At 70.8% G+C, this 42,457-nt stretch carries 40 protein-coding genes and 1 pseudogene; 23 read left to right on the top strand and 18 right to left on the bottom strand.

Going from position 1 to position 42,457, the window contains the following annotated elements; all coding sequences use genetic code 11:
* On the bottom strand, nucleotides 1-241 hold a 241-nt coding region (locus ACWCPM_RS31215), incomplete at its 3' end, for a hypothetical protein (RefSeq protein WP_450979618.1).
* 231 nt (nucleotides 242-472) lie between these two features.
* Here ACWCPM_RS31215 and ACWCPM_RS31210 point away from each other — a divergent pair.
* The 3 genes from ACWCPM_RS31210 to ACWCPM_RS31200 all read left to right on the top strand — a co-directional run bounded on the left by ACWCPM_RS31210 (nucleotide 473) and on the right by ACWCPM_RS31200 (nucleotide 2,940).
* Nucleotides 473-1,078, top strand: a complete 606-nt coding sequence (locus ACWCPM_RS31210; protein ID WP_450979617.1) for a hypothetical protein — start codon at nucleotides 473-475, stop codon at nucleotides 1,076-1,078.
* A 10-nt stretch (nucleotides 1,079-1,088) separates the two neighbouring features.
* Entirely contained in the window at nucleotides 1,089-1,730 is a 642-nt protein-coding gene (locus tag ACWCPM_RS31205) for a hypothetical protein (protein ID WP_450979616.1), read from the top strand.
* 385 nt (nucleotides 1,731-2,115) lie between these two features.
* Nucleotides 2,116-2,940 carry an immunity 49 family protein gene (locus ACWCPM_RS31200; protein WP_450979615.1) on the top strand — a complete coding sequence of 275 codons (825 nt, stop codon included), beginning with the start codon at nucleotides 2,116-2,118 and terminating at the stop codon, nucleotides 2,938-2,940.
* A gap of 49 nt (nucleotides 2,941-2,989) precedes the next feature.
* Here the strand turns inward: ACWCPM_RS31200 and ACWCPM_RS31195 are convergent, their stop codons facing one another.
* The 6 genes from ACWCPM_RS31195 to ACWCPM_RS31170 form a co-directional block, all read right to left on the bottom strand.
* Nucleotides 2,990-5,596: a SpoIIE family protein phosphatase gene (locus ACWCPM_RS31195; RefSeq protein ID WP_450979614.1), complete on the bottom strand. Its 2,607-nt coding sequence runs from the start codon at nucleotides 5,594-5,596 to the stop codon at nucleotides 2,990-2,992.
* A 261-nt stretch (nucleotides 5,597-5,857) separates the two neighbouring features.
* Nucleotides 5,858-6,265, bottom strand: coding sequence for an ATP-binding protein (locus tag ACWCPM_RS31190; protein ID WP_450979613.1), 408 nt, complete (start codon nucleotides 6,263-6,265; stop codon nucleotides 5,858-5,860).
* Nucleotides 6,266-6,606: 341 nt separating this feature from the next.
* Complete coding sequence (locus ACWCPM_RS31185) at nucleotides 6,607-7,023, bottom strand: (deoxy)nucleoside triphosphate pyrophosphohydrolase (RefSeq protein ID WP_450979612.1); 417 nt, start codon at nucleotides 7,021-7,023, stop codon at nucleotides 6,607-6,609.
* Nucleotides 7,024-7,056: 33 nt separating this feature from the next.
* Nucleotides 7,057-7,245, bottom strand: coding sequence for an SPOR domain-containing protein (locus tag ACWCPM_RS31180; protein WP_450979611.1), 189 nt, complete (start codon nucleotides 7,243-7,245; stop codon nucleotides 7,057-7,059).
* Between the two features lie 304 nt (nucleotides 7,246-7,549).
* Nucleotides 7,550-8,302 (bottom strand): GntR family transcriptional regulator, encoded by a 753-nt coding sequence (locus tag ACWCPM_RS31175; protein WP_450979610.1) that lies wholly within the window; start codon nucleotides 8,300-8,302, stop codon nucleotides 7,550-7,552.
* A 190-nt stretch (nucleotides 8,303-8,492) separates the two neighbouring features.
* On the bottom strand, nucleotides 8,493-9,749 hold the full coding sequence (locus tag ACWCPM_RS31170; protein ID WP_450979609.1) for a DUF4190 domain-containing protein: 1,257 nt from the start codon (nucleotides 9,747-9,749) through the stop codon (nucleotides 8,493-8,495).
* A gap of 99 nt (nucleotides 9,750-9,848) precedes the next feature.
* Here ACWCPM_RS31170 and ACWCPM_RS31165 point away from each other — a divergent pair, with 99 nt between their 5' ends.
* Nucleotides 9,849-11,048, top strand: a complete 1,200-nt coding sequence (locus ACWCPM_RS31165) for a serpin family protein (RefSeq protein ID WP_450979608.1) — start codon at nucleotides 9,849-9,851, stop codon at nucleotides 11,046-11,048.
* Nucleotides 11,049-11,169: 121 nt separating this feature from the next.
* Here ACWCPM_RS31165 and ACWCPM_RS31160 read toward each other — a convergent pair whose 3' ends face one another.
* Nucleotides 11,170-12,744 (bottom strand): S8 family peptidase, encoded by a 1,575-nt coding sequence (locus ACWCPM_RS31160; protein ID WP_450979607.1) that lies wholly within the window; start codon nucleotides 12,742-12,744, stop codon nucleotides 11,170-11,172.
* Nucleotides 12,745-13,120: 376 nt separating this feature from the next.
* Between ACWCPM_RS31160 and ACWCPM_RS31155 the strand changes: the two genes are divergently transcribed.
* Nucleotides 13,121-13,462: a MazG-like family protein gene (locus ACWCPM_RS31155; RefSeq protein WP_450979606.1), complete on the top strand. Its 342-nt coding sequence runs from the start codon at nucleotides 13,121-13,123 to the stop codon at nucleotides 13,460-13,462.
* Nucleotides 13,463-13,556: 94 nt separating this feature from the next.
* Here ACWCPM_RS31155 and ACWCPM_RS31150 read toward each other — a convergent pair whose 3' ends face one another.
* The gene (locus ACWCPM_RS31150) at nucleotides 13,557-14,276 is read right to left on the bottom strand and encodes a hypothetical protein (protein WP_450979605.1); all 720 of its coding nucleotides are present in this window, start codon (nucleotides 14,274-14,276) and stop codon (nucleotides 13,557-13,559) included.
* Nucleotides 14,277-15,012: 736 nt separating this feature from the next.
* On the opposite strand from ACWCPM_RS31150, the gene ACWCPM_RS31145 reads away from it, so the two are divergent.
* Both ACWCPM_RS31145 and ACWCPM_RS31140 read left to right on the top strand, forming a co-directional pair.
* The gene (locus ACWCPM_RS31145; protein ID WP_450979604.1) at nucleotides 15,013-15,279 is read left to right on the top strand and encodes a hypothetical protein; all 267 of its coding nucleotides are present in this window, start codon (nucleotides 15,013-15,015) and stop codon (nucleotides 15,277-15,279) included.
* Nucleotides 15,276-15,668, top strand: a complete 393-nt coding sequence (locus ACWCPM_RS31140; protein ID WP_450979603.1) for a twitching motility protein PilT — start codon at nucleotides 15,276-15,278, stop codon at nucleotides 15,666-15,668. Before ACWCPM_RS31145 ends, ACWCPM_RS31140 begins: the two co-directional genes overlap by 4 nt.
* A gap of 103 nt (nucleotides 15,669-15,771) precedes the next feature.
* On the opposite strand, the pseudogene ACWCPM_RS31135 reads toward ACWCPM_RS31140, so the two are convergent.
* A pseudogene (locus ACWCPM_RS31135) lies at nucleotides 15,772-15,963 on the bottom strand (hypothetical protein); the annotation flags it as partial.
* Between the two features lie 244 nt (nucleotides 15,964-16,207).
* Nucleotides 16,208-17,296 (bottom strand): redox-regulated ATPase YchF, encoded by a 1,089-nt coding sequence (gene ychF, locus ACWCPM_RS31130; protein WP_450979602.1) that lies wholly within the window; start codon nucleotides 17,294-17,296, stop codon nucleotides 16,208-16,210.
* A 498-nt stretch (nucleotides 17,297-17,794) separates the two neighbouring features.
* Between ychF and ACWCPM_RS31125 the strand changes: the two genes are divergently transcribed.
* Complete coding sequence (locus tag ACWCPM_RS31125; RefSeq protein WP_450979601.1) at nucleotides 17,795-18,130, top strand: DUF6542 domain-containing protein; 336 nt, start codon at nucleotides 17,795-17,797, stop codon at nucleotides 18,128-18,130.
* Between the two features lie 255 nt (nucleotides 18,131-18,385).
* On the opposite strand, the gene ppgK is transcribed toward ACWCPM_RS31125, so the two are convergent.
* Nucleotides 18,386-19,132: a polyphosphate--glucose phosphotransferase gene (gene ppgK / locus ACWCPM_RS31120; protein ID WP_450979600.1), complete on the bottom strand. Its 747-nt coding sequence runs from the start codon at nucleotides 19,130-19,132 to the stop codon at nucleotides 18,386-18,388.
* 80 nt (nucleotides 19,133-19,212) lie between these two features.
* Nucleotides 19,213-20,235, bottom strand: coding sequence for a 4-hydroxy-3-methylbut-2-enyl diphosphate reductase (locus ACWCPM_RS31115; RefSeq protein WP_450979599.1), 1,023 nt, complete (start codon nucleotides 20,233-20,235; stop codon nucleotides 19,213-19,215).
* 202 nt (nucleotides 20,236-20,437) lie between these two features.
* Between ACWCPM_RS31115 and xseA the strand changes: the two genes are divergently transcribed.
* The 3 genes from xseA (at nucleotide 20,438) to ACWCPM_RS31100 (ending at nucleotide 22,681) form a co-directional block, all read left to right on the top strand.
* Entirely contained in the window at nucleotides 20,438-21,646 is a 1,209-nt protein-coding gene (xseA, locus tag ACWCPM_RS31110; RefSeq protein WP_450979598.1) for an exodeoxyribonuclease VII large subunit, read from the top strand.
* Between the two features lie 9 nt (nucleotides 21,647-21,655).
* Nucleotides 21,656-21,895, top strand: coding sequence for an exodeoxyribonuclease VII small subunit (locus ACWCPM_RS31105; protein ID WP_450979597.1), 240 nt, complete (start codon nucleotides 21,656-21,658; stop codon nucleotides 21,893-21,895).
* Between the two features lie 195 nt (nucleotides 21,896-22,090).
* Nucleotides 22,091-22,681: a malonic semialdehyde reductase gene (locus tag ACWCPM_RS31100; protein WP_450979596.1), complete on the top strand. Its 591-nt coding sequence runs from the start codon at nucleotides 22,091-22,093 to the stop codon at nucleotides 22,679-22,681.
* Nucleotides 22,682-22,772: 91 nt separating this feature from the next.
* Here ACWCPM_RS31100 and ACWCPM_RS31095 read toward each other — a convergent pair whose 3' ends face one another.
* Entirely contained in the window at nucleotides 22,773-23,309 is a 537-nt protein-coding gene (locus ACWCPM_RS31095; RefSeq protein ID WP_450979595.1) for a DUF4245 domain-containing protein, read from the bottom strand.
* Between the two features lie 126 nt (nucleotides 23,310-23,435).
* On the opposite strand from ACWCPM_RS31095, the gene glpX reads away from it, so the two are divergent.
* The gene (glpX, locus tag ACWCPM_RS31090; protein ID WP_450979594.1) at nucleotides 23,436-24,467 is read left to right on the top strand and encodes a class II fructose-bisphosphatase; all 1,032 of its coding nucleotides are present in this window, start codon (nucleotides 23,436-23,438) and stop codon (nucleotides 24,465-24,467) included.
* Between the two features lie 190 nt (nucleotides 24,468-24,657).
* On the opposite strand, the gene ACWCPM_RS31085 is transcribed toward glpX, so the two are convergent.
* Complete coding sequence (locus tag ACWCPM_RS31085) at nucleotides 24,658-25,035, bottom strand: WhiB family transcriptional regulator (protein WP_450979593.1); 378 nt, start codon at nucleotides 25,033-25,035, stop codon at nucleotides 24,658-24,660.
* Between the two features lie 450 nt (nucleotides 25,036-25,485).
* Nucleotides 25,486-26,169 carry a DUF1707 SHOCT-like domain-containing protein gene (locus ACWCPM_RS31080; protein ID WP_450979592.1) on the bottom strand — a complete coding sequence of 228 codons (684 nt, stop codon included), beginning with the start codon at nucleotides 26,167-26,169 and terminating at the stop codon, nucleotides 25,486-25,488.
* A gap of 170 nt (nucleotides 26,170-26,339) precedes the next feature.
* Here ACWCPM_RS31080 and ACWCPM_RS31075 point away from each other — a divergent pair, with 170 nt between their 5' ends.
* The 4 genes from ACWCPM_RS31075 (at nucleotide 26,340) to ACWCPM_RS31060 (ending at nucleotide 32,600) form a co-directional block, all read left to right on the top strand.
* Entirely contained in the window at nucleotides 26,340-28,007 is a 1,668-nt protein-coding gene (locus ACWCPM_RS31075; protein ID WP_450979591.1) for a fumarate hydratase, read from the top strand.
* A 71-nt stretch (nucleotides 28,008-28,078) separates the two neighbouring features.
* Nucleotides 28,079-29,464, top strand: coding sequence for a class II fumarate hydratase (locus ACWCPM_RS31070; RefSeq protein ID WP_450979590.1), 1,386 nt, complete (start codon nucleotides 28,079-28,081; stop codon nucleotides 29,462-29,464).
* Between the two features lie 83 nt (nucleotides 29,465-29,547).
* Nucleotides 29,548-30,240 (top strand): cytidylyl-2-hydroxypropylphosphonate hydrolase, encoded by a 693-nt coding sequence (gene fomD, locus ACWCPM_RS31065; RefSeq protein ID WP_450979589.1) that lies wholly within the window; start codon nucleotides 29,548-29,550, stop codon nucleotides 30,238-30,240.
* 305 nt (nucleotides 30,241-30,545) lie between these two features.
* A complete protein-coding gene (locus ACWCPM_RS31060; protein ID WP_450979588.1) occupies nucleotides 30,546-32,600 on the top strand; it encodes a SpoIIE family protein phosphatase in 2,055 nt (684 codons plus the stop codon).
* A gap of 134 nt (nucleotides 32,601-32,734) precedes the next feature.
* Here the strand turns inward: ACWCPM_RS31060 and ACWCPM_RS31055 are convergent, their stop codons facing one another.
* Nucleotides 32,735-35,098, bottom strand: a complete 2,364-nt coding sequence (locus ACWCPM_RS31055; RefSeq protein WP_450979587.1) for a transglycosylase domain-containing protein — start codon at nucleotides 35,096-35,098, stop codon at nucleotides 32,735-32,737.
* A 264-nt stretch (nucleotides 35,099-35,362) separates the two neighbouring features.
* On the opposite strand from ACWCPM_RS31055, the gene ACWCPM_RS31050 reads away from it, so the two are divergent.
* From ACWCPM_RS31050 to ACWCPM_RS31030, 5 genes are all read left to right on the top strand, one after another.
* Complete coding sequence (locus ACWCPM_RS31050) at nucleotides 35,363-36,298, top strand: SPFH domain-containing protein (RefSeq protein WP_450979586.1); 936 nt, start codon at nucleotides 35,363-35,365, stop codon at nucleotides 36,296-36,298.
* Nucleotides 36,295-36,540 (top strand): hypothetical protein, encoded by a 246-nt coding sequence (locus tag ACWCPM_RS31045; protein WP_450979585.1) that lies wholly within the window; start codon nucleotides 36,295-36,297, stop codon nucleotides 36,538-36,540. Before ACWCPM_RS31050 ends, ACWCPM_RS31045 begins: the two co-directional genes overlap by 4 nt.
* Before the next feature lie 105 nt (nucleotides 36,541-36,645).
* Nucleotides 36,646-37,170 carry a PadR family transcriptional regulator gene (locus ACWCPM_RS31040; RefSeq protein ID WP_450979584.1) on the top strand — a complete coding sequence of 175 codons (525 nt, stop codon included), beginning with the start codon at nucleotides 36,646-36,648 and terminating at the stop codon, nucleotides 37,168-37,170.
* Complete coding sequence (locus ACWCPM_RS31035) at nucleotides 37,167-37,853, top strand: ABC transporter ATP-binding protein (RefSeq protein WP_450979583.1); 687 nt, start codon at nucleotides 37,167-37,169, stop codon at nucleotides 37,851-37,853. Before ACWCPM_RS31040 ends, ACWCPM_RS31035 begins: the two co-directional genes overlap by 4 nt.
* Complete coding sequence (locus ACWCPM_RS31030; RefSeq protein WP_450979582.1) at nucleotides 37,850-40,183, top strand: ABC transporter permease; 2,334 nt, start codon at nucleotides 37,850-37,852, stop codon at nucleotides 40,181-40,183. Before ACWCPM_RS31035 ends, ACWCPM_RS31030 begins: the two co-directional genes overlap by 4 nt.
* Here the strand turns inward: ACWCPM_RS31030 and ACWCPM_RS31025 are convergent.
* The gene (locus ACWCPM_RS31025; RefSeq protein WP_450979581.1) at nucleotides 40,128-41,141 is read right to left on the bottom strand and encodes a LysR substrate-binding domain-containing protein; all 1,014 of its coding nucleotides are present in this window, start codon (nucleotides 41,139-41,141) and stop codon (nucleotides 40,128-40,130) included. The genes ACWCPM_RS31030 and ACWCPM_RS31025 overlap by 56 nt on opposite strands.
* A gap of 140 nt (nucleotides 41,142-41,281) precedes the next feature.
* Here ACWCPM_RS31025 and ACWCPM_RS31020 point away from each other — a divergent pair, with 140 nt between their 5' ends.
* Nucleotides 41,282-41,836, top strand: a complete 555-nt coding sequence (locus tag ACWCPM_RS31020) for a peroxiredoxin (protein ID WP_450979580.1) — start codon at nucleotides 41,282-41,284, stop codon at nucleotides 41,834-41,836.
* Between the two features lie 7 nt (nucleotides 41,837-41,843).
* Nucleotides 41,844-42,377 carry an alkyl hydroperoxide reductase gene (locus tag ACWCPM_RS31015; RefSeq protein WP_450979579.1) on the top strand — a complete coding sequence of 178 codons (534 nt, stop codon included), beginning with the start codon at nucleotides 41,844-41,846 and terminating at the stop codon, nucleotides 42,375-42,377.
* The last annotated feature ends 80 nt before the right edge of the window (nucleotides 42,378-42,457 follow it).

Below are 42,457 nucleotides of genomic sequence, written 5' to 3'. Positions count from 1 at the left end.
CGCCGGCGACAACACACCCCAGCACCTCCACCTCGGCAGCGACCCCACCGACCTCGGCGACCTCACCCGCCCCGGAGACAACGCCACCCCGAACACCCGCCCCGCCGACAACCTCCCCGGAGGCCACGCCGACAACCTCCCGACCAACAGCGTCGACAACGCACCCGGAGGAAGGCCTGACGAACGCGCACATGTGCCGACCGCCGGCCGGCAGCCGCCTCACACCATCGACGGTGGTCACCGCGACGTTCCATCCAGCGGCGGGCATGGAGGCACTCCTCATGGAACACCTCATGACGGTTCTTCTCCCCTGCCGCACGAGACTCCGCCGGGAAACCCCACCGATGGGCTGCCCTCCGGTCCAGGCCATGGAGCCGCAGGCGAGGGCCACGGTGGGTCAGGACACGGCCACGAACCTCAGCGGGTCGACTTCAGCGAGGGAGACGCGCGGCCGTCCGCGGCGCCTGGACGTATGGAACCGGGCCAAGAGGCCGCGGTTGCGGAGCAACTGGCACGCTTGAAGATGGCCCCCCATGACATCGAGAAGGCTCTCGCCGGACTTCGCAAGAGCCAGTACGGCGCCGGAATCGCCAAATACATCGGCGAGGGAAATCTGGCCGATCTACCCGGTTATGACGACCTTCTTTCCCAGTGCAAGCAGGCCAGCAAGAACAACGACATGACTCCAGCGGTCTTTATGGCGATGGAGCACGCGACAGATCTGCAGCGGCGTGGCGTCGAAGGCCTGGCCTTCGAATGGAAGGTGCCGGCTGACGGTTTGGACCTGGATGTACTGGTCAGGTCGGGTGACCGAATCGAGTACGGCGCCCAGCTCAAGGACGTGGCCAGCGCCTCGGGGCTCAACAGCGCGACAAGAGGTATCGCAGAGAAGCAGTTGCTGGGAGAGATCGACGGCCAGAAGGTAGCCATCTTGGATGTGCATGACACCAAGTCGGCCCTCACTGACAAGGATTTGGGGCGTATTGCCCATCGCGCTAGGGTTACGAACGCCACCTTCGTGCTGCGATTCAATGACGGCTCCATCACCGTCCCGGCCAACGGCCCCACTTATCCATAAGGAACAGCTCATGCCCATGCTCATGCGAGCGCCGCGCGAATGCGCGTCATGGTTCTGGGACTTGGAAGACTACGCGCCGCCAGGGTTGTCATCGGCGTTGCTCGCGGCTTCTCGGATGTCCGCGGTTCTCCGGGAACACGAGCTTCTTCAGCCGAGCGCTTTGGAATGGTACTGGGTGGTGCCCGAGATGGGCGGCGCCGTGGCGAAGACGCGCCTGCAGCTCACGAGGCCGATCGATGACGAGCAGGTGGCCGAACGCGTGCAGATGCTGCGCCCTGTTGGATTTCCGGGTGCCGAATTGAGTGGCCTGCACGTCACTGGCGCCGGCGTGTGGATCGACGAAAAGGGGGTACGGCATGCCGAGGACGGACTGGTGGAACTCACCGTCTCCTCGGAACCTCTTGGCCTGTCTGCCGACGTTTCGGTCTTCCACGACATCTGGGGGCCGTTCGACTTCCGTGGCATGCCGCATCCGGAGGTCCGTCGCCAGAACGCGCCGCGCCTTGCCGCCGCGCTCCAGGAGCTGGAGGTGCTCCTGGGAGTCGCCGCGGAGCCTGGTGAGCCGACGAACTTCGGAAGGGCCGTCGGCCACGGGGTCGACGAGCCAGTGGTCGAGGACGGGCGGGGGCCGGACCTCACCGGTCAGCTGTAGCCGCTGCCGCAAGGCGCTCGTCGCGTACAGCTGGGTCGGTGAGGTCCAGTACCGAGCAGTGGGGGTCGACCTCACGGACTGCCGACAGGACTTGAGGTTCGCGGCTCCCGCTTCGCAGGAAGCTGTGGCGGGGCTGACCGAGCTGTGTCCGGAGCGACGGGCCGACCGGGGCCGAAGACCCGGATGAGCGGAAGGGGCGGTCGGATCCGTGTCCGGGACGCCGAGGCTCTCGCAGCGCTCGCCGTCATCTGGCGTGGCCTACGATGCCGCCATGCCCACCGAGGTCCGGATTCAAGCCGATACCACCAGCGCCACCGAGCCTTCAGGGGCAGGCGCCTGACAGTCCGGAAGGGCATCAGTGGTAGTACAGATCCCCCGCCCTCCCTTGCCCACGGAGAACGCGGAAGACGGCCTCGCCGTGCTCCAGGAGAACACCCAGGGTCTGATCGACGGTTTGGAGGAACTCTCGACCAGGTTGGGCGATGCCCAGGGTGTCTCGCTCACCCTGGCCCAGTCACGCTGCCTGGTCGACCCTCGGGCATCGATCTTCCCCACCTGGGATGCCTGGGTCAACGCCATGCAGCTCGGTTCCGCCGTGTTCGCCGCCGCGACCACTGACGAGGACCACGTCCAGTGCCGTATCGCCCACAAGGACCGCACGCTCCAGGCCACCGGCCCTCAGTGGTATGTGAACCCGGGCAGCTGGATCAGCGCCTTCTACCTCGCCGTCGTGTGCCGGGAACGGGACCGGATCACCGCCCTGAGCCAAGTGCCCCTGTCTCTGCTCCGCGAGAACGGCCCGCAGTTCGACGCGTACCACTACGCCTGGATCGACACGCTCCAGACCTACTGGCGGGGCGGTCCCGACCTCGGCTCGAAGCTCGTGGCCGCGATCGACGGCACCGACCCGGAAGTCGCCAGCGACCCGGAGACGGCCGGCAGGCTGCTCTACCCGCCGATGGAGATGTTCCACCGCTTCCTGCGCAAGGACCACACCGCCTTCAACACGGCCCTCGCCAACGCCGTTGAGTGGCACAAGGAGTACTGGACCGAGGAGAGCCGGACCTTCCAGGCCCCCGGTCTCGTCGCTCTCGGCCCCCTCGCCATCGCCTGCTTCGCCCACGACGCGGGCTTTCCCATCGAGGTCGAGTCCGAATACCTCCCCGCGACACTCCTCGGGCGCAACTGGCTCGGCGAATTCCCGACCTGATGTGCGGGGTGTCGCGCCCGTCGATCGGGCGCGACCGCCGCGCCGGCCCCTAGAACAGGCTCAGCAGCGCCTCCGCCGGGTCCGGCACGCCGTTCTCGCCGTCCGGCAGCGGCAGTTCGAACCAGACCGTCTTGCCGCGGTGGGTCCGGCGCGAGCCCCAAGCCGCCGACAGGAGACCGACGAGTTGCAGGCCCCGGCCGCCCTCGTCGGTGTCGCGGGCGCGGCGACGGCGGGGCTGGACCAGGCCCGAGTCCCAGACCTCGCACACCAGCGTGCGGTCCAGCAGCAGACGCAGTCTGATCTCCCCCTCGCCGTAGCGCAGCGCGTTCGTCACCAGCTCGCTGACCAGCAGCTCCGCCGTGTCGACCAGCGCCCCCATGTCCCAGCTCTGGAGCTGGGCGCGCGCGTACTCGCGGGCCCGGCCCACGCTGCGCGGCTCACGCGGCAGCGTCCAGTCGCCGACCGACTCGGCGGGCAGGCCCTGGACGCGGGCCATGAGCAGGGCCAGATCGTCCTCGCCGTGGTGGGTGTCGAGCGTGTTGAGAACCTGGTCGCAGACGTCCTCCAAGGGCCGGGTGGGGTCGGTGAGCGCCCCGACGAACGCCTGGAGGCCCTCGTCCAGCGGATGGTCCCGGGACTCGACCAGTCCATCCGTGTAGAGCGCGAGCAGCGCACCCTCGGGGAGTTCGACCTCGACCTCCTCGAAGGGTTCCCCGCCGACGCCCAGCGGCAGACCCGGCGGCACGTCGAGCATCAGCGCCGGCTCGCCGGGTTCGACCAGGACCGGCGGCAGATGGCCGGCGTTGGCGAAGGTGCACCGGCGGGTGACGGAGTCGTAGACGGCGTACACGCAGGTCGCCAGGTACACCTCCGAGAGGTCCGCCTCGCGGGGGCGCCGGGCGGCCCGGGTGGCCTGCTGGATGCCGCCGGGGGTGCCGAGGCCGCGGGCGATCTCGTCCAACTGGGACAGCACCTCGGCCGGTTCGAGGTCGAGCTGGGCCAGGGTGCGCACGGCGGTGCGGAGTTCGCCCATGGCGACGGCCGCGCGCAGGCCGCGCCCCATCACGTCGCCCACCACCAGCGCCGTACGGTGCCCGGGCAGCTCGATGACGTCGAACCAGTCGCCGCCGACCTCGCTGGGGCGGCCGGTGGAGGCGTTGCCCGGCAGGTAGCGGCAGGCGATGTCGAGGCCGGAGGCGACCGGGTCGCCGGGCGGGAGCAGGGACCGTTGCAGTATCAACGCGCGTTCGTGCTCGCGACGGTAGAGCCGGGCGTTGTCGATGCAGACGGCGGCCCGTGCCGCCAGCTCCACCGCGAGGTCGCGGTCCCGTTCCCCGAACGGCTCGCTGCCCTTCGCGCGCGAGAACTGGGCGAGGCCGACGACGGTGTCGTGGGCGACCATCGGCACGGCCAGCGCGGACTGGACGAGGCCGCCCTCCTCGGCGGGGACGGTCTGCGGGCGGGCCGTGCGCAGGGCGTCGGCGCAGGGCGAGTTGAACGGGTAATGGTGGACGGCGCCGACCGTGACCGGTTCGCCCGTACCGGCGAACGGCGCGTCGGAGACCGCGCTGGCGAAGGCGACGCGGCGCAGTTCGGCGCTGCCGTCCGCGAGGCTCTGCGGAGTCTGGTCGCCGACCAGGAGGCCCTGGTAGAGGTCGACGGTGGCCAGGTCGCAGAAGCCGGGGACGACGACGTCGAGGAGTTCCCGTGCGGTGGTCTCCAGGTCGAGCGAGTTGCCGATGCGCGCGCCGGCCTCGTTGAGCAGGGCGAGATTGCGCCTGGCGGCGGCGGCCTCGCGGGCGGCGGCGCGGCGGGCGGTGATGTCGGTGCCCAGCCAGGCGATGCCGATGGGGCTGCCCGTTCCGCTGTGCACCCGGTAGAGGTTGACCGACCAGTGGCGGCGCTCGTCGGAACCGGGCCGGAAGCCCGTGACGTTCATGTCCGTGATGCTCTCGCCGGTTTCCAGCACCCGCCGCAGGGTGGCGGCGACGCGCTCGGCCTCGCCGCGCGGCAGGTAGTCGTGGACGCCGAGGCCGCGGTGGTCGTCGGGCGTGCCGCCGAAGACGGAGGCGAAGCGCTGGTTGGCGCGCCGCACCTTCAGATCGGCGTCGATCAGCAGGAAGCCGAAGGGGGATTGACCGAAAATGGCCTGCGAGGCCGCGAGATCGGTCTCGATGCGGCGTAGTACGCGGACGTCGACGACGATGCAGACGGCCGCCTTCTCGCCGCCCTCCGTGCGGGTCGGCATCACGTAGACCTCGGCGAGGCCCGTGCCGCCGCGCCCGCCGTCGACCGTGTCCGGCAACCGGAAGGGGACGACGCCGGTCCACTCGCGCCCGTCGAGGATCTCGGCCATCTTCCGCTGTCCGCGGTCGCGCAGATCGGGGTCGATGAACGCCGCGATGGGGTCCATGCCGACGGCCCGCGCGGCCGGGATGCCGAGGAGCTGCTCGGCGCGCAGGCTCCACTGGTCGACCAGTCCGTCGGCGCCGATGGAGAAGGACGCGACCTTGATGTAGTCGTAGATCGAGCCGGGCGGACTGCTCTGCCACAGGGCGTCCGGCAGCGGCATCTCGCCGGAGGCACCCACGGCCTCCGTCCTCGCGCCGTCCGACGGGTCCTCGGACTCCGTGGCCTTCGCTGGTATCTCGCTCACGCGAACCGTCCCCTCCAGCTCACCGCGTCCGGTACCGGTCACCAAAGGCGGCTGCCCGCAGTATCCAGCACTACGGCGCCGCATAACACGGTGTTCACGATCACAGCACGGTCCAGGCGTTTTTCGGACCGTACCGCGACAACACTCCCAGTCTTCTAACCAGGGGATCCACCCTCGAATCACACCTGGGGGCAACGGCTTCCGGCCGGATCCCGATCGTGGACAGGAGTACGACCGCTGCATGCGCTCCGGGGTCGCCCCTCAGCCCGGGACGGCGAGCTCGAACCACACCGTTTTGCCTGCGTCCCCAGGCCTGGTTCCCCAGCGGCGTGAGGACGACGCCACCAGTTGCAGCCCGCGCCCGCTCTCGTCCTCGGGGCGGGGAACGCGTTCGCGCGGCGGCTCGGGGAGCGGGTCGGAGACCTCCACGAGCAGGACGTCGGACAGGTGCGCGGGGCGCACCAGCCGGACGCCGATCGGACCGGTGGCGTGACGTAGCGCGTTCGTCACCAGCTCGCTGACCAGCAGTGCTGTGATGTCACTCACACTGTCGAGCGCCCAGCCGTGCAGCTGGTGGCGGACGACCGAACGCGCGGTGCGCGCGGTGGTGGGGTCGGCGGGGAAGGTCCACTCGGCGCATTCGCCATCCGTGTCGATCACGCCGATCACTTCCCAGGACAGTGAGGCCGCCCATGTCCGGTTTCATGGGGTTAATGGGCACATACCCGATATCCCCGGGGCATTACCCACAGGAACGGCGCACAGTCGCACCGACGGCGCACGGGACAGAGACGCGCGCCAACACCCGGACCACAGCGCCGAATCACACCGCTCGCGCTTCCAGCCGCCGCTCGCGCCTCCAGTCGCCGGTCGCCGGTCGCCGGTCGCGCATGCTTCCACGCGCCAGCCGCTCACACACCCACTCACCGGCCGCTGGTCGATGGTCGCCGGCTGCTCGAGCTTCCCCACACCGGCCGATCAGGATTCCGCCCGTCTGCCGATCACGCCTCTCACACCCCGGCGACTCCGGCGTCCAGCTCGCCGGCCACCTCGCGGACCGCCGCCACGTCCTGCGCGAGCCACTCCACGCTCCACAGCGTCGCGGCGGTGAGCCACCGCAGTTCGTCGTGGTCCTGGAGGGCCTTCGGCTCGGGCGAGTCGGCACTCAGCCGTGCGGTCCACACCTGGAGGACGTACGGATCTCTCAGCGGCCACTGCCCCGGCACACGCCGCACGGGCTCCGCCTCGACGCCGAGTTCCTCCCACAACTCCCGCACCAACGCGGCTTCCGGCGTCTCGCCGGGTTCGACCTTGCCACCGGGCAGCTCCCAGCGGCCGGCCAGCTCGGGGGGCGCACTGCGGCGCGCGGCGAGCAGCCTGCCGCCGTCGAGAAGGGCGGCGCCCACCACCACGATCCGTTCCGTCATGCGCCGGAGCCTACGGGAGCGCCCCGGCGGCCCTCACAGCTCCGGGACCCCGTCCTGCCCGATGCGCTCGACCCAATAGAGCTGCTTGTGCCCCCGGCTGTCGAGGCTGTCGGCGATCTTCTCGGCCTCGGACCGCGTCGCGTACCTGCCCACGCGGTAGCGATTGCCGTTGTCGTCCTGCCGTATGACCAGCCACGGGAGAGTCACCGTGCTGTCGTTCATCGCGCCCCTCCGCTTCCCGCCCTCGGCCCGCGCGCCCCGCCCGCTGAGGAAACCGCAATCCGCATATGCCCGAGCCTACGCCTAACCTTTACGCAGCGAATACGGCTTTTCACAAAGAGGTACGCAACAAGCCAGCACCAAGGGGGCGCGCGAGGCCGAACGCGCCGTCCCCACACCTCCGCGCATCCGGTCAGCGGCATATCGGGCACGCCGTGGGTCACCTGCGAGAACGTCCGGATTCCACCGGCACGCGAAAAGGCTCCCGGCACGCCCGCGCCGGGAGCAACTGCCGCACGGTTGTGCGCTACTTCACCGGAAGGTGGTAGGCGACCCGGTAGCGGTCGGCCGGGATCACGACGTCCGACGTCTCGACCGGCCGCCCCGAGGCGTAGAAGGTGCGCTGCACGACGAGAACCACGTGTCCCGGGACGCCACCCAGCGTGAGCAGCTCCTCGGCCAGTCCGGGTCGGGCGCCGACCTCTTCGGTGACGTTGTCCACGACCACGTCGATGGCGGCCATCCGCTCGACGACGCCCATGCCGCCGAGGGGACCCTCCTCGGGCAGCATCACCGGCGTACGCCCCGTCACGGCCAGCGGCTCCCAGGAAGTGGACAGCATCATCGGCTCGCCGCTGTCCCGGAACAGGTACTTGGTGCACATCACCCGATCGCCGGGCCGGATGCGGAGCCGCTCGGCGATGGCGACGCTCGCCTCCGTCTGCGCGCTGCCGGACTCCCACGTCCCCCGCACGGCGGCATCGGCCTGCTCCTGCCTGAAGGGCGTGGCGCCACCCGCCGGGCGGTACCCGGACCGGGCGATGCTGCGGGGTACGGGCCGCTCCCTCACATAGGTCCCGGAGCCGGAGCGGCCCTCCACCAGGCCCTCCGCCATCAGCACCTTGCGGGCCTCCAGCGCGACGGTGTCCGAGACCCCGTACTCCTCGCGGATTCTCGCCTGCGAGGGCAGACGTGTGTGCGGTGGCAGCTGACCGTCGACGATCTTCTGGCGGAGATCACCCGCGACGCGCAGGTACGCCGGCTGCTCACCGAATGTCACTGGCCGCTCCCATCAGGTTGTACAGACAGCAACAGCCTGGCAACCGTGGGTTGTGCCAGGCAAGCGATGGCCAGAGAATCACTCGATGTGATGACTTCTGGCCCCGGGAGGCTTCACGCAGGCAGTTTCTCCCCGCTGCGGAGCCGATCACTCCCCCGACGACAGGAGTGATCGTGGAACCCCGGCGCGCTCACACCTCCTCGTCCTCGGCCGCCTCCTCGTAGGCCTCCCGGGGCGGACTGGTGTCCAGCCCCAGAGCCTCGCGCGCGGTGACGGTGGCCTCGCCGTCGTAGAACCCGTACGCCTCGTCGTAGTGCGCGTAGAAGGTGTCCGCGTCCCCTGCGTCCGCGGCCTTCGCCCACTTCTCCTGGGCCGACGCCAGTTCCTTCACCAGGGCTGCCATGGGCCGCTCGACGTCCGCGGGCCAACCGTGCGCCTCCAGTGCCGCGCCCTGCTCGGCGAGCGCGTCCCGCATCTCCCGCGCCCAGGCCCGGTTCACCGGCAGGTCCTCCTCGGGGAACGCCTCGGGCTCCTCGCCCGCGACGGCCTCGACCGCGACCACCGTCTCCAGATACGCGAGCTGGTCCGCGTCGAGGGTGGTCTCGTCGGTGCGCAGGGAGCCGCCCTTCAGGCTGCCGTCCTCGTCGGTGCTGCCGTAGAGGCAGGTGATCTCGTGGTCGCCGAACGCCCAGCTCTCCCGGCTCGGCGTCAGGTGGTAGACGTCGACGTCGTCGGGCACCGCCCAGCTGTCCATGGCGTACTCGGGCTGCAGCACGTAGCACTTGTCGTCGGCGACCTTCGTGACGTGGTCGTCGCCGGGGAAGGTGCCGCCGGGCAGGGTGACGGTGGCGAACACCTCGCCGTCGTGCCTGCCGGAGCAGGGCACCACCTGGATGTCGTACGTCGCCCCCTCCAGCGAACCGGTGGGCGCGTCGAAGCACTCGCCCTTGTCCGGCGAGACGACCGCGCCCTCCCGCACACCCTCCTTGAAGCCCTGCCAGACCTCGGACGCGGCGCCCGTGGAGAACGTCAGTGTCAGCAGGACCAATCCGACGGTCGACAGCGCGGCCCCGGCGATCGCCATTCCCTTGCCGCGCTCGCCCCTTCGCCTGATCTGGCGCAGCGCGACCAGACCGAGCACCAGCCCGACGGCCGGCAGGAAACAGAGCAGGCCGAGCACGAGAGCGGCGATCGCGGCTCCGTTGACCGGCGTCAGCGGAAGCGGCGGGTACGGGCCCCACGCCCCGTACGACGGCTGCTGACCGTACGGCCCCGGACCGCCGTACGGCCCTGGGCTCCCGTACGGCCCCTGCGCGCCGTACAACCCCTGCGCGCCGTAGGGTCCCTGGGCGCCGTAGGGTCCCTGGGCCCGCGGGGCAGGGTGCGGGCCGTCGGGGCCCTGAGGGTCCTGCGGCTGCGGGGGTCCAGGGAGCGGGGGTATGGACACAGGTACGGTGCTCCTGGTTCGGGCTGCGGGGAGGGTTCGGATCGCGGGTCGCGACAGCTGCGACTGGCGCATGGTATGCGGGTGGGGACTGGGGGCGGAATGCGGATCACGCGTGCCACGGCACTGGCGGTGAACCGGCTGACGGAACGGTGGGCCGGACACGTCACGGACGGTACGGCCTTCTCGGCGGCCGGGGTGTGGCCCCTGATCGCCCTGCTCGCGGACGGGGCCGGTGGCGCGGCGCGGGCGGAACTGGCGGACGCGGTGGGCATGCCCGCGGACCAGGCCGCCGGCGTCGCACGCGAGTTGCTCGCCGCCCTGGCCTCGACACGCGGCGTGGACACGGCCCTGGGGCTGTGGACGAGACGCACGCTGGAGCTGAAGGAGTCCTGGGAGTCCGGGCTGCCCGCCGCGGCGCACGGGGTGCTCACCGGGGACATGGCCGCCGACCGCGCGGCGCTGGACGCCTGGGCGGCGAAGCGCACGGGCGGGCTCGTCGACCGTATGCCGGTGGCACTCACGGACGAGACAGAACTGGTGCTGGCGAGCGCGCTGGGCCTGCGGGCGGACTGGCTGCGCCGCTTCCGGGACCGGCCGACGCTGCCCGAGACAGGGCCGTGGCGGGACCGCCTGCTGCTGGGCCTGCACCGCGAGAGCGTGCTGCTGGACCGGGTCGGCGTGGCGGACACACCGCACGGCCGGGTCACCGAACTGAAGGTGCTGGGCGACACCGGCATCGACGTCCATCTGCTGCTCGGCGAGGAGCGGATGACACCGGGCCAGGTGCTGGGAGCCGGGGTCGGCATCCTCGCCCGCCGGCACCCGGTCGTGCCGGGATCGCTGCTGCCGTACGGCGACGTGGGGCCCGGACTGCGCGTCGAGAAGGAGCGGCGTGCCCGGCCCGAGCCGCCGACGCTCCGCCAGGAGACGGTGGCGTTCCGGACGGTGGCGCGGCACGATCTGCTCGGCCTGCATGAGGTGTTCGGGCTGACCACGGCGCGGGACACGCGGCAGGGCCACTTCCCCGGCGTCAGCGACTTCCCGCTGGCCGTCGGGTCGGCCGAGCAGGCCGTGGTGGCGAGGTTCGGGGCGCTGGGGTTCCGGGCGGCCGCGGTGTCGGCGCTCAGCTGGGTGGCAGGGGGCGGTGTCCCCCGGCTCCGATACGTCACCACCACCGTCAAGGCCCGCTTCGACCGCCCCTTCGGCTTCCTCGCCCTGCACCGGCACTCACGGCTGGTCCTGACGGCGGGATGGGTGACCGATCCGGAGCCGCACCCGGGGGAGACGGAGGAGGGGTAGCCGAGGTCGTCGTCCGGGGACTTCCGACGGACGTGCCTCGTCCTCGCGGCGGGCGGGAGCACCGCCCGGAACCGCGAGGACGAGACCGATCAGAAGCCGTCGGCCCTGGGGCCGGGGAGCGTCAGAACTGCAGCGCCCAGGCGTCGATCCGCCCGGTGTCGAGCCGCGCGTTGTCGCTGACCCTCAGCTTCCACGAGCCGTTGGCGACCTCGGACGACGCGTTGACGGAGTACGTCGCGTCGATGTTGTCCGCGCTGCCACCGGTGCCGTAGCCCTTGAGCGTGTACGCCGTGCCGTCGGGGGCGACCAGCTGCACCTGGAGGTCACCGATGTAGGTGTGGACGATGTGGACCTCGACGGAGAGCGCGGCGGGGGCGTTGCCGGAGACGCCGGTGACCGTCACCGGGGACTCGACCGTCGCGTTGTCGGCGATGGCGTAGTCGCCGGTGTTCTCGAAGCGCGGGCCGGGCGGCGTCGGGTTGCCGGCGCCCACGTAGAGCAGGCGGTTGGGCGAGCCGGTGCCGGGGCTGGTGACGACGTTGGGCGTGGCCGCCGCCGTCAGCGCGCCGGCGACCTGGGCGGGCGTGGCCGAGGGGTTGTCGGCCAGGTAGAGCGCGACCGCTCCGGCGACGTGCGGACTCGCCATCGACGTACCGGAGATGGTGTTGGTGGCCGAGTCGCTGGTGTTCCAGGCGGACGTGATGGACGAGCCCGGCGCGAACAGGTCGAGGACCGTGCCGAAGTTGGAGTAGCTCGCCTTGGCGTCGGTGTTGGTGGTGGCACCGACGGTGATCGCCTCGGTCACGCGCGCGGGTGACCTGGTCGAGGCGTTGGTGGTCTCGTTGCCGGCCGCGACGGCGAAGGTGATGCCGGAGGCTATGGCGTTGCGTACGGCGGTGTCGATGGCGGTGTCGGCGCCGCCGCCGAGGGACATGTTGGCGACGGCCGGCTTGACCGCGTTCTGGGCGACCCAGTCGATGCCGGCGACGACCTGGGCGGTCGTACCGGAGCCGGAGTTGTTCAGCACGCGGACGCCGACGACCTTCGCCTTCTTGGCGACACCGTAGGCGTTGCCGGCGACCGTGCCCGCGACGTGGGTGCCGTGGCCGTGGCCGTCCTGGGCGGTGTTGTCGTTGTCGACGGCGTCGTAGCCGTAGGAGGCGCGGCCGCCGAAGTCGCCGTGCGTGATACGGACGCCGGTGTCGATGACGTAGGCCGTGACGCCCTGCCCGGCCGAGTCCGGGTAGGTGTACGAGTTGTTCAGCGGGAGGTTGCGCTGATCGATGCGGTCCAGACCCCAGGAGGGCGGGTTGGGCTGGGTGGCGTCGATCGTGTAAGTGCGGTTCTGGACGACCGAGGCGACGGCCGGGTCGGCGGCGAGACGTTTCGCCTCGGTCTCGGACGCCTCGATCGCGTAGCCGTTGAGGGCCTTCTTGTACGTGCGCTCGATGGTGGCGCCGTACTTCGCGGCCAGCGCGCGGCCTTCGGCGGAGCCCGAGCGGGCCCGGTCCGCCTTGAGGGTCACGATGTAGCTGTCGGCTATCGCGTTCGCGGCGCCCTCGTACTGGATGTGGCCTTCGGCCGCACCGGCGGGCAGCGCGGAGACGAGACCCGCGGTGAGTACGGCGCTGGTCAGCGCGCCGATCGCGGCCAGTCTTCGCCGGGGGGTGCTGTGGGGAGTACGCATCCCTGCCATCTGAGGGGTCCTCCTCAATCGGTGGTGCGTCAGTGTGGGGGCGACGCCCGGATGAGCAGGGGCATGACAATCGGCTGTGGCGCTCACCTGTGCGTCAGCCGAAAGATTGGGGCTTCCAGAGGAGTTGCACAAGGGCTGTGCAGGAATGTAACTCGCCTGCCATAAAGCTGACATGACTGATCGTCAAGTCTATGCGGAAGCCGAATCCCGTCGAAGACCGGCGGATTCCCGGCGGATTCCCGACCAGTCGCCCGACAGGTTCGCGACCGTGAGTCGGCTGCTCGTCGGCTGAGAGAACGCCGGGAGACCGCCGGGAGAGCGGCCGGAAGACCGGCCGGTGCGACAGCGAGGGCCGACGGCCTGGCAGGCTGCGCGTATGGCTGATCGAGACGCTGAGTCGCCCGAGTTGTGGACCACCGTGGACGCGTTGTGGAGCTGGCTGGAATCGGATCAGCCGGTCACCGGCCGCGAAGGCCTGTTGCTGCGCATGCTCAAGCTCCAGGAGGAGGTCGGCGAGACCGCCCAGGCGGTGATCGGCGCGACCGGCCAGAACCCCCGCAAGGGCCTGAGCCACACCTGGGAGGACGTCCAGTCCGAGCTGTGCGACGTGGTGATCACGGCACTGGTCGCACTGCGCTCCCTGACACCGGAGGCGGGGCAGGTGTTCACACGGCATCTGGAGCGGGTGGCGGAGAGGTCACTGGACAGGGAAGGGTAGGCGCCGTCGGCTGCCCCCGGACCTACGGCACCACCCTGCCGGTCATGCGCTCCCCGGCCGCACCGGATCCTCAAGACCCTCAAGCTCCCTGCGCTCACATGACGGGGCGATGGGAAGACGCGTACTCATCCGCGATGTTGAAGACGCAGGCACAACAAGGGCATTCCGCATGGCCGAAGAGATGGGCGATACCGTCGGCGAGCACGGCTTCGCCATCGCGGACGGCAGTCTCATGCATCCATCGACCGATACCGGAGAGGCCCTCGGGGGACGCCGGCCGCAGTCCCCGTCGGTCCACGTCGCCCAGGTGCCAGTCCCGGATCGCCGAGTAGCGCCCGTAGCCGCCGATGGCGATCGTCACCTCCGCAGCGCAGTGAGGGCAGGTCACCTGGTAGAAGTCATCCGAGAAGTCCCCCAGGACCGCACTCCAGTGGTACTGCTCTTCCGCCGCGAGCAAGTAGAGGAAAGTCGCGAAGTAGTCGTCTGGCCGCGACCGCAGGTGCTGATCCAGCAGCTCACGGAACGCCGCGATCGCGTCGGCGCAGCCCGCCAGCAGATCGTCGCACCCGTGGCCCCCTGCCGCGCACCGCACGATGGTCCCGGCCAGCCCGCGCGCCCGCGCGCTCCGCGACGCGAGACGCACCAGACGCGGCAGTGCGGCGAAACTGGCGGGGAACACCAGGTCGTGCTCGAGGACCAGCCGGTAACCCAGCTCGTCCCATGCTTCTGCGTCGTCCTCGCGCTCGACGCGCGCCAGGAGCTCGGGGACGCGATCGACGTCCCCGTGGCAGTCGTACATCTGCGCCCAGTTCACCACCTGAGCATTCAACCGCCCCCGAGGCCGCCGGGAGTGACTCCGCAGCCCTGGATCCTCCCGCACGACTCATCGGAGCCGGCGTCGCGGGGAGGGCGGACTCTCCCATTCCCATGCACTCAGGGCACCGACAGATACGGCCCCGACACTCTTCTGGTCTGTGGAACGCCCGCCGGCACGTCACCGGTTGAAGGTCGGAGCGGGTCCGGAACCGTGGCGGAATCCGCACTGCCGAGGCGAGGCGGTCATGACGCCGGGCCCAAGGTGTCGTACCCCACCCCCTACAACCTCTCCCCGCTCGCCGCCACCGCCTCTACGATCCGGCGCATGATCAAGCTGACCTGGGCCCTGGTGGCCGACCGCATGGACGAGTGGACGGGTGAAGACCTCGCAGAGGGCGTTGCCGTGCTCGAGGCGAAGGTGGGTGCAGTCGTCGACGCGAGCGGGATGCAGGAGCGAGCCGTACGACACTGGCGTATGGACTTTCTCTCGCCCGTCGTCGAGTCGCTGCGCACGGAGGGAGCAGCCGCACTCGCTCGGGGCGAGTCCTGGAGCAAGGCGGCAGGGCCGTTCTGGCGTGCGCCTCGCCAGTCACCTGACCTGACACGGACAGGTATGAGAACACGGCCCAGTGTGCAGACGCCGCTCTTCGCCAGGTTCCCCAGCCGCAGGCGTCCTTCGGTGGCCCCAGCGCCGAAACCCACCCGCTTCCGCCATACCGCGCTATGGTGCTGGTATGGCTACCAAGAAGGTGACGATCACTCTCGATGAATCCCTGGTCGAGGCCCTGGCCAGTGCTGCTGAGGAGGAAGGCATCCCACTCTCCCGGCTCGTCGCCGGAGCAGCTGAACGAGAACTGCGGCTGCGGGCCGGGCGGGCCGTGATCCAGCAGTGGCAGGCGGAGCACGGCGCCTTCACGCCACAAGAGGTCGCGGCTGCCCGCGCCGACATGGCCGACGCCGATGCCGAGTACCTCAGCGGCACGGGAGCATCGGCCGCGTGAACATCCCTTACCTGTACGACGCCGGTGCGCTGATCGCCATCGACAACGACGACCGGCGCATGTGGGTCCGGCACAGCCTGGCTCTCGAAGACGGCAGGGACATCCACGTGCCCTCCGTGGTTGTCAGCCAGGCATGGCGGGACTCCCGCCGCCAGGTCAGGCTCGGCAAGTTCCTCGCCGGGTGCCATGTCGTACCCGTGGGCCTCGAAACCGCCAAGGCCGCAGGCATTCTCTGCGGCAAGGCCGGCACCGCAGACATCGTCGACGCCACCGTCGTTGTCATGGCTGCCAGTCTCGGGGCGATCATCTGGACCTCCGACCCGGACGACATCCGCGCCCTCATCGACGCCCAGGACGTCAAGCCCGCTCCCGTCATCCGCGCCGTCTGACCTCCGAAGGTCTGCGGACTCCTACGCACAGCGAGACGGCCTGACCAACGTCCTCGCAGACCTGCCCCGTCTGCTTCTGGGAGGACGACGGGGTCCAGTTCCGCCGGCCCTCAGTGACCCGCTGGAGCCGGGCAACGGGGATGGCATCGAGCTCCCGCGCCACCGCCTCATCCTGGAGCCGCTTCAGTGCCTCCTGCACCGCCTCGACGGCCCTGCCGTGATCACCGCACACCACCAGAGCCGCCGCGTACAGTCGCCCGCCTTCGCCCACCGCCTCCCGCGCATCCCGCCCCACACGCCCCGCCCCTCTTTCCCGTGCCCAGCTCAAGCACCTGTGGCCCGACTCCGAGGAGCGGACCCGGGCCGCCGTCGACAAGGCGTACGCGGACCAGTCCGCCGACGCCCGGCCGCAGGTCGACGAAGCGGCGTAGCCGCTCCCCCGCGCGCTGACCGAAGTCAGCACGCTGCGGACTCCGTGCGGACCACAAAGGCCGCCCAACCCGCTCCGCAGCAGGTCAGACGGCCTTTCGTCGAACGTATTAGACGTTGAAGCGGAACTCCACCACGTCGCCGTCCTGCATCACGTAGTCCTTGCCCTCCATGCGGGCCTTGCCCTTCGCGCGGGCCTCGGCGACCGAGCCGGTCTCCACGAGGTCGCCGAAGGAGATCACCTCCGCCTTGATGAAGCCCTTCTGGAAGTCGGTGTGGATGACTCCGGCGGCCTCGGGGGCGGTGGCGCCCTTCTTGATGGTCCAGGCGCGGGATTCCTTGGGGCCGGCCGTGAGGTAGGTCTGCAGGCCGAGGGTGTTGAAGCCGACGTGGGCGAGGGTCGCGAGGCCCGGCTCCTCCTGGCCGACGGACTGGAGGAGCTCGAGGGCCTCGTCCTCCTCCAGCTCGGCGAGGTCGGCCTCCAGCTTGGCGTTGAGGAAGATCGCCTCGGCGGGGGCGACCAGGGCGCGCTGCTCGCCCTTGAAGTCGTCGTCCGTCAGCTCGTCCTCGTCGACGTTGAAGACGTAGAGGAAGGGCTTGGTGGTGAGCAGGTGCAGGTCGTGGAGGAGCTCGGCGCGCTCGCTGCCCTGGACGATGCCGTGCGCGAAGAGGGTGTCGCCCTTCTCGAGGATCTCCTTCGCCTCCTCGACCGCCTTGACCTTGGGCGCCACGTCCTTCTTGATGCGGGACTCCTTCTGGAGGCGCGGAAGGACCTTCTCGATCGTCTGGAGGTCGGCCAGGATCAGCTCGGTGTTGATCGTCTCGATGTCGTCCTTGGGCGAGACCTTGCCGTCGACGTGGACGACGTTCTCGTCCTTGAAGGCGCGGATGACCTGGCAGATCGCGTCGGACTCGCGGATGTTCGCCAGGAACTTGTTGCCCAGGCCCTCACCCTCGGAAGCGCCCCGCACGATGCCCGCGATGTCGACGAAGTCGACCGTGGCCGGCAGCACCCGCTCCGAGGAGAAGATCTCGGCGAGCTTCGTCAGGCGCGGGTCGGGGACACCGACCACGCCGACATTGGGCTCGATCGTGGCGAACGGGTAGTTGGCCGCCAGCACGTCGTTCTTGGTCAGGGCGTTGAACAGGGTCGACTTGCCGACATTCGGCAGACCGACGATTCCGATCGTGAGCGACACGTTGCGACTTCCCGTACGTGAGAGGGGCATGGGGCCGGTGGGCCGGGGCAGGGCCAGGGGACTGGCCGGCCGATCCACCAGTTTACGGGGTGTCCGAGTCCGGCCGGGCGCCCTGTCGAACGCTTGACCAAGCTCTGCCCGACGGCGTGTCGGACGGCCTATTTGACACATTAATCGACCTAAGTTGGCCTAGTGGAGCAACACAGGGCGCGTTCTTCCCAGCACGGACCGCGACGCGGCGCGGCGCCGCCGACGCCCCTGCCCTCGCAGGCTCGGCGCGACGGTGGCGGTGGAGGCGGTCGCGGAGGCCGGAGCGGCGGTGGTTCCCCGGCTCGGCCCGCCAAGTCCGCCGCGGCACGGTCCCAGGGCCGTCCCGGAGGTACGGCGCGGCCCCCTGCGGCGTTACGACGTCCCGCCCCGCCGGTAGTCCAGGCGGTTCGGCGGATTCCCAACCCCCGGTTCACGGGACTCGGCTGCGGGCTGTTCTGCGGGGCGGTGATGCTGGGGCTCGGCGCGCTCGACGCGCTGCTGCTGGACTCGCTCGTCGTCTACGGCGTGCTGTTCCTGCCGGTGTGCGTACTGGCGGCGGTATGGGTGCGCGGAGTGGACCTGGTGACCGTGCCCATCGTGGTGCCGATCGCCTTCGCACTGGGCCTGGTACCGATCGCCGACAGCGGGGAGGGGCTGAGCGGCCGCGTCGTGGCCCTGTTCACGGCGCTGGCGACACAGGCGGGGTGGTTGTACGGGGGGACGCTGGTGGCGGGGGTGATCGTCAGCGCTCGGAAGCTCCGTCGGCTGCGCCGACGCGCGGCACGCAGACGCCCCCACGCGTGAACCGGGCCGCGGTGCGAGCGGTTCACCGTTCGTGCCGCCCGACTCGTATCGCCCGTCCGGGTGACCCGCGTCCCTGTCATGCGAGCCCGCGCCCGGCGACGGCCGCCGTCCCGCGGCGCAGGCAGCCCCCGCCTGCCGGCGGCCGCTCCGGGACATCCCCGGAACCCGCACCCGCCCGGCAGGAGCCCGGGTCCGCGCCACGCGTCGGCACGCGGGACCCGCGCCGTGCCGCCGAGGACCAACGGCCGCCGAGGTTTACCCCGCGTCCGCCGCCCGCATCGCCGCCCCCACGATCCCGGCGTTGTTCTGCAGTTGTGCGGGGACGATCTCCGCCTTGATGCCCTCGATGCAGGGCAGGAACTTGTGCGCCTTGCGGCTCACGCCGCCGCCGATGACGAAGAGGTCGGGTGAGAAGAGCATCTCGACGTGCTCGAGGTACTGCTGCACCCGGTGCGCCCAGTGCTCCCACGACATCTCGTTGTCCTCCTTGGCCTTGCTGGAGGCACGCTTCTCGGCGTCGTGCCCGTGCAGTTCCAGATGGCCCAGCTCGGAGTTGGGAACGAGGACGCCTTCGGAGAACAGGGCGCTGCCGATGCCCGTGCCGAAGGTCAGCAGGATGACGGTGCCCTTGCGGTCGCGGCCCGCGCCGAAGGCCATCTCGGCGACGCCCGCCGCGTCCGCGTCGTTCACCACGGTGACCGGGACGCCGCCGAGGCGGTCGCTCAGCAGGGCGCGCGCGTCCGTGTCGATCCAGCCCTTGTCGACGTTCGCCGCCGTACGGATCGTGGCGCCGCCCGTGACGACGCCGGGGAACGTCGCGCCGATCGGGCCGGTCCAGCCGAAGTGGTCGACGACCTCCTTGACGCCCTCGACCACCGCGTCCGGGGTGGCCGGGTGGGGGGTCAGCACCTTGAAGCGCTCGTCCGTGAGGTCGCCCCTGTCGAGATCCACTGGGGCGCCCTTGATACCGGATCCGCCGATGTCCACACCGAAGATCTGCATATCACCACGTTACGACGGATCACCGACCGTCACTACGCCACGGCCGGTGAGGCGACGCCCGCTCCCGGTTTCCGACCGGCTCACCGCCCGCCGGCGACGTCCCCCGCGTCCGTGCGCCGCGCGATCAGCTGAGCCGCCTCCTCGCGGAGGTCGCGGCGAAGCTCCTTGGGCAGCGAGAAGACAATGGACTCCTCCGCCGCCTTGACGATCTCGACGTCCTCGAAGCCCCGCCCGGAGAGCCACTCCAGCACCTGCTCGACGAGCACCTCGGGGACGGAGGCACCGGAGGTGACGCCGACGGTCGTGACGCCGTCCAGCCATGCCTCGTCGATCTCGTCGGCGAAGTCGACGAGGTAGGCCTCGCGCGAGCCGGCGAGCTTGGCGACCTCGACGAGCCGCTTGGAGTTGGAGGAGTTGCGCGATCCGACGACGATGACGAGCTCGGCCTCGGCGCCCATCTGCTTGACCGCGAGCTGGCGGTTCTGGGTGGCGTAGCAGATGTCGTCGCTGGGCGGCGAGATCAGCTGCGGGAACTTGCCCTTCAGGGCGTCGACGGTCTCCATCGTCTCGTCGACGGAGAGCGTGGTCTGGGACAGCCAGACCACCTTGGAGGGGTCACGGACCTCGACCTTCGCCACGTCGGCGGGACCGTCGACGAGCTGGATGTGGTCGGGGGCCTCACCGGAGGTGCCGATGACCTCCTCGTGGCCCTCGTGACCGATCAGGAGGATGTCGTAGTCCTCGTTCGCGAAACGGACCGCTTCCTTGTGGACCTTGGTCACCAGCGGGCAGGTCGCGTCGATGGTGGCCAGTCCGCCGCGCTCGGCCTCCTGGTGGACGACCGGGGCGACGCCGTGCGCCGAGAACATCACGATGTTCCCCGCGGGGACCTCCTCCGTCTGCTCGACGAAGATGGCGCCCTTCTTCTCCAGGGTCTGGACGACGTACTTGTTGTGGACGATCTCGTGCCGGACGTAGATCGGAGCGCCGTACTGCTCCAGGGCTTTCTCGACGGCGATCACGGCGCGGTCCACACCCGCGCAGTAGCCACGGGGGGCGGCGAGCAGGACACGGCGGCCAGACGAAGCAGTCATGGCACCCATCGTAAGGCCGCGTCCGGGGGGTCTGAGATCGCCCCTTGTGACGTTCCCGAGGAGACGGGCCTCGGACCGTGAGGCGTGGGATGGAGCGCCACGCACGTGCCGGCCGGGGGCCGCTGATGCGGGGCGGCACGGTGATGCGGGGCGGCACGGGGGAGGCCGTCCGGTGGCCGGGTCTGTCGGTGGTGCCCACTACGCTCGCGGCATGGCAGTCAACACGTCCCCGGAAACCCCTCTGCCCGTCGGTGAGGTGTCGCGGCTCATCGGGAGCTGGATCGACCGGCTCGGGGCGGTGTGGGTCGAGGGGCAGATCACGCAGTTGTCCCGGCGGCCCGGCGCGGGCGTGGTCTTCCTGACGCTGCGGGACCCGTCGCACGACATCTCGGTGAGCGTGACCTGCTACCGGCAGGTGTTCGACGCCGTCGCGGACGTGGTGAGCGAGGGTGCCCGGGTGGTCGTCCTGGCGAAGCCGGAGTGGTACGCGCCGCGGGGGCAGCTGTCGTTGCGGGCCACCGAGATGAAGCCCGTGGGGGTCGGCGAGCTGCTGGCGCGTCTCGAGCAGCTGAAGAAGAAGCTCGCGGGCGAGGGGTTGTTCGCGCCGGAGCGCAAGCGGCCGCTGCCGTTCCTGCCGCAGCTGGTCGGGCTGGTCTGCGGGCGGGCCTCGGCCGCGGAGCGGGACGTGCTGGAGAACGCCCGGCACCGCTGGCCGGCCGTGCGCTTCGAGGTGCGCAACGTCGCCGTGCAGGGCGTGCACGCGGTGCCGCAGGTGGTGCAGGCGGTGCAGGAGCTCGACGCGATGGACGACGTCGACGTGATCGTCGTGGCGCGGGGCGGCGGCAGCGTGGAGGATCTGCTGCCGTTCTCCGACGAGCAGTTGGTGCGGGCGGTGGCGGCCTGCCGTACGCCCGTGGTGTCGGCCATCGGTCACGAGCCCGACAACCCGCTCCTGGACCACGTCGCCGACCTGCGGGCCTCCACGCCCACCGACGCCGCGAAGAAGGTGGTACCGGACGTGGGCGAGGAGTTCGAGCGGGTGCGGCAGTTGCGGGACCGCGCGCGGCGCTGCGTGGCGGCGTTCGTGGAGCGGGAGGAGCGCGGGCTGGCGCACGCGCTGGCGCGGCCGTCGATGGAGGACCCGCACCGGATGATCGACGAGCGTGCCGATCAGGTGGCGGCACTGGTCGAGCGTGGGCGGCGGTGCCTGGGGCACCACCTGGCCCGGGCCGAGTCGGAGCTGTCGCACACGCACGCGCGCGTGGTGGCCCTGTCGCCGGCGGCGACCCTGCGGCGGGGGTACGCCGTGCTCCAGAAGGCCGACGGGCACGTGGTCCGGGCACCGGACGAGGTGACGGCCGGCGAGCCCCTGCGGGCGCGGGTGGCCGAGGGCGAGTTCTCCGTACGTGTCGATGCTTAGGGTGGACGGATGAGCAAGGTGGACGAGGCGCTGGGCTACGAGCAGGCGCGCGACGAGCTGATCGAGGTCGTACGCAGGCTGGAGGCGGGCGGCACGACGCTGGAGGAGTCCCTGGCGCTGTGGGAGCGCGGCGAGGAGCTGGCCAAGGTGTGCCGGCGGTGGCTGGAGGGCGCGCGGGCCCGGCTGGACGCGGCGCTGGCCGAGGAGGCGCCGGAGACCGGCACCGAGGCGGGCACCGACCAGGAGTGACAGGCGCCGGCCTGGAGTGAGAGGCGCCGGCCTGGAGTGACGGGCGCGGCGCGGGTCCGGCCCGCGGTGCGGCGTGATGCCGATCACCACACCCCCCGTTTTGTTGAAACTTGAACTTCTTCTGTCGTACGGTCTGTTTCGCCAGCGGGTTCATGCCTCTGCATGAACCCGAAGCAGCACCAAGAAAGATCACGCATGTCTCTCGTTCTTGACCCCGCCGCCCAGGATCTGCTCTTCCGCGAGGCCCGCACCGCGAACTCCTTCACCGACGAGCCGGTGACCGACGAGCAGGTGCAGGTCATCTACGACCTGGTCAAGTACGGCCCCACCGCCTTCAACCAGTCGCCGCTGCGCGTCACGCTGGTCCGCTCCCCCGAGGCACGTGAGCGCCTGGTCCAGCACCTCTCCGAGGGCAACCGGGCCAAGACGGCCGCCGCGCCGCTGACCGCGATCCTCTCCGCGGACAACGAGTTCCACGAGGAACTGCCGCACCTCTTCCCGCACGCCCCGCAGATCAAGGACGTGTTCTTCACCGAGCGCCCGGCCCGCGAGACCGCGGCCGGTCTCAACGCCGCCCTCCAGGCCGCCTACTTCATCATCGGCGTGCGCGCCGCCGGGCTCGCCGCCGGCCCGATGACCGGCATGGACCTCGAGGGCGTGCGCAAGGAGTTCCTGGACGACGACCACACCCCGCTGATGGTCGTCAACATCGGCCGCCCGGGCCCGGAAGCGTGGTACGCGCGCTCGCCGCGCCTGGCGTACGAGGACGTCGTCACCACCGTCTGACCCGCCCCCGGCAGACGAGAGGCCCCCGGCAGTCGCCGGGGGCCTCTCGGTTGTCGTCGCGTTCCGTGGATCAGGACGTCCGTCCCGTGGATCAGGACGTCCTCAGCGCCTTCGCCATCGTTGCCAGCTGCTCGAACGAGCCCGTGCCGGCCACCACCGTCGTCGCGCCCTTGGCGTCGTCGTCCTCCGCCAGGACCAGTGCGTCGTAGCGGCCGCCGGTGTAGCGGATCCACGTACGGCCGCCGATCTCCTCGGCGACCTCCGTCTCCTCCGCGCCCTGGGTGGCGTCCTCGATGAAGGGCACCCGCTTGTCCATCGACTGCTTCACCGTGACGTACTCCCCGCCGGGGGCGTGGAAGCCGAGGTGCCAGGCGTCCTGCTTCTGGCCGTCGAAGCGGACCGACGTCGGCTTCCAGGTCTGCGGGAGACCCTGCGGCGCGGCCACCGGATAGGCGGCGGCGCGGCGGGCCGTGATCAGCTCGACCCGGTAGTCGACCCGCCTGACGTCGGGTTCCTGGTCGTCGTCGTGCGGGACGAAGAGGTACATGACCATTCCCACCAGCACGATCAGGCCCAGGGAGAGAGCCATGTCCCGGACCGTCTTCTGCTTGCCGTTCGCACCTGCCACGCGCCCTATCGTCGCAGGTGCCCAGCCCGCTCATCCGTGGGGGGCCCTGCTCATTCTGTCGCTCGGGCGATAGAGTCGTCGCCGAACCCTCATCCGGCCGTCGTCGTATCAGAAAGGTGCGTTCCGATGACCGAGCATCACTTGCCGTCCGAACTCGATGTGCCCTCGGAGGCTCCCGACCGCAACCTCGCCCTGGAACTGGTCCGGGTGACCGAAGCCGCGGCGATGGCCGCGGGCCGCTGGGTGGGCCGCGGGGACAAGAACGGCGCCGACGGTGCCGCGGTGCGCGCCATGCGCTCCCTGGTCTCCACCGTCTCCATGAACGGCGTGGTCGTCATCGGGGAGGGCGAGAAGGACGAGGCCCCGATGCTCTACAACGGGGAGCGGGTCGGCGACGGAACCGGACCGGAGTGCGACATCGCCGTCGATCCGATCGACGGCACGACCCTGACCGCGAAGGGCATGACGAACGCCATCGCGGTGCTCGCCGCGGCGGAGCGGGGGTCGATGTTCGACCCGTCGGCCGTCTTCTACATGGACAAGCTGGTCACCGGGCCCGAGGCGGCGGACTTCGTCGACATCGACGCCCCGGTGTCGGTGAACATCCGCCGGGTCGCCAAGGCCAAGCGCTCCGCGCCGGAGGACGTGACCGTCGTCATCCTCGACCGGCCGCGGCACGAGCGGCTCATCGAGGAGGTCCGCCAGACCGGTGCGCGCATCAAGCTGATCTCCGACGGCGACGTGGCCGGGTCGATCCTGGCGCTGCGCGAGGGCACGGGCGTGGACCTGCTGCTGGGCGTCGGCGGGACGCCGGAGGGGATCATCTCGGCCTGTGCCGTGAAGTGCCTCGGCGGAACGATCCAGGGCAAGCTGTGGCCCAAGGACGAGCAGGAACGGCAGCGGGCGCTCGACGCCGGGCACGACCTGGACCGGGTGCTGACGACCGAGGACCTGGTGACCGGGGAGAACGTGTTCTTCGTGGCGACCGGGATCACCGACGGGGAACTGCTGCGGGGGGTTCGCTACCGGTCGGAGATCGCCACGACGGACTCGATCGTGATGCGGTCCAAGTCGGGGACGGTGCGCCGGATCGACTCCGAGCACCGGCTGAGCAAGCTGCGGGCCTACAGCGCGATCGACTTCGAGCGGGCGAAGTAGGCGAGGCGGGCGACGTAGGCGAGGCGGGCGACGTAGACGCCTGATCAACGGGGTCGGGCCGGTGCGTCGGCGGGTGCGGGACCGTCGTGGCTCGCCACGCGGTGCCTCGCGCCCCTGAGGCTCCACGGCCGACCGGCGACACGAAGGCGCCCTCTGTGCGGAGGGGGCGCCTTCGTCGTGTCCGGCGGGGTCAGCCGGCCGCCGCTATGCGGTCGTCGGCGCGGGCCGCCTTCTTCAGTTCCAGTTCGCGGCGGCGGCGCCGGGCCAGGACCACCCGGCGTTCGGCGGCGGTGAGACCGCCCCAGACGCCGTAGGGCTCGGGCTGGAGGAGGGCGTGTTCACGGCACTCGACCATGACGGGGCAGCGGGCACAGACACGCTTGGCCGCCTCCTCGCGGGAGAGCCGGGCGGCGGTGGGCTCCTTGGAGGGCGCGAAGAACAGGCCGGCCTCGTCGCGCCGGCACACGGCCTCCGTGGGCCATGGGGCGTCTTGGTCTCTGTCTCGCGCTGGCGCCCGCTGCGCCGGAACGGCAGCTACCTGCACGGACGAATGCGGCGGTTGCAGCACGGTCTACTCCTGACGACGGCTTCGCGAGCGAGAGACGATGCAGCAAGGTCTACCCGCTGTACGCGCGCCTATGCAGGGAGTCCCCGACGACCGGAACCAGGGGATACGGATGCGCCGCACCGAGTCGCCGGAAAAGACCAGATCCCGCCGGATCCGACCGACTTCCCGGACGCCGGGCCGACCGCACGGACGCCGGACCGACTCACGGACGCCGGGCGGACCGAACGGACGTCGGACCGACCTCAGGGACTCCTGACGACCGAACGGACGCCGGGCCGACTCACGGACGCCGGGCGGACCGAAGGGACGTCGGACCGGCCTCAGAGACTCCTGACGACCGAACGGACAGCGGGCCGACCTCAGGGACTTCGGAAAACCGAACGAACATCGGCCGACCTCCACGGACAGCCGGCCGGCCGGGCTCACGGACGTCGCGTCCGCCTCACGGCCTCAGTGCTCCAGATGCCCGCGCAGACGCTTGTCGACCTTGCGCTGCACCCGGTCCAGGATGTCCGCCACCAGCTTCCCGCGCTTGGGCCGCGCCTCGATGTTGCCGAGCACGGCCCAGCCCTCCACGAAGACAACAGGGGCGTCGGCGTCCGCGGCGTCCTGGTTGTCGACCTCGAAGTTGCCGAGGACGCCACCGCCCGAGCCACGCAGCGAGACGTTCTCCGGCACACGGACCTCGACGTTGCCGAAGACGGACCACGCCTTGATCACGACCTGCTGGTACTCGAAGACCGCCTCGCTGAGGTCGATCTCGACACTGCCGAAGACCGAGTACGCGTGGATACGGCGGCCCGCCCTCCAGCGCCCCTTGCGCACCGCGGCGCTGAACACCGCGACCACGTTCTCGTCCGGCTCCGCCGGTATCGCGCCGTCCGAGGGACGCCGGGGCGCGAGCGCGAACGCGGGGGTCGCGCGGGCCTGGTGCGTTCCGGGCAGGTCGCGCACCCACGGCTCCAGTTCACCGACCGTCTTGGCGGTGTAGACGCCCTCCACCCGCTCGGCGTGCTCCTCCGCGGTGAGGCGGCCCTCGGCCAGGGCCTCGCGCAGGATGTCCGCGAAACGGTCGCGGTCGGCGTCGGAGGCGCGGAGTTCGGAGCCGGGCGCGGTGTGCTTCTCAAGGTCCACGGCAGCAGCGTACCCAAACACGATAGATCGCGACACCCCACGGGTCGCGCAGGGCGCGACGGCCGAACTGAGCCTTACCTCACAGACTCGCCGCGCGGACCACGTCCTACGCTGGTGGACGCTGCCAATGGATGCCAGCCGCTGTCTGTCGTGAGTGAGGAATGGCCGCGATGCCTGAATTCGAGTACACCGATCTGCTCCCCATGGGAGAGGACACCACCCCGTACCGGCTGGTGACCTCCGAGGGTGTCTCCACGTTCGAGGCCGACGGGCGGACGTTCCTCAAGGTCGAGCCGGAGGCGCTGCGCAGGCTCGCCGAGGAGGCCATCCACGACATCCAGCACTACCTGCGCCCGGCGCACCTGGCGCAGCTGCGCCGGATCATCGACGACCCGGAGGCGTCCGGCAACGACAAGTTCGTCGCCCTGGACCTGCTGAAGAACGCCAACATCGCCGCCGCGGGCGTGCTGCCCATGTGCCAGGACACCGGCACGGCGATCGTCATGGGCAAGCGCGGTCAGAACGTGCTGACCGACGGCGGCGACGAGGCAGCCCTGTCCCGGGGCGTCTACGACGCCTACCAGAACCTCAACCTCCGCTACTCCCAGATGGCCCCGCTGACCATGTGGGAGGAGAAGAACACCGGCTCCAACCTCCCCGCGCAGATCGAGCTGTACGCCACCGACGGGGGCGCCTACAAGTTCCTCGTCATGGCCAAAGGCGGCGGCAGCGCCAACAAGTCGTTCCTCTACCAGGAGACGAAGGCCGTCCTGAACGAGTCCTCCATGATGAAGTTCCTGGAGGAGAAGATCCGTTCGCTGGGCACGGCCGCCTGCCCGCCGTACCACCTGGCCATCGTGGTCGGCGGTACGAGCGCCGAGTACGCGCTGAAGACCGCGAAGTACGCCTCCGCGCACTACCTGGACGAGATCCCCGCCGAGGGCTCGCCGCTCGGGCACGGGTTCCGGGACAAGGAGCTGGAGGAGAAGGTCTTCGAGCTGACCCAGAAGATCGGCATCGGCGCGCAGTTCGGCGGCAAGTACTTCTGCCACGACGTCCGGGTCGTCCGCCTCCCCCGGCACGGGGCGTCCTGCCCGGTCGCGATCGCCGTCTCCTGCTCGGCCGACCGGCAGGCGGTCGCGAAGATCACCGCCGAGGGCGTCTTCCTGGAGCAGCTGGAGACCGACCCGGCGCGCTTCCTGCCCGACACCACGGACGAGCACCTCGACGAGGCCGGCGACGTGGTGAGGATCGACCTCAACCAGCCGATGGACGACATCCTCGCCGAGCTGACCAAGTACCCGGTCAAGACCCGCCTCTCCCTCAGCGGCCCCCTGGTCGTGGCCCGCGACATCGCGCACGCCAAGATCAAGGAGCGGCTGGACGCGGGCGAGGAGATGCCGCAGTACCTCAAGGACCACCCGGTGTACTACGCCGGGCCCGCGAAGACCCCCGAGGGCTACGCGTCCGGCTCCTTCGGCCCGACGACGGCCGGCCGTATGGACTCCTACGTGGAGCAGTTCCAGGCGGCGGGCGGCTCCAAGGTGATGCTGGCGAAGGGCAACCGCAGCAAGCAGGTCACCGACGCCTGCCACACCCATGGCGGCTTCTACCTCGGCTCCATCGGCGGCCCCGCCGCCCGCCTCGCCCAGGACTGCATCAAGAAGGTCGAGGTCGTCGAGTACGAGGAGCTCGGCATGGAGGCCGTCTGGAAGATCGAGGTCGAGGACTTCCCCGCGTTCGTCGTGGTCGACGACAAGGGCAACGACTTCTTCCAGGACCCGGCCCCCGCGCCGACGTTCACCACGATCCCGGTACGGGGTCCGGGCCTGGCCTGACGCCGATGGGGTCCGGGGAAATTCACCCCGGACCCCGGAACATCGGGGACGTCCGGATCGCTGTATGCGGTATGAGCGAATACCGCATCGAACACGACTCCATGGGCGAGGTACGGGTCCCGGCCGACGCCAAGTGGCGGGCCCAGACCCAGCGGGCCGTGGAGAACTTCCCGATCTCCGGGCAGCGGCTGGAGCGCGCGCACATCGAGGCGCTCGCGCACATCAAGGCCGCGGCCGCCGTCGTCAACGCCGAGCTCGGCGTTCTCGACAAGGAGGTCGCCGAGGCCGTCCAGGAGGCCGCGCGGGAGGTGGCGGAGGGGCGCTGGGACGAGCACTTCCCCGTCGACGTGTTCCAGACGGGTTCCGGCACGTCGTCGAACATGAACACCAACGAGGTCATCGCGACCCTCGCGAGCGAGCGCCTCGGCCGGGACGTCCACCCCAACGACCACGTCAACGCGTCCCAGTCGTCCAACGACGTCTTCCCCTCCTCCGTGCACATCGCCGCGACCGCCGCCGTGCTGCGGGACCTGATGCCGGCGCTGGCGCACCTCGCCGAGGCCCTGGAGCGCAAGGCGGAGGAGTTCGCCGACGTGGTGAAGTCGGGGCGGACCCACCTGATGGACGCCACTCCCGTGACGCTGGGCCAGGAGTTCGGGGGGTACGCCGCCCAGGTGCGGTACGGCATCGAGCGGCTGGAGGCCTCGCTCCCCCGGCTCGCCGAACTGCCGCTCGGCGGCACGGCGGTCGGTACCGGCATCAACACCCCGCCCGGTTTCCCGGCGGCCGTGATCGCGGAGGTGGCCCGCACGACCGGCCTGCCGCTGACCGAGGCCCGCAACCACTTCGAGGCGCAGGGCGCCCGGGACGGGATCGTCGAGACCAGCGGGCAGCTGCGCACCATCGCCGTCGGGCTGACAAAGATCGCCAACGACCTTCGCTGGATGGCGTCGGGGCCGCGCACCGGGCTCGCCGAGATCAACCTGCCCGACCTCCAGCCGGGTTCGTCGATCATGCCGGGCAAGGTCAACCCGGTGGTCCCGGAGGCCGTGCTCATGGTCTCCGCGCAGGTCATCGGTAACGACGCCACGGTCGCCACGGCCGGCGCGTCCGGCAACTTCGAGTTGAACGTGATGCTCCCGGTCATCGCGAGGAACGTGCTGGAGTCCGTCCGACTGCTGGCCAACGTCTCCCGGCTGCTGGCCGACCGGACCGTCGACGGGATCACCGCCAACCGGGAGCGCGCCCGCGAGTACGCCGAGTCGTCCCCGTCCGTGGTGACGCCGCTGAACAAGTACATCGGGTACGAGGAGGCCGCGAAGGTCGCCAAGAAGTCGCTGGCCGAGCGCAAGACCATCCGCGAGGTCGTGCTGGAGGGCGGCTACGTCGAGCGCGGCGACCTCACGGTGCGGCAGCTCGACGAGGCGCTGGACGTCCTGCGCATGACGCATCCGTGACCGGCCCGGCGGGCGGGGTGGGCGGCGCCTGAACCGCGGCGGGCGCCGCAGCGTCGTATGCCGGTGACACCTAGTATCTGTGCATGACGGACGACGGAGCGGTGAGACGCGTGGAAGCGGGCGGAGCTACGGCCCTGTGGGAACCGGGCAGTCACATCCTGTGGCGCTACCGGGAGAACGCGGGCGACCGCTTCCACATCGCGCGCCCCGTCACCGTCGTGCGCGACGACGCCGATCTCCTCGCCGTGTGGATGGCGCCGGGCACCGAGTGCGTCAAGCCGGTGCTCGCGGACGGGACGCCGGTGCACGGGGAGCCCCTGGAGACGCGGTACACCAAGCCGCGGACCGTGCAGCGCGACCGCTGGTTCGGCACCGGCGTGCTGAAGCTGGCCCGGCGCCGCGAACCCTGGTCGGTATGGCTCTTCTGGGAGCCGGGCTGGCAGTTCAAGAACTGGTACGTCAACCTGGAGGAGCCGCTGGCGCGTTGGAGCGGCGGCGTGGACTCCGAGGACCACTTCCTCGACATCTCCGTAAACCCGGACCGCAGTTGGCACTGGCGGGACGAGGACGAGTTCGCTCAGGCCCAGCGGGACGGCCTGATGGACACGGCGCAGGCCGATCGGGTCCGGGACGCGGGCAGGGCCGCGGTGGAGGTGATCCGCGCCTGGGGGCCGCCGTTCGCCGACGGCTGGCAGCACTGGCGCCCGGATCCGGCCTGGGCCGTACCCTCACTTCCGGAGGACTGGGATCGTATGCCTGCGCGTGTGTCCTCATGAGACCCTTGCCGCGCCCCCGGGAAGGAAACGTAGGATCGTCCTCCGCAAGGGGCGCGCGGCGGTAACTCGCGGGACGCGCAGCAAGCTTGACAGGATGTCACCGAGGGGCGGCAGGACGTGAGCGAGGGACACGAGGGCAACACCCGTGCGGGCGGCGGCCGGTCCGCCGGTGGCAGGGGAACTGCTCCTGACCACGCGGGAATTCCGTTCCCGGGGCACACAATCCGGGTATCGGGACTTCTGCGGGACGAACTGCACGCGCGATGCAAGGCGCGCACGGCCCCGGACGGACGGACTCGACACGCGTGACGGAGCAGCCGACCTCTTTCGAGCGCCCCCAGGCGGGCGTCGACCCCGCGGATCCTCGCGGGGCGCTCCTGCGTACCCCGGCGCCCCCGCTGACGCCCGGTGCCGCCGCTTTACCCGCACAGGCCCGCGGCGCCGGTGAGACGCCCCCGGGCACGTCCGTGACGCCCGGCGGCGCCGCCGGTCCGGAGCATTCCCAGCCGGCCGCGGCCGAGCCCGGCAACCACCGCCCGCGCCCGGTGCAGGAGGCCATCCCGGCGCAGCCCGGCACCGTGCCGGAGCGTTCGGGCCCCGGCGGCCAGGAGCGCCGTTCCGGCCAGTCGGCCCCGCTCGGCCGGCCCACGCCGATGCGGCGCGACGGCGACCGGCTGCGCTTCGTGGGCGCCGCCACCCGGCGGATCGCCCGCGGCCTCGACCTCGACGAGATCGTCATGGGGCTGTGCCGGGCCACCGTGCCGACGTTCTCCGACGCGATCCTCGTCTATCTGCGCGACCCGCTGCCGGTCGGCGACGAGCGGCCCACGGGCCCCGTCGTGCTGCGGCTGCGGCGCACCGACCGGATCCCGGAGGAGCGGGACACCGAGGGCGGTTTCCTGCCGGCGCTCCAGCCGGAGCCGTCGGAACTGTCGACGCTGACCGCCGAACTGTGCGAGGTCCGGCCCGGCGGCGCGCTCGCCGAGGTGCTGCGCGGGGTGCGTCCGGTGTTCGCCGACGCGCCCGCCGCCCGCGCCGCGCTGCCCGAACTGCTGGGCGAGCACGGCGAGGCGGTGGTCCCCGCCGGTCAGCGGGCGATCCTCGCGCCGCTGCGCGGCCGTCGCCGCGTGATCGGCGCCGCGGTCTTCCTGCGGCGCCCGGAGCGGTCGGCGTTCGAGGCGGACGACCTGCTCATCGCGGCCCAGCTCGCCACGCACAGCGCGCTCGGCATCGACAAGGCGGTGCTGTACGGCCGTGAGGCGTACATCGCCGACGAGTTGCAGCGCACCATGCTGCCCGAGACCCTGCCGCAGCCGACGGGTGTCCGGCTGGCCTCGCGGTATCTGCCGGCCGCGGAGACCGCGCGGGTCGGCGGCGACTGGTACGACGCCATCCCGCTGCCGGGCAGCCGGGTCGCGCTCGTCGTCGGTGATGTGATGGGGCATTCCATGACGTCCGCCGCGATCATGGGCCAGCTGCGCACGACGGCCCAGACGCTCGCGGGACTGGACCTGCCGCCGCAGGAGGTGCTGCACCACCTCGACGAGCAGGCCCAGCGGCTCGGCACCGACCGTATGGCGACATGCCTGTACGCGGTCTACGACCCGGTGTCGCACCGGATCACCATCGCCAACGCCGGTCACCCGCCGCCGGTGCTGCTGCACCTGGGCGGCCGGGCCGAGGTGCTGCGCGTCCCGGCGGGCGCGCCGATCGGCGTCGGCGGCGTCGACTTCGAGGCCGTGGAGCTGGACGCGCCGGCCGGGGCGACGCTGCTGCTGTACACGGACGGGCTGGTCGAGTCCCGGCTGCGGGACGTGTGGACCGGCATAGAGCAGTTGCGGGAGAAACTCGCCGCGACGGCGCAGCTCACGGGGCCGGACCATCCGCCGCCGCTGGAAGCGCTGTGCGACGAGGTGCTGGACATGCTCGGACCGGGCGACCGGGACGACGACATCGCGCTGCTCGCGGCCCGCTTCGACGGGATCGCGCCGAGCGACGTGGCGTACTGGTACCTGGACCCGGAGGAGACGGCGCCGGGCAAGGCCAGGCGGCTGGCCCGCAGCGCGCTGTCCCGGTGGGGCATGGAGGAGCTGACGGACTCCGTCGAGCTGCTCATCAGCGAGGTCGTGACGAACGCCGTGCGGTACGCGTCGCGGCCGGTGACGTTGCGGTTGCTGCGGACGGACGTGCTGCGCTGCGAGGTGGGCGACGACGTGCCGCAGCTGCCGCGGCTGCGGCAGGCGCGCGCGACGGACGAGGGCGGGCGCGGGCTGTATCTGGTGAACCGGCTGGCACGGCGGTGGGGGGCGACCCGGCTCAGCACCGGGAAGGTCGTCTGGTTCGAGCTCAACCGCGGGTGAGGCGCGCGTGTTCGCCGTGCGGGTGTCTGTCGTGCGGCGGCTGCGGGTCGTGTGTGGCTTGTCGCGCAGTTCCCCGCGCCCCTGAGGGCGTCGTGGGCGCCCGGCGGTTTTCGCCGGGCGCCCTCTTGTCTCCGTTATCGCTCGTCGCCCGGGAGGGCCGGGTTCTCCGGGGCCGTGGGTTCCGTCGGTACGGACGGCGGGGGTTCCGTCGTGGGCGTCTGCGACGGCGGCGACTGACTGGGGGTCTGGCTCGGCGTCTGGCTCGGCGTCAGGGTCGGGGCCTCGGACGTCGGGGGTGCCGAGGTGGGCGGCGCGGACGTGGGCGCCTCGGTGGTCGGTTCCTGGGTGGGGGTCGCGGTCCGCGTCGGCCTCACCGCGGCGCCCTGGGTGGTGTCCAGGTCGAACTTGCTGACCTCGTCCAGCACGCCGAAGGTGTACGCCGCCCAGATCCGCGCCGGGAATCCGCCGCCGTTGACGCGGCCCTTGCCCGGGAGGGTGCCGGTGGCGCCGGCCATGTTCACCTGCTTGCCGGTCTTGGCGTCCTCGCCGAACAGGCCGACCGACGTCACCAGGTCCGGGGTGTAGCCGGTGAACCAGGCGGACCTGCCGTAGTCGGAGGTCCCGGTCTTGCCGGCCACCTGCTGTCCCGCGCGCTTGGGGTTGTCGCGCACCGACGCGCGGGCCGTGCCGTCGTCGACCACACCGGTGAGCACCGAGGTGACCGTGTCGGCGGCCTCGCGGCCGATGACCTGTTCGCCGATCGGGTCGGGCAGGTCCACCACGGTGTCCTTGTGCTCGGCCGAGGCCAGGACCGCCGGTGTGACCTTCTTGCCGTGGTTGTCGAGGGTGGCGTAGATCCCCGCCATCTCCATCGGGCTCGCGCCCATGGTGCCGAGCGTCTGGGCCGGCACCGCCTGCATGCCGTCGGTGTCCATGCCGAGATCACCGGCGACCTTCATCACCCGGTCCATGCCGACGTCGACGCCCATCTGCGCGAAGACGGAGTTGATGGACTTGTTCATCGCGGTCTGCACGGTGACGTCGCCGTAGTCGACGTCGTCCTCGTTCGGCGGGGCGAAGCCGACCTTGGTCCCGTTGTCCTCGACCGGGTGCCTGCTGTCGCCGTCGTAGAGCGTGTCGGCGGTGATCGGATCGCCGTCCTGGGTCTCGGCGGCCTCCTCCACGGCGGCGGCCAGGATCACCGGCTTGAAGGTGGAGGCCGGCTGGTAGTCGCGGCGGGTCGCGTTGTTCCGGTAGTGCTTGACGTAGTCCGCACCGCCGTACATCGCGACGACCTTGCCGGTCTTCGGGTCGACGGACACGGCACCGGGCTGGATGTTCGCGTCGACCTTGCGCTTCTTCGGGTCGAGCTTGCTCGCGAGCTGGTTCTCGGCTGCCTTCTCCAGCTGGGCCTGCTTCTTCTTGTCGATGTTCAGCGTCAGGTTCCAGCCGCCGCGCTTGACCATGTCGAGGGCCTGCTCCTGGTCCTGCGCCGTCCCCTGGGCGACCAGCCGGCGGGCCAGCTCCGCGTTGGCCGCGTCGACCCAGTAGCCGGTCTGGCCCTCCATGCCGGGGTTGCCCTGCGGCTTCTTCGGCACGGGGAACTCCATGCCCTGGCGTTCGGAGGCGCTGAGCCAGCGCTTCTCGACCATGTTGTCCAGGACGTAGTTCCAGCGGTTCTTGACCAGTCGCTTGCTGGTGTCCGAGGCGACGGCCCAGTCGTACTGGCTGGGCGCCTGGAGCAGCGCGGCGAGGTACGCGCCCTGTTCGACGGTGAGTTCGTCGGCGTCGACGCGGTAGTAGGCCTGGGCCGCGGCCTGGATCCCGTAGGCGTTGCGGCCGTAGTAGCTGGTGTTGATGTAGCCCGCGAGGATGTCGTCCTTGGACATCTGGCGGTCCACCTTCAGCGCGATCACCAGCTCCTTGAGCTTGCGGGTGACCGTCTGTTCCTGGCTGAGGTAGTAGTTCTTGACGTACTGCTGGGTGATCGTCGAACCGCCCTGCGCGCCCTTGCCGCTGAGGGTGTTGACCAGGCCGCGGGTCGTGCCCTTCAGGTCGACGCCGTTGTCCTGGTAGAAGGACTTGTTCTCGGCGGCCACGAAGGAGCGCTGGACGGCCTTGGGAACCCTGGCCAGGTCGACGACCTCGCGGTTGACCTCGCCGTCGCGGACCAGGACCGTGCCGTCGCCGTACTTGTAGACGTTGCTCTGCAGCTTCGCCGCCGCGTTGCCCTCGGGGACGGACACCAGCAGGTACAGCAGGACGAAGCCGCCGATGCCGAGCAGGCACAGGCCGAGGAAGGTGCCGAGCATCTTCCGCCAGGTGAAGAGCCTTCGTATGCCGCTCTTCCCGGACTTGCCGGACTTGCCGGATCCGCTTCGGCGACGGCCGGGGCCGGTCGGGCCCTGTGGGCTCGCGGCGCGCGGCGAACGGCGGTTCTTCGGCGCCGCGCGGTGGCCGGCTCGCTGCCGCGCTCGTCTGTCTTCCGCTCGTCCCATGCGTCCGTTCGCTCCGCTCCGCTCTCGGGTGTCACTTCGGTTCCGTGGCTCAGGTCAGCTCAGAAAGCTAACACCGCTCTGTAGGACAAAGTCCGACTCTTTCGGTCTTTTCCGGACGTGACAATCAGCACGCCTCCCTACGGAACCGACGCTCGAAGGGGGGTTGAGGTTGCGGTGGCGGGGTAAAGTGATATCACTTAGATAGGACGAAGCTAGTGAGACTACGGTCGGCCGGGATCGCGCCGTCCGAGGAACGGGGGACCCATGTCCACACACGACTCGCCGGCCGTCGCCGACGTCCCTGAGATGCCCGCCCCACGCGTGCGGGAGTTCCCGGCGCACAGCATCGGCGGCGGACTCGCTCTGCTGCTGGGCCTGATCGGGCTGCTGGGCGGCGTCGCGATGATCGTGACCGCCACGACCGTCGCGGGGACCGGACTCGAGGCCACGCTGATCGTCCTCGGCATCCTGGTCGCGGTCTCGGCGTTCGTCGCGATGTGCGGGCTGAACATGGTGGCGCCGGGCGAGGCCCGCGTCGTCCAGCTCTTCGGGCGCTACCGCGGCACGATCCGGCAGGACGGCCTGCGCTGGGTGAATCCCCTTACCTCGCGCACCAAGATCTCCACCCGCGTCCGCAACCACGAGACCGCGGTCCTCAAGGTCAACGACGCCTACGGCAACCCGATCGAGCTCGCCGCGGTCGTGGTGTGGCGGGTCGAGGACACCGCGCAGGCCAGCTTCGAGGTGGACGACTACATCGAGTTCGTCTCGACGCAGACCGAGGCGGCGGTGCGGCACATCGCCATCGAGTACCCCTACGACTCCCACGAGGAGGACGGCCTCTCGTTGCGCGAGAACGCGGAGGAGATCACCGAGAAGCTCGCCGTCGAACTGCACGCGCGCGTGGAGGCGGCCGGTGTGGAGATCATCGAGTCCCGCTTCACGCACCTCGCGTACGCCCCGGAGATCGCCTCGGCGATGCTCCAGCGGCAGCAGGCCGGCGCGGTCGTCGCGGCCCGCCGGCAGATCGTGGACGGCGCGGTCGGCATGGTCGAGATGGCGCTGGCCCGGCTGACCGAGCGGGACATCGTGGAGCTGGACTCCGAGCGGAAGGCGGCGATGGTCTCCAACCTCATGGTCGTGCTCTGCGGCGACCGGGCCGCCCAGCCGGTTGTGAACACCGGGACGCTCTACCAGTGACGGATCCCTCCGAGGCCTCCTCGAAGCGGCGGCCGCCGCAGCAGCGCAAGCAGGTGCTGCTGCGGCTGGACCCGTCGGTCTACGACTCGCTCGCCCGCTGGGCGTCGGACGAGCTGCGGTCGGCCAACGCGCAGATCGAGTTCCTGCTCCGCAAGGCGCTCAAGGACGCCGGCCGGCTGCCCGGCGACGCGGGGCCCCTGCCCCGCCGGGGCCGGCCGCCCGCGGACCCTCCGCCCCCGTAGCAGAACCGTGACAATCGACCCCCACCTGCGACGACGTACTGCCGCCCATGATCTACACACTGTGCGTATACACCCGACGTATACGCGGTATGTAGAGTGCTCGGCATGTCCATCGGTCACACTCTGCTCGGGCTCCTGGAGTCCGGCCCCCGCCACGGCTACGACCTGAAGCGGGCCTTCGACGAGAAGTTCGGTCAGGACCGGCCCCTGCACTACGGCCAGGTCTACTCGACGATGTCCCGGCTGCTGAAGAACGGCCTCGTCGAGGTCGACGGCATCGAGCCGGGCGGCGGACCGGAGCGCAAGCGCTACGCCATCACCGACGCCGGCATCACCGACGTGGAGCGCTGGCTCGCGTCGCCGGAGAAGCCGGAGCCGTACCTCCAGTCGACCCTGTACACCAAGGTCGTCCTCGCCCTGCTCACCCGGCGCGACGCCGCCGACATCCTCGACACCCAGCGCTCGGAGCATCTGCGCCTGATGCGGATCCTCACCGACCGCAAGCGCAAGGGCGACCTCGCGGACCAGCTGATCTGCGACCACGCGCTGTTCCATCTGGAGGCCGACCTGCGCTGGCTGGAACTGACCGCCGCACGGCTCGACAAGCTCGCGGAGGTGGTGGCGAAGTGACTCCCACCGGTGCCCTGCTCGTCGCCGAGGGTCTGCGCAAGACGTACGGCCCCACCACCGCCCTGGACGGCGCGGACTTCTCCATCCACCCCGGCGAGGTCGTCGCCGTGATGGGCCCCTCCGGTTCCGGCAAGTCCACCCTGCTGCACTGCCTCGCCGGCATCGTCCCGCCCGACGAGGGCTCGATCCGCTACGACGGCCGGGAGATGGCCACGATGAACGACGCCCGGCGCAGCGCGCTGCGGCGCTCGGAGTTCGGCTTCGTCTTCCAGTTCGGCCAGCTCGTGCCCGAGCTCACCTGCGTGGAGAACGTGGCCCTGCCCCTGCGCCTGAACGGCGCCTCCCGCAAGTCCGCCGAGCGCACCGCGCTGTCCTGGATGGAGCGCCTGGAGGTCGACGGCATAGGCAAGAAGCGGCCCGGCGAGGTCTCGGGCGGTCAGGGCCAGCGTGTCGCCGTGGCCCGCTCCCTGGTCACCGGCCCGCGCGTGCTCTTCGCCGACGAGCCGACCGGCGCACTGGACTCCCTCAACGGCGAACGCGTGATGGAACTGCTGACGGACGCGGCGCGCTCCACCAACGCGGCCGTCGTCCTCGTCACGCACGAGGCGCGGGTCGCCGCCTACTCCGACCGCGAGGTCGTCGTACGGGACGGCAGGTCCCGGGACATGGAGCGCGTCGTATGAGGCTCCGTCAGCCGCTCCGGGACCTGGCCATGGGCTTCGGCTTCGCGTTCACCGGCCGGGGCGGCTGGGTGCGCGCGGTCCTCACCGCGGTCGGCGTCGGACTCGGCGTGGCGCTGCTGCTCCTGACGACCGCGATCCCGAACGCGCTGGAGGCCCGGGACGAGCGCGGGCAGGCCCGCTCCGACCTTGCGATCGGCGACTCGACCGCACCGAAGTCCGACGCCACCCTGCTCGTCGGCAGCGTCGACACGACCTACCGCGACAAGGACATCCACGGTCGCGAGCTGGAACCGGAGGGCCCAAAGGCGCCGGTCCCGCCGGGCTTGGCCGAGATCCCGGCACCGGGCGAGATGGTCGTCTCCCCGGCGCTGAGGGAACTGCTCGGGTCACCGGACGGGAAGCTGCTGCGCGAGCGGCTGCCGGACCGGATCGTCGGCACCATCGCCGAGGCCGGCCTGGTCGGCTCGCAGGAACTGGCCTTCTACCGGGGCAGCGACGACCTCACGCCGCGGCTCGGCGACGGCCCGATCGTCCGGCTCGAACGGTACGGGGACCCGGTCCCGGGCAGCTCCGAACGCTGGGATCCGGTACTGCTCCTGCTGGTCCTCGTGGTCTTCGTGGTCCTGCTGATGCCGGTGGGCGTCTTCATCGCCGCGGCCGTGCGGTTCGGCGGCGAGGGACGCGACCGGCGCCTCGCGGCGCTGCGGCTGGTCGGTTCCGACAGCGGCATGACCCGCCGGGTCGCGGCCGGTGAGGCACTCGCCGGGTCGGTGCTGGGCCTGGTGTTCGGCACCGGCTTCTTCCTGATCGGCCGGCAGCTCGCGGGACAGGCCGAGGTGTTCGACGTCAGCGTCTTCCCGAGCTACCTCAACCCTTCCCCCGCGCTCGCCGCGCTGGTCGCGCTCGTCGTCCCGGCGGCAGCGGTCCTGGTCACCCTTCTCGCCCTGCGCGGTGTGGTCATCGAGCCGCTCGGCGTGGTCCGCACGGCCAAGCCGAGCCGGCGGCGGCTGTGGTGGCGGCTGCTGCTGCCGGCCGCCGGCCTGGCGCTGCTCGCGCCGATGATCGGCCAGGGCAGCGAGGGCGGCAACTTCAACCAGTACCTGGTCGTCGGCGGTGTGATGCTGCTGCTCATCGGCGTCACCGCGCTGCTGCCGTGGATCGTCGAGGCGGTCGTCACGCGGCTCGGCAGCGGTTCCGTCTCCTGGCAACTCGCCGTGCGCCGACTTCAGTTGAGCAGCGGCAGCGCGGCCCGCACCGTCAACGGGATCGCCGTCGCGGTGGCGGGGGCGATCGCGCTGCAGATGCTGTTCGCCGGGGTGGAGGACGACTTCACCACGGCGACCGCGTACGACGAGACCCGCGCCCAGATGCAGGTGTCGCTGCCGGACGGCCTGCCGCTGGCCGGCGCCGCGGAGGACTTCCGCCGGACCGAGGGCGTGCGCAAGGTGTACGCGTACTCGGAGGCCTACATCGGCGACCGGGCCAAGGACCCCGTACGGGGCACCCAGGTGACCGTGGGCGACTGTGTCTCGCTGCGCGAGGTGGCGAAGCTGCCGTCGTGCCGCGACGGTGACGTGTTCGCCGTGGCGGGCGCGGAGTGGGACACCGACACCGCCGAGATGGCGAAGCCGGGCCGGACGGTGTACTTCGACGCCACCTACGAGGGCGACGCGCGCAAGGGCGCGGAGACTCCGTGGAAACTGCCGGCCGTGAAGCGCGCTGCGGTGACGCTGGACGTGACCGGCAACGAGCGCGGCGGTCTGCTCGTCACCCCGAAGGCGCTGCCTGCCGCCGCCGGGAAGAGCCTCGGCGGCCAGATCTACCTCGGCCTCGACGGGTCCGTGGCGGACGTCCGTGACCAGGTCCGCAACACGGCGGCGGCGCTCGACTCGTACGCCCAGCCGTTCTTGTGGGTGGCGAACGAACGCTCCGAGCGCTACGACTCCATCCGCACCGGCCTGTCCGTCGGAGCCGCCTGCGTCCTGGCCCTGATCGGGGCGAGCCTGCTGGTCTCCCAGCTGGAGCAGCTGCGCGAACGCAGGAAGCTGCTGTCGGCCCTGGTCGCCTTCGGCACCCGGCGCCGCACGCTGAGTCTGTCCGTGCTGTGGCAGACGGCGATCCCGATCGTCCTGGGCCTCGCCCTCTCGGCGGTGGTGGGTCTCACCCTGGGCGCGGTGCTGCTGAAGATGACGGCCACCGCCGTCAGCGTCGACTGGGCGAGCATGCTCGCCATGATCGGCATCGGCGCGGGTGTCGTCCTCGTCGTCACGCTGGTCAGCCTGCCGCCCCTGCTGCGGATGATGCGACCGGAGGGCCTGCGGACCGAGTGAGCTGCTCCGTGCCGTTCAGCACGCGCACGGGAAGCGGCCGCAGCGCCTGGCGCAGTGCGGCCGCCAGCTCCTCGTACTCCGCGCCCCGCGCCGCACCCGTCCGCATCGCCAGCGCGATCCGGCGGGTCGGCGCGGGGTCGGCGAAGTACCCGGTGAGCAGCTGGCTGCTGCGGCTCGTCTCCACCTTGACGGCGGTCCGCGGCAGCAGGGTGCAGCCGAGGCCGCCGGCGACGAGCTGGACGAGGGTCGACAGCCCGGCGGCGGTCGTGGTGACCGGCGCGTTCTCGCGGCCGGCCTCCCGGCAGATGTCGAGGGCCTGGTCGCGCAGGCAGTGACCCTCGTCCAGGAGAAGCAGGTTGAGCTCCTTGAGCGCCTCCCGCGGAATGCCCTCCCGTCCGCCGAGCCAGTGGTCGAGCGGTGTGACGAGGACGAAGTCCTCGTCGAACAGGGGAAGTTCGCTGACGCCGGGAACCCCGAGGGGAACGGCGAGCAGCAGGAGGTCGAGCCGTCCCGAGGTGAGGCCGTCCAGCAGGCTGGCGGTCTGCTCCTCGTGCACCTGGAGTTCGAGGTGCGGGTAGCGGTCGTGGGCGAGGCGCAGGACGGTCGGCAGCAGATAGGGGGCGACGGTCGGGATCACACCGAGCCGCAGCGCCCCGGTGAAGGGCGCCCGCACGGCCTCGGCCTCCTCCATCAGGGCCCCCACCTCCCCCAGCACCGCCTTGGCACGCACGGCGAGCCGCTCGCCGGCGGGCGAGAGCAGCACCCTGCGGGTCGTACGCTCCAGGAGCGTGACGCCGAGGACCTCCTCCAGTGCGGACACGGCTCCGGAGAGGGCCGGTTGGCTCATGCCGATCGCGGCGGCGGCATCGCGGAAATGCAGATGCTCGGCGACGGCGGCGAACGCGCGCAGTTGGGCGAGGCTGGGCTGACGCCGCCTACTGGTGTTACCCACGGTCACTGATAACCGCCTCCGATCAACTCGACCGAGTGTAGCTATTTCCCGAATCAATGCGTGTCGTGCCACGATCAAGCACGTCCAACCCCTGGGAAAGACTCGCCGAAAGCGGGTCTTTCTTCGCTGTGCTGCAAGGAGAGCCTGTGCTCACTGTCGGTGACAAGTTCCCCGAGTTCGAACTGACCGCCTGTGTCTCGCTGGAGAAGGGCGCCGAGTTCGAGGAGATCAACCACAAGACCTACGAGGGCAAGTGGAAGGTGATCTTCGCTTGGCCCAAGGACTTCACCTTCGTGTGCCCGACCGAGATCGCCGCCTTCGGCAAGCTGAACGACGAGTTCGCCGACCGCGACGCGCAGGTCCTCGGCTTCTCCGGCGACTCCGAGTTCGTCCACCACGCCTGGCGCAAGGACCACGACGACCTGCGGGACCTGCCGTTCCCGATGATGGCCGACTCCAAGCACGAGCTGATGCGCGACCTGGGCATCGAGGGCGAGGACGGCTTCGCCAAGCGCGCGGTCTTCATCGTCGACCAGAACAACGAGATCCAGTTCAGCATGGTGACCGCGGGTTCCGTCGGCCGTAACCCCAAGGAGGTCCTGCGGGTTCTCGACGCGCTCCAGACGGACGAGCTGTGCCCGTGCAACTGGAGCAAGGGCGAGGACACGCTGGACCCGGTCGCCCTGCTCGCCGGGGAGTGATCCGCGCATGTCCCTCGACACCCTCAAGTCCCGTATACCGGACTACGCCAAGGACCTGAAGCTCAACCTGGGTTCGGTCATCGGCAACTCCGACCTCCCGGCCCAGCAGCTGTGGGGCACGGTGCTGGCCACCGCGATGGCCTCGCGCTCCCCGATCGTGCTGCGTGAGCTGGAGCCGGAGGCCAGGGCGGCGCTCTCGCCGGAGGCGTACACGGCGGCCAAGTCCGCCGCGGCGGTCATGGCGATGAACAACGTCTTCTACCGCACCCGGCACCTGCTGTCCGACCACGAGTACGGCACCCTGCGCGCGGGTCTGCGGATGAACGTCATCGGCAACCCCGGTGTGGACAAGGTCGACTTCGAGCTGTGGTCCTTCGCCGTCTCCGCCATCAACGGCTGCGGCATGTGCCTCGACTCGCACGAGCAGGTCCTGCGCAAGGCCGGCGTCGACCGCGAGGTCATCCAGGAGTCCTTCAAGATCGCGTCCGTCGTCCAGGCGGTCGCGGTCACCCTGGACGCCGAGGCGGCACTCGCCGAGTAGCCCCGCGGCACACGACGCGGGGGGGCCCCCCGCCCCCCTCGCGGGGCGGGGGCGCGACGCGGGACTAAGGAAAATCACAC

The organism is Streptomyces sp. NPDC002309 (assembly GCF_053593375.1).
The sequence above is the reverse complement of the archived record's forward strand: the minus strand, read 5'-3'. Positions and strand labels throughout refer to the sequence as shown.

Coding starts and splice junctions, on each gene's coding strand:
- ACWCPM_RS31015 (WP_450979579.1), top strand. CDS start 41,844: ATGTCCCTCGACACCCTCAAGTCCCGTATACCGGACTACGCCAAGGAC.
- ACWCPM_RS31185 (WP_450979612.1), bottom strand. CDS start 7,023: ATGACGGAACGGATCGTGGTGGTGGGCGCCGCCCTTCTCGACGGCGGC.
- xseA (WP_450979598.1), top strand. CDS start 20,438: ATGGCAGTCAACACGTCCCCGGAAACCCCTCTGCCCGTCGGTGAGGTG.
- ACWCPM_RS31180 (WP_450979611.1), bottom strand. CDS start 7,245: ATGAACGACAGCACGGTGACTCTCCCGTGGCTGGTCATACGGCAGGAC.
- ACWCPM_RS31155 (WP_450979606.1), top strand. CDS start 13,121: ATGGCTGATCGAGACGCTGAGTCGCCCGAGTTGTGGACCACCGTGGAC.
- ACWCPM_RS31145 (WP_450979604.1), top strand. CDS start 15,013: ATGGCTACCAAGAAGGTGACGATCACTCTCGATGAATCCCTGGTCGAG.
- ACWCPM_RS31115 (WP_450979599.1), bottom strand. CDS start 20,235: ATGGGTGCCATGACTGCTTCGTCTGGCCGCCGTGTCCTGCTCGCCGCC.
- ACWCPM_RS31105 (WP_450979597.1), top strand. CDS start 21,656: ATGAGCAAGGTGGACGAGGCGCTGGGCTACGAGCAGGCGCGCGACGAG.
- ACWCPM_RS31205 (WP_450979616.1), top strand. CDS start 1,089: ATGCCCATGCTCATGCGAGCGCCGCGCGAATGCGCGTCATGGTTCTGG.
- glpX (WP_450979594.1), top strand. CDS start 23,436: ATGACCGAGCATCACTTGCCGTCCGAACTCGATGTGCCCTCGGAGGCT.
- fomD (WP_450979589.1), top strand. CDS start 29,548: ATGACGGACGACGGAGCGGTGAGACGCGTGGAAGCGGGCGGAGCTACG.
- ACWCPM_RS31050 (WP_450979586.1), top strand. CDS start 35,363: ATGTCCACACACGACTCGCCGGCCGTCGCCGACGTCCCTGAGATGCCC.
- ACWCPM_RS31030 (WP_450979582.1), top strand. CDS start 37,850: ATGAGGCTCCGTCAGCCGCTCCGGGACCTGGCCATGGGCTTCGGCTTC.
- ACWCPM_RS31070 (WP_450979590.1), top strand. CDS start 28,079: ATGAGCGAATACCGCATCGAACACGACTCCATGGGCGAGGTACGGGTC.
- ppgK (WP_450979600.1), bottom strand. CDS start 19,132: ATGCAGATCTTCGGTGTGGACATCGGCGGATCCGGTATCAAGGGCGCC.
- ACWCPM_RS31040 (WP_450979584.1), top strand. CDS start 36,646: ATGTCCATCGGTCACACTCTGCTCGGGCTCCTGGAGTCCGGCCCCCGC.
- ACWCPM_RS31100 (WP_450979596.1), top strand. CDS start 22,091: ATGTCTCTCGTTCTTGACCCCGCCGCCCAGGATCTGCTCTTCCGCGAG.
- ACWCPM_RS31210 (WP_450979617.1), top strand. CDS start 473: ATGGAACCGGGCCAAGAGGCCGCGGTTGCGGAGCAACTGGCACGCTTG.
- ACWCPM_RS31055 (WP_450979587.1), bottom strand. CDS start 35,098: ATGGGACGAGCGGAAGACAGACGAGCGCGGCAGCGAGCCGGCCACCGC.
- ACWCPM_RS31165 (WP_450979608.1), top strand. CDS start 9,849: ATGCGGATCACGCGTGCCACGGCACTGGCGGTGAACCGGCTGACGGAA.
- ACWCPM_RS31125 (WP_450979601.1), top strand. CDS start 17,795: ATGCTGGGGCTCGGCGCGCTCGACGCGCTGCTGCTGGACTCGCTCGTC.
- ACWCPM_RS31160 (WP_450979607.1), bottom strand. CDS start 12,744: ATGGCAGGGATGCGTACTCCCCACAGCACCCCCCGGCGAAGACTGGCC.
- ACWCPM_RS31075 (WP_450979591.1), top strand. CDS start 26,340: ATGCCTGAATTCGAGTACACCGATCTGCTCCCCATGGGAGAGGACACC.